This is a genomic window from Flavobacterium sp. UW10123 (assembly GCF_040538975.1).
GTDB lineage: Bacteria > Bacteroidota > Bacteroidia > Flavobacteriales > Flavobacteriaceae > Flavobacterium.
This window is the reverse complement of sequence record NZ_JBEWQE010000013.1, coordinates 114,735-172,405: the sequence shown is the minus strand read 5'-3', so window position 1 is coordinate 172,405 and position 57,671 is coordinate 114,735. Positions and strand designations below refer to the sequence as shown.

The window sequence follows — 57,671 nt, the reverse complement described above, 5'->3', positions numbered from 1 at the left end:
ACTCAGCTAAATCTTCAGATTCTGTTGGTTCAATCATTAAAGTTCCAGCAACTGGGAAAGAAACCGTAGGAGCATGGAAACCGTAATCCATCAAACGTTTAGCGATATCACCAACTTCGATTCCGTTTTCTTTAAATGAACGGCAATCTAAAATCATTTCGTGAGCAGCTCTTCCGCATTCTCCTGTATAAAGAATTGGATAGTGACCTTCGAAACGCGCTTTCATGTAGTTAGCATTTAAGATCGCGTGTTCTGTAGCGCTTTTTAATCCTTCAGCTCCCATCATTGTGATGTAGCCGTAAGAAATTAAACAAACTAAAGCAGATCCGTAAGGTGCAGATGAAATTGCAGTAATAGCTTGCTCGCCACCAACATTTAAGATTGGGTTTGTTGGCAAGAACGGAACTAATTTTTCGTTCACACAGATTGGTCCAACTCCAGGTCCACCGCCTCCGTGGGGAATAGCGAATGTTTTGTGTAAGTTTAAGTGACAAACGTCAGCGCCAATTGTAGCAGGATTTGTTAATCCAACTTGCGCGTTCATGTTTGCACCATCCATATATACTAATCCGCCATTATCGTGGATTAATTTTGTGATTTCAATAATTGAAGATTCATAAACTCCATGAGTAGAAGGGTATGTTACCATTAAACAAGATAAATCATCTTTGTGTTCAATAGCTTTTGCTCTTAAATCTTCTACGTCAATATTTCCTTCTGGAGTCGTTTTCGTAACAATGATTTTCATTCCAGCCATCGCAGCAGAAGCAGGATTTGTTCCGTGAGCCGATGAAGGAATTAGACATACATTACGGTGACCTTCGTTTCTTGACATATGGTAAGCACGAATAGCCATTAAACCAGCGTACTCTCCTTGAGCTCCTGAGTTTGGCTGTAAAGTTGTTCCAGCAAATCCAGTAATTACATTTAATTGCTGCTCTAATTTTTTAAGCATTGTGATGTAACCTTCAGCTTGCTCAACTGGTGCAAACGGGTGAATACTGTTCCAGTTTGGCATTGAAAGAGGCAACATTTCAGAAGCTGCGTTTAATTTCATTGTACAAGAACCTAATGAAATCATTGAGTGATTTAATGATAAATCTTTACGCTCCAATTTTTTGATATAACGCATTAACTGACTTTCTGAATGATGATTATTGAAAACATCATGCGTTAAGAAAGAAGATGTTCTTTCTAATGAAGCCGGTAATTGGCTAGCTTCACTTAATTCAGAAACGATGAAAGTTTCTTTTCCTAAAGCCTCAGCAAAAATCGCAATGATTTGGTTGATGTCAGCAACAGAGGTTGTTTCGTTAAATGAAATCGAAATTGATTCAGCATCAGGATAGAAGAAGTTTACTTCGTTTTTCTCAGCAACAGCTTTTACTTTCTGAGCGTCCGCTTTTACTAAGATTGTATCAAAGTAAGCTGAGTTAGTTTGGTAAACTCCAATTTTATTTAAAGCCTCAGCAGTAGTAACAGCCGATGCGTGAACTTTGTTTGCAATGTATTTTAAACCTTCTGGACCGTGGTAAACAGCATACATTCCTGCCATAACAGCCAATAAAACCTGAGCAGTACAAATATTTGAAGTTGCTTTTTCACGTTTGATGTGCTGTTCGCGAGTTCCTAAAGCCATACGTAAAGCACGGTTTCCATTTGTATCAACAGAAACTCCAATGATACGACCTGGCATAGAACGTTTGTATTCATCTTTAGTTGCAAAATAGGCAGCGTGAGGACCACCGTAACCCATTGGTACACCAAAACGTTGTGTTGTTCCAACTACTACTGCAGCACCCATTTCTCCTGGAGAAGTTAAAGTTGCAAGTGATAAAATATCAGCAGCAAAGGCAACTTTGATTTCGTTTTCTTTTGCTTTAGCAACAAAAGCACTATAATCGTTTACTTGACCGTATTTTCCTGGGTATTGTAAAATAGCTCCGAAGAATTCATTTGAAAAATCAAATGTTTCGTGGTTTCCAACAACTAATTCAATTCCAATTGGAGTTGAACGTGTTTGTAAAACCGATAAAGTTTGTGGTAAAATTTCTTCAGAAACGAAGAATTTGTGTGTATTGTTTTTCTTTTGATCTCTCGTGCGAACATCAAATAATAACGCCATAGCTTCTGCAGCAGCTGTACCTTCATCAAGTAAAGATGCATTTGCAATTTCCATTCCTGTTAATTCGATAACTGTAGTTTGGAAATTTAAAATTGCTTCTAGACGTCCTTGTGCAATTTCTGCTTGGTAAGGTGTATAAGCTGTATACCATCCTGGGTTTTCAAAGATATTTCTTTGAATTGGAGCCGGAACGATTGTTGGGTGATAACCCAAACCAATGTACGATTTGAATACTTTATTTTTCTTTCCTAATTCCTGAATATGATTTGCAAATTCATACTCTGTCATTGCAGGATCTAAATTCAAAGGTGCTTTTAAACGAATATCATCTGGAAGGGTTTCGTAAACAAGTTGCTCAATTGAGTCAACTCCAATTGTTTTCAGCATATGCTGAAGATCGGTTTCTCTTGGACCAATGTGTCTTAAAGCAAAAGCATCTGTTTTCATGTAGCTATCTAATGTTTTTAATTGATGTGTTCGTGCACCATTTTGCTGTACGAATCACATTTAAAAGTAAATGTGTTGTTTTTTTGTCGCGCAAAATTAAGTATTATTAATAATTTAATAGGTATTTTTAACTTCATTTTTTATCAAATTTCTAATCAAAGACTTGATTTGTTAATAAAATATTAGATTTGAGGTATGATAGTATCAAAACGCTTCTTAGATTTTTACCTGAATAGCAGTATTCATGTGGCTTTATCATGTTATGCACTTGTGCGAATAACGTTTCATGTGTTTCATATTCAATATGATGAGCCGATGGCACTTTTTGTTTTTTTTGGAACAATTGTAGGATATAATTTCGTAAAATATGATGCGCTGGTTCGCGTAAAGAAAAATCCGATTGGAACTCAGTTAAAAATTATCGCTGTTTTAAGTTTTATTTCGGTCGTTTTAGTCGGATATTATTTTTTCCATTTAAAAAGAATTACGCAAATAGTCTCTGTCGGAATTTTTGCCATAACTGCACTTTATACTTTACCTTTTTTTCCAAATAGAAAAAATGCCAGAAACTGGGCAGGCGTAAAAATTTATATTGTCGCACTTTGTTGGGTTGGAGCAACTTTAGTTTTGCCATTAATAAATGCTGAAATTCCGTTTACGACAGATTTCTTTATCAAATGTATTCAGCGTTTTATACTGGTTTTTGTACTGATTCTAGTTTTTGAAATTTTAGATTTGGCCAATGACGATCCGCATCTTCAAACCGTTCCTCAGACAATAGGAGTAAAGAAAACCAAGCTTTTAGGATTTCTATTGTTGATTCCGTTTTGGTTTTTAGAAGTTTTTATTTCAACATTCAATTATCATGATGCCGTAATAAATTTGATTATGGTCGTCATGCTGATGTTGTTTATTGCTTTTGCCAATCCAAATCGTTCCAAATATTATACTTCCTTTTGGGTAGAAAGTGTTCCGATTTTTTGGTGGCTGATGGTGGTTCTGCTATAAAAGTAAAAACCGATGAATTAACATCGGTTTTTACTTAAGTACAATATGTAAGTTTTTTTATTGTTACTTCTTAATGAATTTAGAATTAAAAGTGCCTTTTTCAGAATTTATTTTTATAAAATAAGACCCAGATGCTAAGTTTGAAACATCAATTGAAGAAAGATTTTTGAAGTTTGGATAGGCTATTATCAATTGGCCTAATACATTATAAATGTTTAGGGAATTAATTTTATTGTCATTTGGTTGATTTATAAATAAAATACCTTCCGTTGGATTAGGATATGTTGTAAAGATGTTATCAGTTAAAAAATCTGGATTGCTCAAATTTGCTTCAATCTTTGTAGTGGCTGTATTTGTAACAATTGCTGAATTATAATCAAAATAAATACTGGACGAGTTACTAAATTCATCTCCAGGTTTTAAGTTAGATTTAGTTCGGATTTTAAACGAAACATATCCATCATTATTAGCATCATCAAATGGTAAATTGATACCTTCAAACAAAAATTCAACTTTATTTCCTTCAGAAATTTTTGTAGTGAACAAATGGCTTCCTGCTTCGGCAATTAAGGAAGATATATCAAATTTACTTGTATCTATAATATCGCGGACGGTAATGTTTTGCGCTTTGTAAGTTCCTGAATTTTCAAAACGAATGACATAATGAATATATTCCCCAATTTTTGAAGATTGAATTGACGCTCCCTGCAAGCAGGTTTTATCGTTTGGATCAAGTGAGTTTACAACTATTTGGTCAAAATTAAATATATTATCTGTTGGTGTATCATCTGTTAGAGAGGATAAGATTTCTGCGCTATATTTTAAAACAGTTCCAGAATCTGCTGGTGGCGTATCTGTGGGTTTGTTTATGCGAATGCTTAGAGATATTTCTCCACTTTGAAAAGGAAGCATATTGCTAAAATTCCATTTTAAGGTATTTGTAGTTTTGCTTGATACTGCAGGAGTTGTTGATACTATAGTTAACAGAGTATTATCAAAGGTTAGGTTAACGGATCCAGACTGAAGTTGATTTCCTTTGTTTTTGTAGAGTATTTTATATTTAGATGTAAAACCTGGTATAGCAGCATTTATAGGGATTAAAATAATTTCTAAATCAGGATGCACACCATTTGGCGCTATACAGAAATTAGAAATTGCAGGACTTAATTGTGAAGGAAAATCGACATTTACATTTTGTGGACTGATATTAAAATAAGTAGGATTTTCTAATTTAGGAGTAAAGGTATGTTTACCTGAAGGCAGCGAAATGGCATAATCTCCACTTTTATTAGCAATTAGCTCTGTGTTTACAGCACCTGAAGCAATATTCAGCTTTAAATTAGGAAATACTGTGTCATTTGCATCACATCCATTATTGTTGGAATCAAATTTATTTTGGCCACTTACTAGAAAAGCATCTCCTCCTAAAAGTTTTACAGATCCATTACACCATGCACCATTATAATTGGTAAACGATCCCGCTACAAGAATTTTTCCGTCTGGTTCAATAAAAATAGTTTCAACAGGACCATTAAAACCAGTACCTGTGTTAAAAGCTTGATCTACAGATCCATCTACATTTAGTCGTATTAGACCTTTAACACCGTTAACATTATAAATATTAAAGGTACCAGCACATAAAATTTTTCCATCTGATTGAATGGCAAATGAATTTCTTATACTAGTTTCAAATTCTAATGAATTAAATGAGGGGTCAATAGTTCCGTCGCTATTTATTCTTTTTATTTTATTGTTATGAGGGACTATTATTTTTCCATTTGGCAATAAAGCAAATTTTGAAGAATAACCAGGGTAAGGTTCAGGATTAAATGAAGTATCCAATGTTCCATCACTATTTAGTCGTACTAACCCAAATACATTCATTAATATTTTTCCATCTGTCTTCACTTCAATTTGATATGCCGCATTGCCATCATTATTACTGTAATTAAAAGATGAGTCTAAAGTTCCGTTAGAGTTTAAACGAATTATTTTACCATTAACAGGTGTTCCTTTAAAAGAATCAAAATAACCCCCTATTAATATTTTACCGTCAGGTTGTAATGCTACTGAGTGTACCTCGGGTTCTCCATATTTATATGTAAAACTTTGACCAATATTAAAAGATGTGTCAATTGTATAATCGCTATTTAATCTAATCAATCCATCTGCTAAAACATCATTATATTTATCAAAATATCCGACTACTATAATTTTTCCATCTTTTTGTACAACACCGTCTAAACAAGAACTAGCTTTCACTTGTCCTGACCATCCTGTTGGCTTATTGTCGAATCCCGAAAATAAATTTGCATTTAATGAAAGTTTCCCGTCTGTATCTATCGTTTTTATGCCTCTATGGTATGGTGATCTGGATTCTCCAATAATATTATATTTACCATCTAATCCTTTAATTATTTTTTGAGGATCAATAGCAGTGCTTTTATCGTGATGTAATAAAGTACCGTTTTTGTCTAATTCAAAAAAAGTACCAACGGTATAAGTATTGTATACTAATGGCACATATTGGTTTGGATTGGAGATATCAGATGCACAAACAAATATATTTCCATTTGGACGGAGACTAATTGAATTTATGCCCACATTTGTTCCTGTTCCTGTTACAAAGGTATTATCTATACTTCCATCACTATTTAAGCGGATTAAATTTCTCGAAGGAGCTCCGTTGTAAGGAGGAAATACACCTCCGACCAATATTTTTTTATCAGGTTGTTCTATTACGAAGGTAACTTTACCACCAGTGCAAGATCCTTCATATTGACCAACTAATTCCGGACAAACAAAAGAACTATCAAAAGACCCATCAGGATTTAATCTGGCTAAACGATTTACAGAAATAGTTGAAGGGGCATATTTTCCGCCATAGGTCCAAAATTGTCCTCCTATTAATATTTTTCCGTCAGATTGAAGAGCCATAGTAGCGATAGAACAATCAAAAGTATAATTTTCATTTTTAAAAGTAGAGTCGAAGCGACCTGTGGGATCTAGTTTGTTTATTGTTAAACCTAGTCCTCCTCCCGCAAAGTAAAAACTTCCATCACTTTTAGGGACATAAGCATAAAGTGTATTTGAAAAACTGCCATTGTTTAAAAACGTAGAATCATAGTCTCCATTTGCAGTCAATCGCCATAAGGAGCGGTCATAAATTGCATATATTTTATCGTTTGCATCAACTTGAATCTTACTGATAATGCCAATATTTATTTTTTTAAAAGTATTATCCAAACTTCCGTCTGCATTAAGTCTAATGATCGAAGATGCCAATTCGTTACCATCCAGAGAATTGAGGTTTCCTGCGATAAGTATTTTTCCTGTAGATTGTTTTGCGATTGAATAAATTGTTCCGGTTAACCTTGTTCCTAGTTTGAAAGTATTGTCATAAGATAAATCAGGATTAAGCCTGATTATACTTCCTGTTTTATTAAATGAACCATTGGTTAAAAAATATCCAGTAAAGTTTCCTATGATTATAGCTTTTCCATCTGGTAATGTTACACCATCTTTAACATTGCCATTTAAGAAAAGGTTATGGTTTGCATAGTCATAAGTTATGTCGATATCTGCGGGGTTCTGAGAATAAATAGTTGGAAATAAAAGTAATAAAATTAATGAGTAGAGTTGTTTCATAAACTTATAATTATAGTTTTTGGTATGTAAATGTATAGAAAAACTAGATATTTTAATTCAATGAATTGTTTTTTTTAACAAGGGTATTTTTCTAAAAATAAATAAGGTAAATTACATTTTTTCGACAACCTCTTTCAGGATTTTATTTCTTTCTAAAAGGAAATTAGTCAAATGTTTTTCCAAAAACAAAATATCAAAAAGTTTTCCGAATATCCCAAACGGTGTTTCATATTGCAATTTGTCTTTCATGATTGTAGTTTCATTTTCCTCTTCAAAAAAATGTTCATGTTTAAACAATTTGAATTTGCCTTTTTCTATTTCATCTACAAAATAGTCATAAAGATTCATTGCGCTAATTCGGCTTTTGTGAGTAAGATAAAATCCGAAATGTTTGCCACGCCAAGTTACTGTTTCGTTTAAATTGATTAACCCAGATGTTACACCAGCAATTGCTTTTTCTTTTGATGGATTTGCCGATTGTTGGTGAATTTCGATATTTCTTGAAGTATCAAAAACGATTTGTTTTGGTGCGTTTATTTTAGTTATGAGATTTATTGTTGTCATGACCGTTATTTTACTTTTTCAAAATTTAAATTAAAAAAGATACCAGTTACTAGAGAAGATAGTGAATATGCGACTGCAAAATCTAACCACATATTTCCTATTACAAGATACATGGTAATGAAAATCCCTGCAATAGATATTGAAATTAGAATTCCTTTCGCATACAAATTTGAAATTTGTTTTTGAAATAAAATACGATATGCAAAAGCATAGAAAATATATGTAGGAGTAGAGAAAATTAAGCTTATCAATAGTGTAATTGGATAAAGTTCCAAAAGTCCCATTGTTTGATGAGGGTTTGGGTATAAATAATACAATATTTGTGAAATGAGAGGAGCTAACAATAAGGTAAAAATTGAATGTTTAAACAAATAACTCCAATCTACATTTTGTGTTTTCATTTGTGTAATAAATCTTTAAAAGCATTATTAATATCATTAAACTTAAATCGAAAACCATTTTCTAAAAGTCGTTTCGGAATTACATTTCGGCTTTTTAAAACCAATTCGGTTTCAGTGCGAATAAAAAATGATCCAATTTCCAAAAAGAATTTATTCATCGGAATTCCAAAAGGAAAACCAACGGCTTTTCTAAGTTTATGCATAAAATAAGCATTCTGAATTGGTTCTGGAGAAACTACATTTATAACTCCAGTAATTTCTTTTTGAATAATAAAATCAACTGCATCGGCAAAATCATCTTCGTGAATCCAACTTACAAACTGATTGCCGCTTCCTTGTTTTCCTCCAAATCCAATTTTCACCAAATTCTTTAACGGAATAAAAGCACCTCCATTTTTCCCTAAAACAATTGAAGTTCGAAGAGCCGTTTTTATTGTCTTTGGAGTTTCGGTTTTAAAGAATGCTTTTTCCCAAGATAAAGCGACATTTATAGAAAAGTCATTTCCAATTTCGCCATCAACTTCATCCATTTGTTTGTCTAAAGAAAAACGATAAATTGTTGAGGTTGATGAATTCAACCAATGTTTCGGAGGATTTTTGCAATTCAAAACCGCTTTGTTTAGAATTTTTGTACTGTCAATTCGAGACCAAAGAATCTCTCTTTTATTCTTTTTCGTATAACGACAATCAACCGATTTTCCGGCAAGATTAATTAAAACTGTTGCGTTTTCTAATTCTTTTTCCCATCCAGAAAAAGTTTTTGCATTCCAGTTTACATATTTAATTCCGCCAATTGTCTGAGATTTTCCTCGTGTCAGAATTATAATTTCGCCAAATTTATCTTTGAAATGATTTACTAAAACTTGTCCGAGAAAACCTGTTCCGGCTGCGATTATGAGTTTGTTCATTTTAGTCAATTTTTTGAAATTATTGTATTGATTAATAATTATTCGAATTTTGCATTCAGGTTTAGTAAATTTCTTCCATAACAGGAAGTATCTGCAATTTCCTTTTGTTCTTCACTGTAATTTTTGAACCTTGAGCTAAGAAAACAGAGGTTGGCTTTTGAGTTTGAAGAAATCCAAAATCACTTCCATAATTTTTTTCGAAATCAATATCAATTCGATGATTTAAAACCTCAAATTGTTCCCATCTCGGATGTGTCACTTCATATTCAAAAGTCGTTTCTTCATCAATTTTCGTATATCCAAAATAATGTTCTGTGATGAATTCAGCTTCAGAGTCAATTTCGATTTTGCTTAAATCTTTTTTGGTTGCAATTTCAATCGTGTTCCATTCTTTGCCATTCTTCCATTGATAAATGAAAGTATTGTTATTTTTATTTTCAATGATTTCATGTTTCATTTTTTGAGTCTCATAATGCTCCTGATACAAAGTATTGGCAATAAAAGTGATGGCTTTTTTGGGAACAATTTCTTTAATGAAAACTACTCCGCGTTTCCATTCGTCGTTTTCAAAACGTTTTACATAAAATCTCAGATTCACTTCTTCAAAATCGACATGAAATGGAACTTTTAATCCTAAAACTTTGGTGTTTTTAAACATAAACCCAACTAAGCTCACATAGCATTTGTTGTTCCAAATATCAATCTCAGTTCCTGCAGGAAGATGTTTTTCTAAAATTTCAGCATTGATTTCATAATTGAAAAGTGCTAAGTTTTGCCATTCTGCTTTTAAGAAGTTCATGTTAATCGTTTTTTAAAGTTTTAAACTTTCAGAAAAAAATGAAAGTTTGGGTTAAATTTTTTTATTTCATTATTTTCATAACCAGTTTCCCTAACCAGTTATCATTGAATTCAGTCATTTTGTCCAACATATTATCTGCTTTTAAAACAAAGTCATATAGTTTAGTCGTCTGATCCACAAAATGTTTTTCCTCTGCCGAATCTTTTGCTTTGATTGTCGAAACTTCTTTTAAGATTTTAAGAGTAGGTTTAATTTCTCTTTTGCTTCTTTCTCTGGAAATTTTAACTGCCAATTCGTCTAAATCTTTTTCAGCTGTGAAAAATTCTTTTCTTTCTCCTGCTTTGTATTCTTTATAAACAATTCCCCAATCCATTAAACTTCTTAAGTTCATGCTCGCATTTCCACGGGAAATCTGCAATTCTTCCATAATGTCTTCCATAGAAACAGGTTCGTTCGAAACCATTAATAAAGCGTGAATCTGTGCCATCGTTTTATTAATTCCCCATTGAGAACCTAACGCTCCCCAAGTTTGTACAAACTTATTTTTTGCTTCTTTGAATTCCATGAGTCAAATGTAAGTAAAAGTTTTTAAACTTTCAAAAATAATTGAAACATATTTAACAAATAATAAAGTTATGTTAATTCAACGCGCGAAATTTTCGATTAAATAATGATGCAGCTATTTTTGTAAAAATCACATTTTATGGAATTATACTACACATTTTCGGTGCTAATTGTATTGGCATCATTCTTCGCCTATTTGAATTTAAGATTTTTAAAACTTCCAGGAACCATCGGAATCATGATTATTGCTATGTTGGTTTCAGTTGGAATTCGACTTTTGGGAGATTCTTATTTTCCTGCAACGACAAAACACTTTTTCGATTTGATAAAAGAATTTGATTTCAACGAAATCCTGATGGGAGCGATGTTGAACTTTCTTTTATTCGCTGGAGCTTTACACGTAAACATGTTTGACCTTAAAGAACAAAAAGTTCCTATCATGATTTATTCGACAGTAAGTGTCGTGTTATCTGCCCTAATTATTTCTGTTCTGCTTTATTACATAGCACCGCTTCTCGGAATAACTATTCCTTATATATTTTGTTTGGTTTTCGGGACATTAATTTCTCCAACCGATCCAATCGTGGTTTTAGGAGTTTTAAAAGAAGCCAAAGTTCCTAAAAGAATAGAAACTAAAATTGTTGGTGAATCATTGTTTAATGATGGAGTTGCAGTTGTAATGTTTGCGGTTGTTCTTAAAATGGCAACCGATCCAACATTTGATGCTACTTTTAGTTCAATTAGTTGGTTGTTTATCAAAGAAGGAATTGGCGGGCTTTTATTAGGAGCAGTTTTCGGATTTACAGCGTCTAAGGTGATGAAGAAAATTGACGATTATAAAGTTTCTGTTCTTATAACACTTTCTATTGTAATGGGAGGATTTTTAATTGCCCAAAGTTTACACGTTTCTAGTCCGCTTGCAATGGTAGTGGCTGGATTGATTATTGGAAATTATGGCAAAAAAGTAGCAATGAGTGAAGTAACTAAAGACTATTTAGGGAAGTTCTGGGAACTTATAGATGAGATTTTGAATGCTATTTTGTTCTTATTTATTGGTTTTGAATTGTTATTGCTTCCAGATTTAAACAAACAATTGCTTACAGGATTCGTTGCAATTTTTATAGTGCTTTTTTCAAGATTAACATCGATTGTTTTGCCATGGAAATTCTTTGATATATTCAAGTTTTTCGGAATCAAATCGGCTTACAACAAAGGTTCATTAATGGTTTTGGTTTGGGGCGGAATTCGCGGTGGAGTTTCTATTGCATTAGTGCTTTCTATGCCTGAAAGCGAATATAAAAACCTGCTTTTGGAAGTAACTTATATTGTAGTTTTATTTTCTATTGTTGTTCAAGGACTGACAGTTGGGAAATTAGCTAATAGGGTTTTGGAGAAAGAGTAAAGATTTAGAAATATAGAAGAACAAAGAAACAAGACTTATGTTCTTTGTCATTAAATTTTTAATTAAAAACCCTGCAAGTTCTTTGCAGGGTTTTGTTTTTATCGTTTATCTTCTTTAGAATAATTGGATTCTCCATTAATATTAATTTCTTCGCCTAAAAAACGAGGTTCTCGATTTCTTAATACATCAAAAAAAGATTTAAAAATAGAACCATATTCTCTAAAGCGAACATAATTATATCCTAAATATTCTCCTTTATTGGCAGAATATCCAGAAGATTTAATGCCAAGTTTTTGTCCAATATAAATCGCGCGATTTAAATGATATTCCTGCGAAATTAAAGTTGCTTTTTTAATTTTGAAAATGTGTTTTGCACGATACATTGTCGAGTAAGTATCAAAACCTGCATAATCAATGAAGATTTTTGTGGTGTCAACGCCATGATTATAACAGTAGTTTTTCATTACTGTTAACTCATCATATTCGTCACGGCCGTTATCTCCAGAAAGAAGAATTTTATTGATGCGTTTTGCTTTCCAAAGCATAATTCCAGCATCCAAGCGATCTTTTAAATATTTGCTTGGCTGATTTCCATTAATTCCTGCGCCAAAAATAATTCCGACATCATTTTTAGGGAACTTTTTTATGGAATAATAAATGTTCTTTTTGGTCGAAGATTTCACGTAATAATTTACCGAAACAATGACAATCAATCCGATAATGGCAAGATAAAGTGCTATTTTAAAATATTTTTTCACGGCTTGTATTTGTAAGATTAAGATTTAAAATACGAAGATAAGTAAATTTATTTCTAAGAAAAATCAAATAAAAAAAACCGAAGCAACAAAGCTTCGGTTTCAAAATTCGGTTCTCTAAAAAGCTTAGCAACTTAGAACCTTAGTATCTTAGAATCTTTACAATAATCCTGCTCTTTTCAGCAAAGCTTCAGGTTTTGGTTCTTGTCCTCTAAAACGTTTGTATAAAGTCATTGGATGTTCTGTTCCTCCTTTTGAAAGTACATTGTCTTTGAATTTTTTCGCAATTTCTTCGTTAAAGATTCCGTTTTCTTGGAAATATTCAAAAGCATCTGCATCCAGAACTTCCGCCCATTTGTAGCTGTAATATCCAGAAGAATATCCACCTTGGAAAATATGTGAGAACGCCGTACTCATTGCATTTTCTTTTACATCCGGATACAATTGTGTGTTGGCAAATTGTTCAGTTTCGAAAGTTTTTAAATCGGTAATAGAAGTTGGATCTTGACCATGCCAAGCCATATCTAATAATCCGAAACTTAATTGACGTAATGTTGCTAAACCTTCTTGGAAACTTGCGCTTTCTTTAATTTTCTGAACATATTCAATCGGAATAATTTCTCCTGTTTCGTAATGATTCGCAAACAAAGCCAAAGCTTCCGGCTCGTAACACCAGTTCTCCATAATCTGACTTGGCAATTCTACGAAATCCCAGTAAACAGAAGTTCCAGATAAACTTGGGTAAAATGTGTTTGCTAGCATTCCGTGTAAACCGTGTCCGAATTCGTGGAATAAAGTTGTTACTTCATTAAAAGTTAATAACGAAGGTTTTGTTTCGGTTGGTTTTGTAAAGTTGCAAACGTTAGAAATATGTGGTCTTTCGTTTACGCCGTCTTTTACATATTGTGATTTGAATGACGTCATCCATGCACCATTTCTTTTTCCTTTTCTTGGGAAGAAATCAGCGTAGAAAATAGAAACTAAATTGCCATCATTATCTTTTACTTCGTAAGTTGTAACTTCTTCGTGGTATTTATCGATATCAAAAACTTCGGTAAAAGTTAAACCGTATAATTTTTTGGCAACTGTAAATGCACCGTCTAAAACTTTTTCTAACTGAAAATAAGGTTTCAGTTTTTCATCATCTAAATTAAAAAGCTGTTGTTTTAATTTTTCAGAATAATAAGCTCCGTCCCATTTTTCCAATTGTTCGATTCCGTCCAGTTCTTTCGCGAAAGCGGTTAATTCTGCAAATTCTTTTTGAGCCGCTGGTTTAGCTTTTGCCAATAAATCGTTTAAAAAAGAAAAAACTTTCTCCGGACTTTCGGCCATTCTTTCTTCCAAAACAAAATGTGCGTGCGTTTTATAACCTAATAAATTGGCTCTTTCGTGACGAAGTTTGGCAATTTTCAGGACGTTTTCTTCATTGTTGAATTCGTTTTTTTGGAAACCTTTTGCACCAAAAGCAATTGCCATTTTTTTACGCAATTCACGATTATCAGCATAAGTCAAGAACGGAACATAACTTGGATGATCTAATGTGAAAATCCATCCTTCTCTTTCCTGATTTTTGGCTAATAATCTTGCTGCTTCGATTGTTCCTTCTGGTAAACCTGATAAATCTTTCTCATCAGTTAAATGCAATTCGAAGTTATTAGTTTCTGCCAAAACATTTTCGCCAAATTGTAAACTCAATTTCGATAATTCTTTGTCGATTTCTCTTAATTGGTTTTTCTTGTCTTCTGGAAGATTGGCTCCGTTTCTTGAAAAACTTTTGTATTTTTTGTCTAATAATGTAGTTTGTTCTGGATTCAGATTCAAACTTTCTTTTTGATCATAAACTGCTTTTACTCGTGCAAATAATTTTGCATTCAAACGAATGTCATTTCCAAATTCTGAAAGCCAAGGCGAAACTTCCTGAGCAATTTTCTGCATTTCGTCATTCGTCTCAGCCGAATTCAAATTGAAGAAAACACTAGAAAGACGATCCAAAATATCGCCCGAATAATCCATCGCAACAATTGTGTTTTCAAAAGTTGGCGCTTCTGGATTATTTACAATCGCATCAATTTCGGCTTTAGCCAAAGCAATTCCTTTCTGAAAAGCAGGAACATAATCTTCGATTTTAATTTGCGAAAATGGTGCTGTATTATGTTTGGTGTTGAAATATTGTGTTAATACGCTCATAAGTAGAGTTTTTTTAAAGTAGTCAGTGGTCAGTTTTTTAGTGTTCAGTTCTCATAAAGATAACGACTGAACACTAAAAAACTGACCACTGATCACTATTAATTTATTTTTTAAGACCTTCAGCCGCTTTATTAACCGCCGCTTTCAATTCTTCTTTATAAGAAATAATAGTATCTAAAACTTTTTTATCGTGGCTTCCGATAATTTGCGTGGCTAAAATTCCAGCATTTTTTGCTCCGTTTAAAGCTACAGTTGCAACAGGAACGCCGCCTGGCATTTGTAGAATTGATAAAACAGAATCCCAACCATCAATAGAATTACTTGATTTTACAGGAACTCCAATTACTGGAAGCGGAGACATTGAAGCCACCATTCCAGGTAAATGTGCCGCACCGCCAGCTCCAGCAATAATTACCGAAATCCCGCGATTGTGTGCATTTTTGCTGAAATCAAATAATTTCTCTGGCGTTCTGTGTGCCGAAACGATATCTACTTCAACTTCTACATTAAATTGTTTTAATATGTCGATTGCATCCTGCATAACTGGCATGTCTGAGATGCTTCCCATTATAATAGCTACTTTGCTCATGTTTTTTGTTGTATTTGTTTACTTCGTCTGTTCGGCTAAAGCCTCGGGTCAGGTTTAAAGTTTCAAGTTTTGTTGAGACTGAAAACTGTCATTATTTTAAATTTCCCTATTTATAGGATTTTTTTAATCTGTTTTTAATTACGTTACCCAAAAAATAAATTACAAGTAAAATAATTGTAACTGTAATGAAATTTATAATCAAAAATTCTAGATAAAAATAGTCGCTAACGTAACATTCCGCATCAACTCTTCTAAATGCCTGAAATGGAAAACCTATAGAAAAACCTCTGCCATGTTTAGTTATAGGTACAGTTATTAATTGTATTGCGAAATAAATTAAGATTGTTAATCCAGAGATTTTTAATGCTTTTTTCATTTCATTATTAAGCGCTAATCACTTTTATAGTTTCCTTCACTTCCTGTGCAATTCTTCTTGCCTCAGCCATATCTTCATTTACAATTGTAACGTGACCCATTTTTCTGAAAGGACGTGTTTGTTTTTTTCCGTAAATATGTGGTGTAACGCCATCCCATCCTAAAATGGTTTCGATGTTTTCATATACTACGTTTCCAGAATGACCTTCGGCACCAACTAAATTTACCATAATTCCAGCAACTTTACTATCTGTGTTTCCTAACGGAAGATCTAAAATAGCGCGTAAATGATTTTCGAATTGTGAAGTATAACTAGCTTCAATAGAATAATGTCCAGAATTGTGTGGGCGAGGAGCAACTTCATTAACCAAAATTTCGTCATCCTGAGTCTGGAACATTTCAACTGCTAAAAGTCCAACGTGATTGAAGTTTTCTGAAACTTTCAAAGCAACAGCTCTTGCTTTTTCAGCTACTTTATCATCGATTCTTGCTGGACAGATTACGTATTCGACTTGGTTTGCTTCTGGGTGAAATTCCATTTCTACAACAGGATACGTTTTCATTTCTCCTGATGGATTTCTAACTACAATTACCGCCAATTCATTTTTGAACGGAACCATAGTTTCCGCAATGCATTCTACATTTGGAAGCGTATCTAAATCTGAAACCTGGCGAACTATTTTCACGCCATTTCCATCATAGCCAAACTCAGTGCATTTCCATACAAAAGGCAATTTGATAGTTGATTGTGGATTAACGATTTCTGATTTTAGATTTTCAAGGTTCTCAAATCTTGCAAAAGGTGCGGTTGGGATATTATTTTTAGCGTAAAAATCTTTTTGAACGCCTTTATTCTGAATTCCTTTTAAAGTTTTTGGAGAAGGATATACTTTTACGCCTTCATTCTCTAATTGTGTTAAAGCTTCAAGATTTACCAATTCGATTTCGAAAGTCAAAACATCGACTTGTTTTCCAAAGTTGTAAACCGTATCATAATCCATTAAATCGCCTTGAAAAAACTTGTTGCAGGCAATTTTACTAGGTGCTTCGTCGCTTGGATCTAGTACGTAAGTTTGTATGTCAAATTTTCTAGTGTCGAACAAAAGCATTTTACCTAATTGTCCGCCACCTAATATTCCTAATTTAAAATCAGAAGAAAAATAATTCATTTTGTGTTGTGTTTTTGCAAAGATACTTTTTAATCTTTTTTTAGCCAAAATTTAGTTTTTCTGCTATGGATTGATAAAGTTTTGCCACAGATTTAAAGGATTAAAAAGATTTTTCTCTTTGTGGGTTTTTGGTTGCCACGAATTCCACGAATTTTCACTAATTTTTTAGGTTGAATTTGAAAAAAAATAATTCGTGGAAATTCGTGGAATTCGTGGCGAAAAAAAATCATTTTAATCTTTCTAATCTGTGGCTAACAAAAAAACTATTTTATTTTCTTCAAAACTTCTTTTGCGACGGCTTTGTATGCGGCGGAATGGTCTCCGAAATCTTTATCAATAATCACTTTTAGTTCGGGATGAATCCAGTCGTAATAATTTCCTAAAATAAATAAAGTGCGGATCGAATACGCTTTTGTGGCAACTTTTGTATCATTAATTAACCAGTCAAAAGAAGCTTCAATACAATCTTGAAGATTTTCTTCGGAGAGTTTTATACCATTTTCGTTTTTCTTATAATGCGATTTTACTAAAAGCTGAACGATTTTTGCAATCGGACGCATGGAACTTTCGTCTTTTAAAACTTTTAAATTAGAACAGAAAAAATCAAGATGAGGTTGGAGCCAATTTAATTCTTCGTAAGAAACAAATTCTAAAATCCAGCAGGCTTTATGATTGTTTTTGTCTTCGGGCGAAAAGCAAATAGAAACCAATTCACTAAAAAGTGTAGGGTTTTCTAAAACGTCCTGTGCCGTTTTGAGACGATTTTCTCTGTAAGCATTGACATAATCTAGTTTTTTCTGCAGTTCGGAAAGCATTGTTTTTGATGTTTAATACGTCGCTAAAATAAGTAATTTAATGAGATAATTCCGTAATAGTTTATTGGTAGACCTGGATAATAAAATCTTGGTTGCGTATTTCCAACTCCTGTTGCATTGGTCAAAATCATCGATGCATATTTTTGATTTGTTACGTTATTTATTCCTGCATCCAAATGTGCTTTTAATCCAGATAAAATCTCAAATTGATATCCCGTTTTTAAATTTAGCAAAGAATAAGAATCTGAAAAATTGGCGTTTGAATCATTCATTGGAATTTTATCTGTAAACTGAAAATCAGCAGAAAAATAAAATCCTGATTTTACGTTTAAAGTAAAACCTGCGTTTGCAGTATTGGCTGGAACTCCGGTGAGTTTATTTCCAGAGAAATCTTTTCCATTATCGACAAATTCTTTGAATTCATAATTTCCAATTGAAGAGCCAACATAAGAATTTAGAGTAAAAATTCGATTGATCGGCCAATTATGATTTAAGGAAATTTCAATTCCTTCATGAAAAGTTTTCCCGGCATTTACACCTTCGTATTGATCGTCTCCGATTCTTTTAGCAACTAGTAAATCTTTAATTTCCATTCGATACATGGCAATTTCGGTGTAGAGTTTTTTACCGAAAAAATGCAATTTTCCACCTAATTCAAAATTATAACCTGTTTCGGGCTTAATGTCTTGATTGATATTTCCTGCTGAAGTTAAAGTTTCTTCAGTTGCAGGAAGAGAAAATCCTCGGCTTACAGAAAAGTAAAAAGTTCGGATTTCATTTGGCTTAAATAAAAAAGAAAGTTGTGGCGAAAAAATTCCATCATAACTATATTTTTCCTTCGGATTATTCGCGGAAGCGGGAAAATCATTCTGCAGTTCGAATTTGGTTTTGTTGTAATTTAAACCTGCTTGAATCTCAAATTGATCATAAAGCAAAGTTCTGATTTGCGAGAAAACATTATAAAAATGCCTTTTTTGATCGGTTGCCGTAAGTTGGTCGCCTTGCAAACTTCCATTTCCGTTATTTTGCTGATATAAGTTTTGAAAAGTATTTCCACTATAATTATCTCTGAAATATTCTAATCCTGCAATAAACTGATTTTTGACTTTTCCGATATTGAAATCTCCCGAAAATTGAGTTCGTACACCCGAAGCAAAAGTATATTGGCGTAAAATGTCAAAAGGACGAGGTTCGTTGCTGTCTTTATAATTGATAAAAACGGAAGTTGAATTTTGCAGATGATCGTTTAATTTAAAATCATAAGCCAATCCTGCCAAAGTAGATTTATATTCTTTAAAACCTTTTGAATTGACCCAAGTAGGCGCGCCCGCCTGCGGATTATTTTCGAAAGTCGTTTTATTAATCGAACTCGGAATGTAAGCTTTTAAATAAGTGTAATTAGAAAAATAAGTCAGTTTGCTGTTTTTCTTTCTGAATAATTCACCGCCGAGCGTAATTCCTTCGCGATTGTAAGCGCTATTTTCGCGCCAGCCGTCTGTTTTTAAATTGTGATAACTCAGATTTAGTGAAGCACTTTTTTCATTCAGATTAAAACCAATTCTGTTTTTCAATAATCCAAAAGAGCCAAAAACAGAACTTATTTCGGTTTGATAATTTCCTTTATTGAATATTTGAGGCGAAATTAAAATTGCTCCGCCCAAACCCGCTCCGTAAATACTCGAAAGCGGACCTTTAATCACTTCAACCTGATTGATGTTTTGAAGATCAATATCATCAATAACCGTTTCGCTATTTCCAGATGTCAGCGGAATATTTCCATAAAAAGCTCTGATTTTATTGGTTCCGTATGGAGTTCTGGCTCCAATTCCTCGAATCGAAATTCGGGTTGTGGTAATATTCGACGATTGCATAAAAACACCGGGAATTGTATTTATGACATTGCTGATATCTGTAGCATTATTTCGAAGTAATTCTTTTTTCGATAAAATTCCAATTGAAGCTGGACTATTCTGTAAATCGCGATTAATATGAAGCGGACTTATTAAAACTTCGTTCAGTTTTTGAGTTTTGACAGAATCAATATTTTCTTGTGCCGAAATGTTTTTAGAAACAAAAAAAATCAAAAGAAAAAGAAAACATTTTTGAAAAGGCATAAAAGTGCGGTTTTATTTTAACACATAGAAACATAGCATTGATTGAGGCAAAAAAGGCGTTTTACTTGTCAAAAGCCACATAGAAAAACTATGTGTGAAAACGAGTTTTCTTAATAACATCTTTTAAACAAAAATCTATGTCTCTATGTGTTTAAAATCTTTGTGTTTGAATTTTTATTTGTTGGCTGTAACTTTCCAAATTGTATTGCTGCTATCGTCATTTACCAGAAGCGATCCATCATTCATAACCGTCACAGCAACTGGACGACCATAAACTTCAGCTTTGTTTTCATCAGAAATAAAACCAGTTAAAAAATCCTCTGGTTTTCCTGAAGGTTTTCCATCTTTAAAAGGAACAAATAAAACTTTGTAACCTGAAATTACAGATCGGTTCCAAGAACCATGCTGACCTACAAATGCTCCATTTTTGTATTTTGCAGGAAAAGCATCTTTAGTGTAAAAAGCTAATCCCAAAGAAGCAGTGTGAGCACCAACTGGAACATCTGGAACAATAGCTTTTTCTATCAAATCTTTTCGTTCACCTTTCCCTTTCCATCTCGGATCCGGAATACTTCCAAAATACGAGTAAGGCCATCCATAAAAACCGCCTCTTTTCACGCTCGTAATATAATCTGGAACCAAATCGTCACCAAGTTCATCTCTTTCATTTACTGCAGTCCAAAGTTCCTTTTTGTTGGCCGGATTCCAGTCCATTCCCATTGGGTTTCTAAGCCCGTCAGCATAAATTTTTTCGTCGGTTCCGTCAGAATTAATTTCTAAAATTGCCGCACGGCGAATTTCTTTATCCATTCCGTTTTCTCCAACATTACTTCCTGACCCAACACCAATATAAATTTTTGTTCCTTCAGGATTAGCGAGTAAACTTCTTGTCCAGTGATTGTTGTATCCGCCAGCAGGAAGCTCAACGATTTTAGTTCCTTTGGTTTCTAGTTTTAATGGGGCGTTTTTATAAGGATAACGGTAAAGTCCGTCAGTATTGGCAATGTAAAAAAAGTCGTTAAGAATTAGCATTCCTAAAGGTCTGTTTAAGCCAGATTTAAAAACTTCGCGAGTTTCATATTTTCCATCTTTATCTTTGTCGCGCAAAACTATAATTTGGTTTTTGCTTGTTCTGGTTCCGCTTTCAACAACAAAAATATCGTTGTTTGGCCCGATATAACTCCAACGCGGATTCTCAAAACCGTCGGCAAATTTTGTAACAGTAAAACCTTCGGGAGCTTTTGGAGTTTTACCTTCTGGCCAGCCTATAACTTTACTGTTCTTTGTTTTAGATTCGGTCGCATAGGGTGGAGGGAGCGTAATATCTCCAATGGCAGTTTTAACTACATTTGCTGGCTGTTTGGCAAGAGCTTCCTTTTCTTCTTTTTTAACCTGTCCGTTACAGGCAGTCATTAAGGCCAGTAGTGGTATAGAAAACAGGGCTAAGGATTTTTTCATCGGTTTTTTGGAGTTAAATAATTATATCACAACAATTTACTGAAAATTCTTATAGTGTCAAAAAATGATTTGTAAACATTAACTGATATTTAACATTCACAAAAAATATCTCGAATACAGTTTATTTTGATAGAAGCAGTTAAGTTGTAATTCTGTATCTTTGTCCATTATTTTAAAAAGAAAAATAATGATACAACTTCACGATAAACAATTTGTTCCGTTTATTTCGGCTAAAGAAATTGATTTTGCTTTAACTAAACTAGTTGCTCAGGTAGAAGATGATTTTGGAGATGATACGCCAATATTTATTGGAGTTCTAAATGGTGCTTTTATGGTGGTGTCAGATTTTCTGAAAAAATATAAAAAACCATGTGAGGTTTCGTTTATCAAAATGGCATCTTATGAAGGAACTGAAACAACAAATGCAGTTAAAGAACTAATTGGAATTAACCAAGATTTGTCTGGAAGAACGGTAATTGTCATTGAAGATATTATTGATACCGGAAACACAATCGAAGAATTAAAGCACTTGTTTAAAGCGCAAAATGTAAAGCATTTTAAAATTGCGACATTATTTTTTAAACCAGAAGCTTATAAAAAAGATATTAAAATAGATTATATCGGAATTCGTATTCCGAACAAGTTTATTGTTGGTTACGGGTTAGACTACGATGGTTTAGGAAGAAACTTAACCGAAATTTACAAATTAGCAGAATAACAAAATAACAAAACACAACTATATATTCATTTAAAGACTTCTAAAAAAATAAGAAGTAACAACACTCATTTCAATTATGATTAACATCGTTTTATTTGGAAAGCCTGGTGCAGGAAAAGGAACTCAGGCAGAATTTTTAAAAGAAAAATACAATTTGACACACCTTTCAACAGGAGATATTTTTCGTTTCAATTTAAAAAATGATACTGAACTAGGAAAAAAAGCAAGAGTTTTTATGGACAATGGAGAATTAGTTCCATGTGAAGTAACAACTGCAATGTTAATTGATGAGGTTAAAAAACATCCGGATACAGCAGGATTTTTGTTCGACGGTTACCCGAGAACAATCAACCAAGCTGAAGCTTTAGATAAATTTTTACCAACAATTGGGTCAAGCGTAACAGCAACAATTGCTTTAGAAGCAGATGACGAAATTTTGGTGGCACGTTTATTAGAAAGAGGAAAAACAAGCGGAAGAGCAGATGATCAAGACGAAGAAAAAATTCGTGTGAGATATCAGGAATACAATGAGAAAACAGCTCCGCTTATTGGATATTACAAAGAACAGAATAAATTTCATGCCGTAGACGGTATCGGAACTATCGAACAAATTACAGAGCGCTTAACGTCAGTTATAGATAATTTGTAGAAGCTTTTTCCAGCTGTGCGTTGCGAGTCCTCGCTAAAAAAACTATTTTTCTATACCATAAAATGAGCTTCCTTCGGGCGCTATTTTCTGGCAAGAAAAATTAGTTTTTTTAGCTCCGGGCTCTTCTCTTCCATCTGGGCTATTTTAGATTACGATTACAAATTACAAATTACATTAACGAGACTATTTTATAACGAATCCCCTATCAATTGGAAATACTAATAATATTTTTTCTAATTCTACTAAACGGAGTTTTCTCCATGTCTGAAATCGCTTTGATTTCGGCCCGTAAAAACAGGCTTGAAACCGCCGCGAAAAAAGGAAATAAAAGTGCTAAAACAGCACTCGATTTAGCTAATTCCCCAAATAAATTTTTATCGACAGTTCAAATCGGAATTACCTTAATCGGAATTTTGACCGGTATTTATTCTGGAGATAAAATTACTGCCGATGTTGAGGTTTTTGTAGCAGGTTTTGCAGTTTTAAAACCTTATGCACATTCCATTGCAGTTGGAATTGTGGTTGTGGTTTTAACTTTCTTCTCATTGGTTTTAGGAGAATTACTTCCAAAACGAATCGGATTAAATTATCCAGAAGCTATTGCTAAAATGGTTGCAATGCCAATGAAAGTGATTTCGATAATCACTGCGCCGTTTATTTGGCTGTTAACTTCTTCAACAGATTTCTTGTTGAATATTTTACAGATCAAACCAACCGCTGATGGAAAAGTAACCGAAGAAGAAATTAAAGCCATCATTAAAGAAGGAACCGAAGTTGGAGAAGTTCAGGAAATTGAACAAGATATTGTGGAGCGTGTTTTTCATATTGGAGATAGAAAAGTAAGTTCGTTAATGACACACCGTAAATCGGTTGACATGTTGCCTTTAAAAGCTGACAAAGCCAAAATTAAAGAACTGGTAGTTCAGGATTTGCATGCGGTTTATCCCGTTTACAATGATAACTATGATGATATAGTTGGAGTGGCAACTCTAAAAAATATATTTGCGAATATTGAAAACGATAATTTCGATTTTTCATCAATTATAACTGATGCACCTTATTTGATGGAGCAGACTACGGCTTACAAAGCTTTGGAAAACTTCAAAAAAACAGGAATTCATTACGCTTTAGTTTCAGATGAATACGGTGTTTTTCAAGGTATGATTACATTGAATGATATTTTGGAAGCTTTAGTTGGTGATGCATCAGAATTTTATAAGGATGAATTCCAGCTTATAGAAAGAGAAGACGGTTCGTGGCTGGTTGACGGACATTATTCGTTACACGATTTCTTAACTTATTTTGAGTTAGATGAATTAACAAACGATTACGAAGTAAACACCGTAAGCGGAATGATTATGACTGAGCTTTCGCATATTCCAAAAGAAGGAGAAAAATTAGTTTGGCAGAAATTCGTCCTGGAAGTTATTGACATGGATGGCGTTAAGATTGATAAAGTGCTTGTAAGAGCTTTAAAAGAATAGGTAAAATAGTTTTCAGTCTCGGTTTTCAGTCTCAGTTTGGTACTGAAAAATGCGACTGCAACTGAAAAATAAATAAAATAGAATTTAGAAAAAGAGTTTCGAGCAATCTGAAATCTAAAATCTAAAATCTGAAATTCAGAAAAATGACAGAAGGAAATTTTGTAGATTACGTTAAAATATTTGTTTCTTCCGGAAAAGGAGGCAAAGGATCTACGCATTTGCATAGAGAAAAATTTATTCAATATGGTGGCCCTGATGGAGGGGATGGAGGCCGTGGTGGGCATGTGTATTTAGTTGGAAACAAAGGACTCTGGACATTATTTCACTTAAAGTTTGCGCGTCACATTAAAGCGGGTCACGGTGGAGATGGTGGAGGTGATCGTAGTACTGGTGCAGATGGAGAAGATAAATTCATTGAAGTTCCGTTAGGAACCGTCGTAAAAGACAAAGAAACAGGCGAAACACTTTTCGAAATAACAGAAGATGGCGAAAAACAAATTCTGGCAAGAGGAGGAAAAGGAGGTTTAGGAAACTGGCATTTTAGAAGTTCGACCAATCAAACACCTCGTTACGCGCAGCCTGGTTTGGCTGGTGTAGAAATGGATATTATTCTGGAACTTAAAGTTTTGGCCGATGTCGGTTTAGTTGGTTTTCCAAATGCTGGAAAGTCTACATTACTTTCGGTTTTAACTTCAGCAAAACCAAAAATTGCCGATTATCCGTTTACGACTTTAAAACCAAATTTAGGAATTGTAGCTTACAGAGATTTTCAATCTTTTGTAATTGCAGATATTCCTGGAATTATTGAAGGTGCTGCCGAAGGAAAAGGTTTAGGGCATTACTTCTTGCGTCATATTGAACGTAATTCGACTTTGTTGTTCTTAATTCCAGTTGATACTGCAGACATTAAAGCGGAATACGATATTTTGGTTAATGAATTAACAAAATATAATCCTGAAATGCTTGACAAAGAGCGTCTTGTCGTAATTTCTAAATGTGATATGCTGGACGATGAACTGAAAGCTGAGCTAAAAGCAGAATTAGACGTTTCTTTCAAAGATGTTCCATACATGTTTATATCTTCTGTTGCACAACAAGGTTTGACCGATTTGAAAGACAGACTTTGGAAAATGCTTAATGAGTAAAAAAAAAACAATTCATTATATCTAAAAAGTGTTCTGGAAACAGAGCACTTTTTTTGTTTGTGAAATGTTAAATTCGTAATAAAAACCTAAAAACACACCGTCTTATTTAATTTTAGAATTGTTTGAGATGGAATAATTGTCAAAATGGTTTATATTCGCATCACTTAAACAAAATAACATGAAAAAAGTAATTTTATTCTTGACCATGTGCCTTATGGCTTTCCCAATGAGAGCTGATGAAGGGATGTGGTTTTTGATGTTTATCGAGAGATTGAACCATAGAGATATGGAAAAAATGGGCTTGCAATTGACAGCCGAAGAAATTTACAGTATCAACAATCATAGTTTGAAAGATGCGATTGTGCAATTCAATGGAGGATGTACAGCTGAAATCGTTTCAAACAGCGGATTGGTATTGACAAATCACCACTGTGGATACAGTGCGATTGCAGAACTTTCGACTGCAGAGCAAAATCATTTGAAAAATGGTTTTTGGGCAAAAAATCGTTCTGAAGAATTAAAGCCTAAATCTTTGTTTGTTCGTTTCTTCGTTCGTATGGACGACGTTTCAAAAAGAATTTTGTCAAAAGTAAATGATACTATGACAGAAACTGAAAGAAACAAAATTATTCAGCAGGAAATAGCTTTAATCGAAAAAGAAAACAGCGAAAACGGAAAGTATACAGTTTCTGTTCGTCCTTTCTTTCAAGGAAATGAATATTACTATTTTGTTTACCAAGATTACACAGACGTTCGTTTAGTAGGAACTCCTCCTGAAAGTGTTGGTAAATTTGGTGGAGATACAGACAACTGGGAGTGGCCTCGCCAGACTGGAGATTTCTCTATGTTTAGAGTTTACGCAGATAAAGATGGAAATCCTGCAGCATATTCTAAAGACAATGTGCCATTACAGCCAAAACACCATTTGCCAGTAAGTTTAAAAGGAGTAAAAGAAAATGATTTTGCCATGATCTTAGGTTATCCAGGAAGAACAAACCGTTGGATGCCAGCTGGGGGAATTGAGCAAAACATTAAATATGCTTATCCTGCATGGGTTGAAGGTGCAAAAACAGGAATGGATGTAATGAAAAAGTATATGGATAAAGATGCAACTGTTCGTTTACAGTACGCTTCTAAATATGCTTCGACAGCAAACTACTGGAAAAATCGCCAAGGTATGATCGATGCTTTAACAAAAGCTGGAACGGTTGATACTAAAACCGAACAAGAAGATAAGTTCTACGAGTGGGCTACTAAACCTGCAAACAAAGAGAAATACGAAAATGTAATTCCAACTATCAACGATTATTACAGAGAAACAAACTTAAAAGCACGTCATGATAATTATTTGACTCAGCTTTTACGTACTTCTGCTTATGCAACTGGACCTGCTAATTTAGGAAATGCATTAATTGCTTACTACAAAGAAAATGATGCTAAAAAAGCTGAAATGCTTCCTAAAATCAATGCAATGGTAGAAAACATTTATGGAGATTTTTATGCGCCACTAGAAAAAGATATTTTAACAGCTCAATTGAACTTGTACGCTTCTAAAGCAGCAGAGTATGGACTAGCTCCAGAAGTTGCAAAAATGAAAACAGCTAATAATGGAGATTTTACTGCAGATGTAGCAAAAGCAACTGAGATTAGCTATTTTACAAGCAAAGAAAAAGTATTGGCATTTTTAGCAGATCCAAAACCATTAGCGATTGTACACGATCCGTTGTACATCATTTCTAATGATTTATTGACAAAGTATCGTGCTAAAACAGACGACCAAGCAAAAGCGGATGATGGTTTTGCAACGGCTTACCGCAAATTGGTTGAAGGTTTAAGAGAGTCTAAGTTAAATGCAATTAAATATCCAGATGCAAACTCTACTTTGAGATTGACATACGGAAAAGTTCGTGCTTTACCAGCAGATCCTCGTAACGACGCAAAAATCAACAACTATACTACAATGGAAAGTATGGTTAAAAAATACAAAGCAGGAGATCAGGAATTTGATTTGCCAGCTCGTTTGTTAGAATTGAACAAGAAAAAAGATTTCGGACAATATGCTGATAAAGCAGGTTACATGCCAGTAAACTTCTTAACTGACAACGATATTACTGGAGGAAACTCTGGTTCACCAGTTCTTAACGGAAAAGGAGAATTAATCGGAATTGCTTTTGACGGAAACATCGAAGCAATGGCTGGTGACGTTATTTTTGATTCTAATTTACAAAGAACAATCAACGTAGATATTCGTTATGTACTTTGGATTATCGACAAATACGCAGGAGCTAAAAATATTATAGATGAATTGACGATTGCTAAATAATCTCAATTTCTAAAAATTTTTCCGCTACGAATTCACGAATTAACTGAATAAAATTCGTGAATTCGTGGCGGATTTTTTTATTGAACTTTCACTCGAATTCCTTTTGTATGGCTTGCAAATTCTGGTGCATACATACTTTGAATTGTTGTAATTCCATTTGAGAATTCTCCGCTATTATTTACTCGAATATCATATTCTAAAACATAAGTTCCTTTATTGATTTGATCAAAAAAGAAATGTGTTGCTGCGTCTTTTGTACTTATATAATATCCTAAACGGTTTTTATATTTATATTCAGAAAGAACATTTACAGGCTCAAAACATGAGGCACGCATATCTTTTAAATGAATATATTCTGAATCTTCTTTAGCTCTAATAATTAAACGGACTGTAACTAAATCTCCTGTTTTTAGAGAATTTTTATTCGTTATCTTTTGTAATTCGTTACCTTTTAGGGTGTTTTTCTTTAGATATAATTCTTTCGAAACCGATAAAACTGCTCCCGAATTATTTTTGATTTTATCTAAATCTTCAAAATATTGCCAATAGGCACCACCAAAACCAGAAACTTTAGATTTATTTTGAATTTTGATAGAAGCCATTTCTTTTTTCACTTCTTCAGCTTTCCAGTTTAGTTTGATGTAACCTGTTTCGGCTTCTTTTTCATTTTCGGCTAATTTTTTAGTTAAGATTTTTTCATCTCCCAATTTGATGACCGTATTGTCTTTTACCGATAGCCAATCAGTTCCTTGCATCAATAAAGCATAAATGGCTTCGGTTGTTGATTTTGTTGTCGGCCAGTTTTTGGTTTGTTTGTTTTTTAATAGCCAAACTTTCATCGCATCTACCGATTTGGTGTCATTATTTATTTCGGCGAAAGCCTCAATCAATAAAGCCTGTGTTTCTATTGGAGCTTGGTACCAATACCACCCCGCTTTATTAGCAATCCAATACATTCCCCAGTCTTCATTGTTAGATGCCGTTTCTTTCAAATTTTCGATAATTTTCTTCGCACTTTCTTTTTCTCCAAATCGGTTTAAAGTTAATGCCGCCAAACCTTTTTCATAAATAGAATAATTCAGCCAGTCTTTTTTAGCTGATTCTAAATATAGTTTTGAAGCTTTTTTCAAAGTATCAGATAATGGATATTTCTCCAAATAAAAACTTCTGGTATATAAATAATGCAAATCAGAATACGGATTGATCCAGATTAATTTGTCAGTTGCTTTTAAGTTTTTAGTTCTGGTTTGATGGTATTCTAAGAATTTATTGTCTAAGAATGGAATTCCAGTTTTAGCAATTTGATCTATATTCGAAGTATTGTTGATGCTTAATTTTTCTAAATGACCTAGACCCGCTAGAATGTGTCTAGTGATGTATTCGCTTTCATCATTTCCGTCAAACCAGCCAAATCCTCCAGAGGCTTTTTGTTTTTGTTTTAGTTTTTCGTAAGTCGCTTCTTGCGAAGTTTTCATTTTTTCTAAATCAAATAAAAGTGCTATGTTTTTCTTTTTTTCATCTTCACTTTGGGTGTCGTTTAGCCAAGGTGTTTCGGCAAGAATAAGTGATTTTAATTCTTCGTTTTCTTCTAGTTTAGAATTTGGCTTCTCATTTTTTCTCCAAGTTTCGAAAACACTTTCAATATTTGGATTGCTTGAAATGATTTTAGAAGCTAAGGCATTTGCATAATAACGTGCAAAAGTTTGTTCGGCACATTCATGTTCATATTCCATTAAATACGGTAAAGATTGAATGGCAAGCCAAGTTGGGTTTGAAGTATATTCTAATGTAAACTGATGATTTTTTAATGTTTTAGAGTTATTGTTTTTTAAGTTTTCAAATGTGTAATCTTTGGTGGAATTCTCACGAACCCAAATCGGAATACTTTCTGTAACCAGCATATTATTTGTCAAAACTGGAATAATATTTTCTTCTCCATCCGAAAAATTACCTGCTTTTGCCACAATTTTATACTGTATGCCTTGCAAACCTTCAGGAATTGTAATCGTCCAACTTGCAGTTGTATTTCCGTATGGCGAAACTGTAAAGTTTTTGATGTTTTTTGCATTGAGCATTTTGGCATCAATTGGCTGCATGGATACCGCATCAAAAAACTGTAAACTTGCAATTCCGGTTTTCGCTTCGGCGGTAACATTTGAGATTTTACTGCTGATTACAATAGTATCTTTTTCTCTAAAGAATCTAGGGAAATTTGGCAGAACCATTAATTCCTTCTGTGTAATTACACTTTTCTCCAAATAACCCGAAACGGCATCTTTATTATGTGCTAATAAACGAAGTTTCCAAGCGGTCAAAGCTTCTGGAGAAGTAAAGTTGAAACTCACTTTTCCTTTCGAATCGGTTCTTAGATTTGGATAAAAGAAAGCGGTTTCGGAGAGATCTTTTCTGGCTTTTACTTGGGTTAAATCCTGCATTGCACTTTTAGTGACTACAATTATAACTCCATTTTTACCTTTTTCTCCATACGAAGCTTTTACTTTCTCATCTTTGACAACAAAAATCTCAAGAATATCTTCTATTTTCAGCTTTTTAAAATCTTCTTCTGTTGATGATTTTCCATCAATTATAAATAGTGCTGTAGAATTGGTAGATAAGCCATCACTAATAATTTTTGGAGAGACAAATTTTACGCTATCAACTTTAGCATATGCTGCCGATGTGCTATAAACAGCATTGTCTTCCTGAACTATTTCATTTAATGCTCCAGCTCCAATTGGTTCATCAACAGTTAGAACTGCATCTGGGTCTCCTTTTATAGTTTCGCTTGCTACTTTTTTATCTTTTAGTTCCGTAATTGTTATGGCTGCCGTTCCGTATCGACTAGAGTAAAAATTAAAACCAAACCAATTCAATTTAGTTTTTTCATTGCTAAAACTTGAGCGTATAAATCTAGCATTAAGATTCTCGATGGAGGCATAACTGTTATCAAAACCTAATGCGGTTTTAAAGTTTGAGCCATTACCGTGATATTCTTCAAAGTTTAAAGAATCCCAATTTTTTACAGAAAATTGATCTAAAGAGCTATCGTACATAGAAGCCAGAACTTCTGCTTCGTTTTTTGTATTAAAGCCATTTAGTTTAAAAGACCAATTCTCATTTGTTCCAGGCTGTATTTTGTTCCTAAAACTCTCTATAATCCATTCTAATTTTGGTTTTTGAGTTTTAAGGGGAATTAAAATTTGCTCATAATAGGTATCATTATCGAATACACATTGAAAATCTACCATCATTTGTTTTTCAAATTCCTTTTTTAGTGGAATTTTAATGGTTGTTTCATGATTTTGAAGATGCTCGAGATTTTCAAAATAGTTATTATTCTGATAATTGGCATTTGTTAAAACATAGAGTTCAGGGATAATTGATGTAATTTTTATGAGAACAAAACCATCTTTTTTAGGATCACTGTTAAGTTGTTCTGCAGTGAGTAATGTACTCGGATTAAATTTGTCTTTGCTTTGTTTGATTATGAAATTAGATGTTGTTTCAATAGGATTGCCAAAACTATCTTTTGCAGAAAATATAATTTTGTAATTGCCCGATTTATAATTTGAAATAAAATCTAGAATTATCTTTTTATCTTTTTGTGTATCTACATTCCTTGAAAATAGCACCGTTTCTTGAGAATTTTTGCTAGTCAGAATCTCTGAACTTTTTTCGTAGGGAAATAATCTTTCAAAATCCTCTGCCGAAATTGTTTCTATTTCAGGTTTTTCAAATTTTCTCGTTTTAAATTTTTTAGAAAGTGGGCTTAAATAATACATCTTTATTTCGCCTTTGACAGCCAAAAATTCTCCATTTAAATTAGTGCTAGTTAGAGCAATTTCGTTAGTGTTTTTAGTTTCTATCGTAGTTGGAATCTGTGTATTCAATAGCAAATCATGATAGCCAATTTTTACGTTTGTGAGAGCAGAATGTGTTTCGCCATTTATATCGGTAACAGTTGCTGAAATTTCATAATTAAAAATGGGTAAATTTTCTTTTGAATTGTTTTTAGGTGGTGTAGCATTAAAATCGAAAGTAAATCTCCCTAAGTTATCGGTTGTTGTTTCTCCAACTGCTAAAATTTCGTTTTCTTCACGCCCATAATAGTTTCGTAGATAAGTAGTATATCTTGATACCGTATATTTTACTACTGCATCAGATATGCTGCTTCCTGCAAAAGCTTTTGCGTTACCTTTTATTTTAACAGGTTGATTAAGCTGATAGCTTTCTTTTTTAGCATCAAAAGTCACCTCGAATTTTGGACGTTTATACTCTTCAACCTGAAAATACAATGAAGCATTGCTATAGTTTATAGATATCTGATTCCAATAAGCCTGATCAGTTTGAGGCGATTTTTCAGGTTTTTGCGCAATAATAACGTAACTGCCTGTTAATCCGGTCTTAGGTATTGTAAATTCACCAGAAAAAGAACCGTACTCATTGGTTGTTGCTTGAAACTTATTTATCGGCTGATTGTTTTTATCGTTTACAATAATCTGAAATGTTGTATTGGCAGTAACACTTGTCTTATTATTGTTTTTTTGAAAGGCAATTCCTTTATAAAAAACGGTTTGACCTGGTCTATAAATGGCGCGATCCAGATAGAATTCAATTTTTCCTTCTGGTTTTTCATTTTCAGAGAATTTGTAGTCTTGTATATATCGAAGATAATTTTTTTGTACCAAAATGCTATCGTTGTTCTGTATAAGTTTAATGAGTTCCTGTCTATAGTTGTAATCATACTCATTGGTTTCGGTTTTTAATCTTACGATTCCGTTTAAATCTGTTTTTCCATTTTGCTTAGCAAGTTCTACTTTAACATCATTTAATGGTTTTCCAGTTTTTCGATCTAAAGCCTGATAGGTTTCTATTTTATCTTTTCGAGATGCAAGAACTGAAATATTTGAGACTGTGAAAATTTCATAACCGAATGCTTTTCTATCTTGTGAATCTGAATTGCTTTCAAAATAAACCAAATAGTTTCCTATCGGTAATTTTGGCAGTAATACTTCTGTAGAATAATTGAAATAGTTTTGTTTATCGATCAAATTATAGCTTTCAGTTTTTATTGCATTTTGTTTTTGAACAATAGAATTGACTAAAGAATCTCGTTTAATTTCATACATTCTGCTTAACTCATTAACTTTTAAAAGATCAATCTTGTAAAAAGAAATTTTTAATTGATTGACATTCTTATAAGAAACGAAAGCTCTGGTGTTTTCATTTTCATAATTGTTTTTTTGAAATTGCAGCGTTACAATTTTTGATAAAATATCATACCTCTTAGAAGTTGCTATTTTTGCATCGTTTGTGTTTGCATCAATTTTAATAATTTCATTTAGCACCTCTAATGCTTTGATGTTGTTATTTGGATACAACTCTTTTGACGCTTGCTCTAACAGAATTTCTGCTTGCTGTAATTTTATGTCTTGAATAAGGTTTTTATCTTGAGTTTCGCTTTCAATTTTGTTTAGAAAAGCACTGAAATTTTCAGTCGATTTTAGTAAATAATTTTGGCAGAATTTAGCGCGTTCCAATTGGTTTTTTACTGATGGATTAGCTAATTCTAACTTTTGATAAAGTTCCAGAACTTTTTTAATGTTTGGGTTTTGTACAAAATCAAGATTTAATTCTAAAAATGAATTAGAGTTTCCTAAAAGCTGTTCATTATAGATTAAAAAATCACTGATATTAATGTTCCACGATTGTATTTTTTCAGTATAAAATTCGATGTTTTCTTTTAGTAGATAATTCCATAAAGTCTCTTCTTTGAATTTTTGTAAAGATGGAAATTCAAAAATGGCTTCGTATTTACTTAATGGGGTTGCTTTTAAAACAGCTTCGTTTTCTAAAGTTCTGTCAAAGGCTTTTGCAATTTCTTCTTCAGAAATTGGTTCATAAGGAACATAAGTTGAATGAGGAACTTCGACAGAATCGATTGCCATTTCATCATCGGTGACAACAGCAGCGGCTGAATCTATGACTGCTGCAGCTTCATCAACTACTGCAACTGCACTGTCAACTTCTATTGCTCCGTAGTCAAAATTATCAGAATTTTGTAAATGCTTTGCATAAATTAAATTCAAAATCGCTTTAGAAGGTATAGAAACGCGGTTAATGTCTCTTTTGAGATTATCTACTATTTTACTTTTTGAATTTTCATCTAGTACTTGCAAATATTTAGATTGATAAAAAAAACATTTTATCATCTGTTCTTCATCTTTTTTCGAAACTGATTTTTTGTAAATCTTTGCTACAGCTTCATTTGCCGATTTGATTTTGCCCTCGTTTTCAAGTGACATGACTTTAGTCCATTTTTTATCATTTTGCTGTCCAAAAATTGAGGTGGAGATTAATAAGAATACAAAAAGTATATTTTTCATAAGAAGGTTTTAATCTTTAGATGAATTATTTCGTTTATTGGTTGGGAGAGTTAGAAATTATTTTTAAAAATAATTTTCGTACAAATTAATAATTTATTTTCAAAACCAAATAGAGCATTCTATATTTCCTTATTTTTGAAGAATAATTACAGCGTTTTATTAGTTACTTACTATCTCGATTAACCGATGAAACAGTTTAACGATTAAACATTTTAAATGAAGACACATTTCATCGCCATTGGCGGAAGCGCAATGCACAATCTAGCATTAGCATTACATAATAAAGGATATCAAGTTACAGGAAGCGACGATGCTATTTTTGAACCTTCAAAATCAAGATTAGAGAAAAAAGGAATTCTTCCTGCAGAAATGGGTTGGTTTCCAGAAAAGATTACTTCAGATATTGATGCCATTATTTTAGGAATGCACGCAAAAGCAGATAATCCTGAATTATTAAAAGCGCAGGAATTAGGTTTGAAAATCTATTCATACCCTGAGTTTTTATACGAACAATCAAAAAACAAAACACGTGTTGTTATTGGAGGTTCACACGGAAAAACTACAATTACTTCGATGATTCTTCATGTAATGCATTACCACAATATTGCGGTTGATTATATGGTGGGAGCACAGCTGGAAGGATTTGATACAATGGTTCATTTGACTGAGGAAAATGATTTTATGGTTTTGGAAGGAGACGAATATTTATCTTCGCCAATTGATAGACGCCCGAAATTTCATTTATACCAACCGAATATTGCTTTAATTTCAGGAATTGCTTGGGATCATATTAATGTTTTTCCAACGTATGAGAATTACGTAGAGCAATTTGAAATTTTCATTAAAAAGATTACAAATGGCGGAATTTTGGTTTACAATGAAAATGACTCTGAAGTTAAACGTGTTTCTGAAGCAGCAACCAATCCGATTCGAAAAATTGCATATTCAACTCCACAATATTCTGTTAGCGATGGAGTAACTTTATTAAAAACGCCAGAAGGCGATATGCCAATTGAAGTTTTTGGAGCGCACAACTTAAATAATTTAGCTGGAGCAAAATGGATTTGCCAAAATATGGGAGTTGATGAAGCAGATTTCTACGAAGCGATCGCAAGCTTTAAAGGAGCTTCTAAACGTTTAGAAAAAATTGCAGAAGGAAAAGGAAAAGTAGCTTACAAAGATTTTGCTCATTCGCCAAGTAAAGTGGCTGCGACAACTAAAGCTGTAAAAGAACAATACCCAAACAGAACTTTGGTGGCTTGTTTAGAATTGCATACTTACAGCAGTCTAAATGCGGAGTTTTTAAAAGAATATGAAGGCGCTTTAGAATATGCCGATGTTGCTGTTGTTTTCTATTCTCCAGATGCTGTAAAAATTAAGCAATTAGAAGAAGTGACTTACGAACAGATTGCGAATGCTTTCAATAGAAAAGATTTGATTATTTATACTAATCCAGCCGAATTTAAAGAATATTTATTCAATTTGAATTTAGATAATTCAGCACTTTTATTAATGAGTTCAGGAAATTATGGAGGTTTGAATTTTGATGAAGTTAAGAATTTGATTAAATAGAAAATTAGTCAATTAGATAATTTGCCGACTGTATTAACAGTCGGCTTTTTTTGTTTAAAAACAGTATGAATTATTTGAAAGATTTTTCTTCTTTTTTGAATATCTTCGTCTTCTTAAAAATATTATTATGGAAGGGGTACATTTCGCTATAAAAAATTGGTCTGATGATGACAAACCTCGCGAAAAATTGATGCTCAAGGGAAAAGAGGCTTTGAGTGATGCAGAACTATTAGCAATTTTAATTGGTTCAGGAAGTCGTAATGAATCTGCGGTTGCGTTAAGTCAGCGTATTTTAGCGACAACAAAAAATCTAACTACTTTAGGAAAGATGTCTATTTCTCAATTGATGAAATTCAAAGGTATAGGTGAGGCAAAAGCTGTTTCAATTGTTTCGGCTTTAGAAGTGGGTAGGAGGCAAAGAATAGAAGATGTTGAAAAAGTAAAAAAAATAACTTCAAGTAAAGCCGTTTTTGATATTATGCAACCAATTATTGGCGAACTTCCGCATGAAGAATTTTGGGTGCTTTTTCTTAATAATTCAAATAAAGTAATTTCTAAATCTCAATTAAGTAAGGGAGGTATCGCTGGAACAATTGTAGATATACGGTTAGTCTTTAAATTGACATTGGAAAATGGTGCTACAGGCTTGATTTTGTGTCATAATCATCCTTCTGGTAGTTTAGTGCCAAGTAGTGCTGATAAGCAAATTACGAAGAAAATTAAAACTGCTGGAGAAATATTAGATGTTAAAGTTTTAGACCATGTTATTATAACTGAATCAAAATATTATAGTTTTGTAGATGAAGGAATTTTTTAATATATGAATACCAATATTACCGACATCTTTTTTGATTTAGATCATACTCTTTGGGATTTTGACAAAAACTCAGAAATGGCTTTTGATCGTATTTTTAAAAACAAATATCAAGAAATCGTTACTCAAGATTTTATCAAAGAATATATTCCGATCAATCAAGAATGCTGGCGATTGTATCAGAATGATAAAATTACGCATCAGGAATTACGCTATAATCGTTTAAAGTTATCTTTTGATGCTTTAAATTATGTTGTCTCGGAAGAGAATATTTTTGAAATTGCCAATGATTACATCGAGTTTCTTACCGACAATAATTATCTCTTTGATGGAGCAATTGAAGTTTTGGAATATTTAAAACCAAAATATAAACTTCATATCATTACAAACGGATTTGCTAATGTGCAGGAAAAGAAAATTAATAATGCTTCGCTTGGAGGTTATTTCAGTACGATTACAAATTCGGAATTAGCAGGTGTTAAAAAGCCAAATAGTATTATATTTGATTATGCATTAAATTTGGCTAACGCTTCAAAGCAGAACAGCATTATGATCGGAGACGATTTTGAAGCAGATGTAAACGGAGCTTTGAATGCTGGTCTAGATGCTATTTTCTTTAATGAGAAAAAAATGGCGGTTTCTGAAAATTATAAACAAATTAACCATTTATTAGAACTAAAAAAATATTTATAATGATGAGAATTAAATTTTTATTTGCTGCACTTTTATGTTCAGTTGTTGGATTTGCACAGTCTATTAATGATTACAAAGCTGTAATTATTCCTTTGAAATATGAGTTTATGAAGACTGATAATCAATATCGTTTAGCAACTTTAAGTAAGCAAAATTTGACTAAAGCTGGTTTTGAAGCTTTCTATTCAAATGAGCAGCTTCCTGATGGTTATACGGATCGTTGTCAGGTTTTGTATATTGATGTAGTGAAAGATAATGCTTTCTTGGTAACTAAGCTTATAGTGAACTTCAAAGATTGTTTTGGTCAGGTTGTTTATACTTCAGAAGTAGGAAGAAGTAAAGAGAAGGATTATGAGGTAGCTTACAAAGAAGCATTAGATAATGCTTTTAAGTCAGTCTTTGCTTTGCATTATAAATATAGTGGCAATCCGGTCGCAACTTCAAAAACACCTGTTCCTGTAAAAACTGCTGTGGCAGCAACTGCAGTTACTACTGTTGCAGCTACTCAAATAACTACTGCATCTTCGCCAGATTTGAAAGATCCAAATTTATTGTATGCTCAGCCAACAGAATCTGGTTACCAATTGATTGATAAAACACCAAAGGTGGTGATGAAGCTTTTTAAAACTTCTCAGCCAAATGTTTACATCGCAAGCAAAGATAACGTTCAAGGTTCTTTAATTTTAAAAGAAGATGGACAATGGTATTTTGAATCTTATCAGAATGATAAATTAGTTTCAGAAAAAATTGTAGTTAAATTCTAAAATACAAAATACGGTTTAATAACCGTATTTATCTTTCCAACGGTTTTTTAAAAATTCGCGGGTACTGTTCTCTCTAGAATTGTTTCCAGGATTGTAAAGAACCGTTTTTTTTATGGCATCTGGCAAAAACTCTTGTTCAGCAAAATTGTTTGCATAATCATGCGAATACTTATATTCATCTCCATATCCTAGCTCTTTCATTAACTTAGTAGGAGCATTTCGCAAATGAAGCGGAACAGGCAAATCGCCAGTTTGTTTTACCAATTGCTGTGCTGTTCCAATTGCCATATAAGAAGCGTTGCTTTTTGGAGATGTTGCAAGATAAATGGCACATTGACTTAATATGATACGACTTTCTGGATATCCGATAGTGGTAACGGCCTGAAAAGTATTATTAGCCATTATAAGTGCAGTTGGATTGGCATTGCCAATGTCTTCGCTTGCTAGAATCAGCATTCTTCTAGCAATGAATTTTACATCTTCACCGCCTTCAATCATTCTTGCTAACCAATAAACAGCTCCATTGGGATCACTGCCACGAATTGATTTGATAAATGCAGAAACAATATCGTAATGTTGTTCGCCAGTTTTATCATAAAGAACTGTATTTTGCTGTACAAGTTCTAAAACACGGTCATTAGTTATTGTCATTTCGTCATCTGCAGAAGCATTAATAACTAGTTCAAATACATTTAGAAGTTTACGACCGTCACCGCCGGAAATGCGTATTAAAGCTTCGGTTTCTTTTAAATTTATTTTTTTTGCCAACAGATAAGCATCTGTTTTCATTGCGCGCTCTAAAAGAGCTTCTAAATCGGCTTTTGTAAATGCATTTAGTATATAAACCTGGCAGCGTGACAATAATGCAGGAATTACTTCAAAACTGGGGTTTTCGGTTGTGGCACCGACCAAAGTTATCCAACCTTTTTCTACAGCAGCTAGAAGTGAATCTTGCTGTGATTTACTAAATCGATGAATCTCGTCGATAAAAAGAATAGGATTTTTGGCAGTGAAAAGTCCACCGCTTTGTTTTGCTTTGTCGATAACATCGCGAATATCTTTTACACCTGAATTTATGGCACTAAGAATATAAAAAGGTCTTTTTGATTCTTGAGCAATGATTTGTGCTAGGGTTGTTTTTCCAGTCCCTGGAGGCCCCCAAAAAATCAGTGAAGGAATTATTCCTTTTGAAATCTGTTGTGTTAAAGAACCAGTTGGTCCAACCAAATGCTTTTGGCTTATATAATCTTCTAATTTCTGCGGACGAATACGCTCTGCTAAAGGTGCTTCCATATCACAAAATTACTGTTTTAAGATTTAAATTTCATTCATTCAAAAGTTAAAACAATTTATATGAAGTAGGATTGTTCCAATTTGAGACATTTTTTTGTTTCGGTATGACAAAATATCAGTAAAATATTTTTGGATAGTTTTTTGAGTCCCACTAAATGTTATTTTGTAAACATATGAACGATACTAATTTTAAGTTTTCAAATTCGGTTATTGGACTTCCATTGTTTTTTGTCCTTTTTTTGTGGGTTGTATATTGGCTTCAGATCCGTTTTGATTTTGATTTTTATCGTTACGGAATTTATCCAAGAGATTTAATTGGTTTACGAGGTGTTTTGTTTAGCCCATTTATTCATGAAAATTTAGATCATTTATATAATAATAGTATTCCGCTTTTGATACTATTGGCTGCTATGCAGTTCTTTTATCCGAAACAGACTTTAGGTGTTATGGCATACGGAATTTTATTTTCAGGATTAATTACCTGGATTGTCGGACGGGAGAATTTCCATATTGGAGCGAGCGGATTAATTTATGTTTTGGTAAGCTTTATTTTTTTTAAAGGAATCCAAACTAAATACTACAGATTAGTGGCTCTATCCTTAACAGTTATTTTACTGTATGGCGGAATGATATGGTATGTTTTTCCAGATGTTGATCAATCTATTTCTTGGGAAGGACATTTGGCAGGTCTTATTACAGGATTTGTTTTAAGCTTATTTTATAAAGCGCCCGAATATGCAAAACCAATTGTTTACGATTGGCAACGTCCCGATTTTGATCCAGACAGTGATCCTTTCATGAAGCATTTTGATGAAAATGGAAATTTTGTTGTTTTTCCTAATAAAGAGGATGAAGAAGATTGGGGATATTTTTTGTCTAGTCATCCAGTAAATTACATTGTGACCAAAAAAGAAGCTCCTGAAGAAGATGTCAATCAATAATTTTCTTTAAGATAAAAAGATTAAATTTGTTAGGTAACATTTTAATTTTTGGGCATTATGAGGAAAATCAGTTTTTTAGTTTTGTTCTTGTGTTTTGTATTTAATGCAAAAGGTATTGCTCAATGTGAAATAAAAAATAGGGTTCAAGCAGATGGCAGTATGATATATTATTTTGAACCTGCTGTATTTTATACTACAAAATCAAAATCATTAAAAATTAATATTGTTACTGATAAAGAGCATTATTTTGTTGCGTTACTACCAACACCTTTTCCTGAAAAGAAAGTTGGAAAAAAAATCAAAGACGATTTAATAATGCACCTTGCAGATAACAAAACGTATAAATTAGCACATTACGATACACAATACAGACGTAACGATTCTATAATGCAGGTTCTCTATTTGATTGATGATAAAGATCTCGATGCATTTTCTAATTACGAAGCTATTAGTGCAGAAATAAACATGCAGGGCACTGAATTTGTTAGAAGCTATAGCTTTAAGCTTCATAAAAATGCAATCGTTGAACAGCTTAAATGCTTTTTAAAGAAAGAGGAAAACTAAATTACTCTTCGTCTTTTACTTCGGAATGTTTTTTTGCTTCAATTTTCTTTTTAAGGTTTCGAAAAAGATTGTTGAAACTAATGGTAAGCGAGGCGGCGTTTGTTGTTTGGTTTCCATCATTTCTAGGAAGATATTCGCTACAATATGTTAATTCTACTTGAAAGTCATCTGAAAACAAATAGCCGGCTCCAATATTTAAACGATTCCGGTCAAAGAAACTTCCACCAGTAACATTTGCTCCAGATTTAAAATAAACCTCGTCTGATGCGATTGCATATACGACTCCGCTTCTTAAAAATTTACTGTTAATTGGTTGTATGTATTTAATCTGCTGTCGGTATCTAAAAACATTTTCATAATCATCATCTTTATTTTTCATATGACGGAATTCAGTACGCATTCTTGTACTTAAAGTATACCCTGTTTTATGAAAGTAATAAATGCTTTGAAGTGCAAAACGCCATTCGGGAGATTCGAACTGACCAATTTCGGGAACATCTCTATTATTGAAATAGGCTACAAAAGCAGAGAATTTCCATCTTGGAGAAAAGTAATAATGTCCCCAGCCTCTTATAGATCTCTGAATAGTATTTTCGAATAAGTTTGGTGATGATTCGATACTGCTGTAAGCTGCCGCAAAATCTATTTCAGTAGCCCACTTTTTGCTTAAAGTTTGGTTAAACTGAATTTCGTTCCAGAACTGATTGTACGTAGTATTTTGTCCGTAGCTGTTTGTGATTAATAAAACTACAAACAGACAACGGAATATTATGATTTTGAATTTTGAATTAGATTTTGAAAGCATTAATTAAAGGTGTTTAATTATTTCATTCGCATCTTAATCTCTCAATGTTTTTTTTAGGTTCTTTGTCGAACAGCTTCATATAAGAAAGCACCGCAAGCTACAGACACGTTTAAAGATCCAATTGATCCAAACATTGGCAATTTTGCTTTTTCATCTACTATTTTTAAAACAGAAGGGTTTATTCCACGATCTTCAGATCCCATAATAATTGCTACAGGTTCTTCCAGAGATATATCGTATATATTTTGGTCTGTTTTTTCAGTTGCGGCAACAGTTTTTATTCCAGATCCTTGTAGGTAAAAGATAGCATCTTTTATATGTTCAACTTTACAAATAGGTACATTAAATACAGCTCCTGCAGAAGTTTTAACAGTATCTCCATTTACTGGAGCAGAACCTGCTTTTTGTATAATGATTCCGTTTACGCCAGTACATTCTGCTGTTCTAATAATAGCACCGAAATTTCTAGCATCTGATATCTGGTCAAGTATAAGAAAAAGAGGCTTTTTGCCTGAGTCTATTGTAGATTCAATTAAATGTTCTAAATCAATAAAGCCAATAGGAGAGATAGTAGCTACTGCGCCTTGGTGGTTGTTTGGAGTAAGCCTATTTAGTTTTTCTACAGGTACGTAAGAGAAGTTAATGTTTGCACGTTTCATTACCTTCATTAGATCTTTCATAAGCTCACCAGAAATATCTTTCTGTATGAAAACTTTATCCACTTCTTTTCCTGCCTGAATTGCTTCTATTATGGCTCTAATGCCAAATATTTGATGTTCTTTTTCCATGTGACAAATATAGGTAATATGTTTATATAAAAAAACCACCCCAAATTAATGGGGTGGTTTAGTATTTAGACTACTTGAATAAAAATTCTAGTATTCGTCTTCGTAGAAACCAGTTCTTTTATGACCTTCATAAAGAATATCATAACCAGCAGGATCATAATCAAAATGAGCTCTGAATGAGATTTTGTCTACTTTATGTCCGCCTTTTGATGTTGCAGCTCCCTTTTCAATTTTTCCATTTGTAATAGTAACTTTAGATCCATCTAATAGGTTGTCTGCAGAAGTAGCTGTGAAAGTACCTGCCTTAACATCAACAGTTACTTTACATTTAATCCAATATCCGTGTTTTACATCATCAATCCACATTGTATTGTCGTTAGCTGCAGTATTATAAGTCTCGTGTAATGCGTTAGCTACGACCACTTTTCCATCACTATCTGTAAGTGTTATGAACCAGTCACCTGCCATAGATTCTACTGATGTTCCTCCTGGATCTGTATCTCCAACTTCATCACAAGCTACAAATGACGTAAGTACAAGCATTGCTACAAGTACACGTGTTATATTTAGTTTTAATTTTTTCATTGTAATGTGTTTTTATTATCGTTTAAATATTCTGTCTGCTGTTCCAAATACCGCTGAAGCATAGATAACCCATTTCCAGTTGTTTTTGTCAGTGATAGTTCCTATGTTGCTTTCTGCAGATATTCCTGATTCAGAAGCACTTGGATTGTAAGGAGCATAAACCTGTTTGTCATCTATGTTATAGAATTCCATTTTCAACAAATCAGCTGGTACGTTATAACCAGTTGCGTTGTCACAGCTATATTTTCTGTCTCCAAGTTTAGTTACAACATTCGGATTACCATTTCTAAAGAAAGTACCAGTCAAATCAATTGTACTTGGTTTGTTGCTCAAAACTACTATTGTACGAGTTAAGTAAGCAGGGAAACCATCACTATTTGTAGCAGAGTATTTAATTTTATAAACAGTTGGTTTGCTAGTATCTACTGAACCATCGATTTTCACTGGAAGAGCTTTTCCGTTAGCTTCAGCTTCTACTCCAGCTTCCGTGTATGTATCTCCTTGAGTAAGAACAACAAGAGCATCTCCATGCATAGTCATGTTCGCATAAGCTGTTACTTTTGAAACATTGTCAGTATCTGCTTCACATGAAGTAAACAATAGTCCTGAGACTATCATTAGGGATATAAATATTTTTTTCATTGTTTATTTTTTTTAGTTAACATCCCACCAAACTGGAGCAGTTATTTTTGCTAAAGCCGGAGCATTTGGATTACGTGTTTTTACAGTATTTGGTAAAACAAGTCTTCTAGGGAAAACATCACTTGTAACATTCTCAACAGATATTGCAAATTGTCCTGGGATATAATCTTCATCTGTTTGAGGAACAGCTGATTCTTTTGGGAAACCAGTTCTGTTTTGTTCGAAGAAAGATTCGTAACCGTTTCCAGGGAAACTAGCAATCCATTTTTGAGTGATAATTGCTTCAATTTGAGCAGTAGTTCCTGTTGCTGGGAATTCATATTTTCCTCCTGCAGCTAATAAAGCAGCAGGGCTTCCAACTGGACCAGTAATTGGAGCAACAGAAGTAGTATTGTCGTATTTCTTAAAGTTTGCAGCAACCCCTAAATCGTATTTTTCTTTAGCTCCTGCACCTCCATAATATCTAACAAGAGCTTCTGCTTGCAAGAAGTAACTTTCTTCTGCACTCATGAAATATAATGGAGTTTTTGCATATAACGTTACTAATGAAAGTCCAGTAGCTCCATTTTCGAAATCACCTTGATTATTAGGTACTCCTGCTCCGTAATACTTATTCAAACGAGGGTCGCCACTTGTTTGTAAATAAAGATATAAAGTTTTACTAGCTCTAAGGTTTAATGTTGTATTTAACTGTCTTCTGTCGGTTTCATACAATGGATTACTTCTGTCGGCAGCATCTTCAAATTGAGTCATTGCAGCATCAACATCTAAGAATTGTGCACCAGAATCAATTAAGCTTTTAATGCCTGATTGGGCCAATGTAGGATCTACTTGTGTTAATCTAAGATGTAATTTTAACAGTAAAGAGTTACCAAATTTTGTCCAGTTAGACATTGTACCGTTAAAGATAAAATCATCTTTTCCTGGCGCAGCTCCAACAGAAGAACTTAGATTTTTTGATAAAGCTGATTTTAAATCAGCAATCATTAAAGCGTAAGTTTCTTTACCAGTGTTGAATTTAGGTTGCAAGAAATTTGGATTATTTGCTTCAGTATATGGAATTGCATCATACCAGTCAGTTAAAATTTGCGAAGCTTCGACTTCAAGAACAGTAGCAATTAAGTAATAGTTCCAGTTTCCTTCAGCTTCAGCTTGTTTTTTTACAACTCGAATGTCGTTCAAAGCATCATACATTGCAGTCCACGCCGTTTGGAAATCATTTGTTCCAAGGCTGTACTGGTCGATATTTTTATATTGATTTGACGTAGTGTTTTGTGTCCAGAATTGAGACCAAAACCCTCCAATTAGAGCATAGTATGATCCCTGTGCACCAGCAAGACCGGCAATACCTGCAGGCAAAATAGTGCTATTAGCTTGTCCAGGAGGCAAAGCATCCGGGTCTCTATTAATGTCAAATGTTTCATCACATGACACTAATAAGAAAAGTGCTGTTATTATTGTTGCTATTTTTTTCATTTTCTATGAATTATATTTTTAGAATGATAATTTTAAAACTCCACCTACTGATCTTTGTGATGGGTTAGCTCCAAATTCTCCAAACTCAGAGAGTACTCCAGTTCCGTAAGTTCCTATTTCAGGGTCAACATATGGATTTTCTCCAGGAGTCCACATGAAAAGGTTTCTTCCGTAAATACCAACTGTGATTTTGTTTAATCCCATGTTTTTAGTAAGTGTAGAAGGGAAGTCATAATTAAAAGCAATTTCTCTTAATCTTACAAAAGTTTTGTCAATTACGTGTGTTTTTTCAATACCAGGGTTATTACCTGTATTATAGAAGTTTGTATAAGTGCTATATGTAAGAGGTGTTGTGTTCTCTGTATATGTAACAGCTCCAGTTGTTGCATCTACGTGCTCATTAACTGAATTAGGAACAATAAATGCATTTCTATCATTATATGTAGTTTCAATACCATTACCTACGAAATGAGAAAGTCTCTTAGTGTAAGAGTAGAAATCTCCTCCTTGTTTCCAGTCTAATGAGAATGATAAATTAAAGTTTTTGTATTTGAAAGAGTTTTGTAATCCCATAACAAAATCACGTTGTGCGTTTCCAACTTTTTGGATATCATCACTTACTTCATACATTCCAGTAGATGCATTTACAATATATTGACCTTCAGCATTTGTTTTAGGAACTTGTGAATAGAAACTACCAATTGGATCACCTTTAGTTGCTCTCATAGTTACACCATAAGCAGGAATTAAATCAATATAATTACCACCTGTGTTTAATGATGTTACTTCGTTTAAGTTTTTAGTAAATGTGTAAGTTACGTTCCATGTAAAGTCCTGATTTTTAATTGGACTACCTGAAAGAGAAAGCTCAATACCTTTGTTCACAACGTCTCCAGCGTTGATAGCTTTGATAGTATAACCTGTTGATGGATCTAAAGGTAAGTCTACAATAAGGTCAGAAGTCGTTTTGTGATACAATGCGATATCATAGCTAATTCTGTTTTTGAAGAAAGATCCTTCAGCTCCAATTTCATATTCTACTGTACTTTCAGGTTTTAGCTCTGGATTACCAAGTCTTCCTGATGCTTCGAAGAAACTTACTCCTCCAATTGGAGATGCAATTATACCAAAGTTCGCGTTTGCAGAACCAGAGATATATGAGTCTTCTGTTGTGTATACCCTTGTGTCATTTGCAATTTTTGAAGCAGCTGCTCTTAATTTAAGGAAAGTATTTCCGTTATCAATTGCAATAGCGCCTAATGATAAAGATGGGTAGAAATATGAGTTATTTCCTATTGGTAATGTTGATGTAATATCTTGTCTAGCTGTAGCCGTTGCAAAATATCTGTTTTTAAATGCAAACTCAGCAGATGCGTAAATAGCTCCTGTTTTTCTAAGGCTGTTTGATTGCTCAATTACTGGTCTTAAAGCTGAGTTTGAAAGCTCATAAAATCCTGGAAGACCTAAATTCGTTACAGAGTTTTTCAATATATCAGACTCTCTTTTGTTGTAGTTAAAACCTCCTAAAAGATTTAATGTCCAATCTTCACCTAAGTTTGTGTTATAATTAAGGTTGAAAAAAGTATCAAACTCACTGAATTCTGATCTTGATTCTGTTACACCTCCTACTACTGGATTAGCACCAGCAATTGCCTGAGGAGTTCCTGGAGCATAATTTACAATTGCACCGTAGCTTTTAAGTCTTTCTGTTCTAACGTTACCACCAATTTGCCATGAAGCTGTAATCTTATCAGTTATTTTGTAGCTTAAATTAATGTTTCCGAAAAGGTTGTGTCCGTATACTTTTGTACTGTTCTCGTTAACTGAAAAATATGGATTTGCAGCATATGGAGTAAAATAGTAATCTGGAGTATTGAAGATGTTGTTTTTGTAATCTCTTGAATCTACAATACTAATGTCTCTAGGAATTTGTAATAAATCCTGTTGCAAAGTTGAACCTTGTCCTGCATCATCACCCTGACCTGTATTAATAATACCTTGGTCTTTGTAAACATAGTTAAGAGAAGTTCTTAATGTGAATTTTTTACCTTTTAATCCACCATTAAATCCTAATGATTGTTTTTTGTATAAATCTGCATCAGTTGGTACAACACCATCACTGTTTACATTTGAAAAAACTAAAGAGAAATCAGAATTGTCTCCACCGCCACTTAGGGTTGCAGATTGTGTAGCTAGTGTACCTGTGTTGTAAAAATCTCTTACGTTATTTTTTAAACCAACATAAGGTTTGATTTGTTGAGTATTGTTGTAAACTGTTCCCCATGGTCTAACCTCTCCATTGAAAGCAGGTCCCCATGAACCATTTTCGTTACTGTAAGAATTAGATCCTGAGAATCCTAGTCCATTCCAACCTTGACCAAATTGATTTTGTAAATGCGGAACTCTTGCTACTTCGCTGAATTCTGTTGAAGCTAATAAATCAACTTTAATTCCAGAGTTAGCTTTACCTTTTTTAGTAGTAATGATGATAACACCACCACCAGCTCTTGAACCATATAATGCTGATGCAGCCGCTCCTTTAAGAACAGTCATACTCTCGATGTTATTTGGGTCAATGTCACTGATTCCGTTACCAGTATCATACGATCTTGTTGATGTAGCAACTCCGTTATTTCCAGTACCAGTTGCGGTATTGTTAATCGGTGTTCCATCAACAACATAAAGTGGACCATTACTGTTTGTGATACTGTTTAAACCACGGATAACTACTTTAGTTGCAGCCCCTGGTTGAGAAGGTGCAGTAATGTCAACCCCTGCGATTTTACCAGAAAGAGTTTCAAATGGGTTAGTGTTAACTACTTGTGTAAGTGCGTCCGATTTTAAAGTTGTTGTTGCGTAACCAAGAGATTTTTTCTCTCTTTTAATACCAAAGGCAGTTACAACAACACCTTCTAGTTCTTGCGCACCAGCGTCTGCTAGTTTTACGTTAACAGTTGCAGATGTAGCAGCTACTTCTTGGGTTTTCATCCCGATGTAGCTAAATACCAAAACTTGGCTTGAAGAAGCTTTGATCGAAAATTTACCATCAAAGTCTGTTTGTGTTCCCGTTTTAGTTCCTTTAACTAATACACTAACACCTGGTAAAGGTATTCCTGCATTGTCAGAAACTGTTCCCGAAACAGCTCTTTCTTGCGCAAAAGAAAGTTGCGCAACTAGTACTAATAAAAGCACTAAGAATCCATTGAACTTTAGTTTCATTTTTAAATATTTTGAATTAGTCCGACAAAAATCTTAATAATTTGTTAATCTACCTAATTTAAAAAGCTTTTTTTTTAGTTAAATAATAAATTTAGGGTGTGATTTTATCTTTTTATAGATTAAAACCTTCTTAAAATTATAAATCCGCAATTTTTAGTGTTAAATTTGATAATAATTGAAAATTTTGTCAAACGCTCAAATGTTAAATTTATAGATGAAGGGTGTTTAAATGTTTTTTTTGTAACTTTTATCCCTAAAAAAACAATCAGGTTTGGTTCTAAATTTTGTTAAAATGATCAGGAATCTTTAATAATCAGTGTTAAAGAATGTGTATTGTATTTTTATATTATAAAATTGTTTTGAAAAATTAACCATTTTTTTGCTATCGGTAAGAATGGAAATGTGTTTTTCAATTTGTAATTTTAATAGCTTTTCTTTTTTACGGGTGTAATTAAAATAAGGTAAATGTAAAATTTAAGTTATTTTTTTATAAAAAAAAGCGGTCGCATTAATATTATGCAACCGCTTTTGTCTATTTTATAATATAGTTTATAATATAGTTTAGAATATAATTTAGAATATAATTTAGAATATATCCCAAAACAGTTTAGTTTCTACAGCGTCGCCACCAATTGCGGCACTTGCTTCTGTGTAGCTGGCTTTATTTAATGACTGTTCGATTATTGGATAGGTGTAGCGCATTGGGAAACCTGATACTGCATCAGGAGGTGCAACTAAGACAGGAAAGTCTAATCTTCTGTAGAACGACCATCCTTCAAATGAGTTGTTATAAAAAGCTATCCAGCTTTGAGTGCCTATTTTTTGTTTCCAAGTTCCTGCAGCAGTTGTGTACGCAACATCAGGATTCGCTAAGTAAGTTGTAGCGTCAGCTTCTGTTCCTCCCCAATCCAAAATAGAAGCGGTTATTGCTGCATTATAGTGCGCTTCTGCATTTGCAGGAGTTTGGTATAAAGATCTTTCGGCAGCTTCTGCTAATAGAAATTCAGCTTCAGCGTAGTCTAAAATTGTTCCGGGAAAGTCTGGAGCCTGAATTGTTGGTGTAATATGTGTTTTTTGTGAAAATGAATTTGCAGATCCATTCTCACCACCTATATATTCTATTTCTGGAGTAGATGGGTCATCCATATTGTCGTCAAAGTATTTTGCACGTCTTGGGTCATTCACATTATTCATCATATCTATTATAGTGCTCGTTGGAACAAAATCGTCACGACCACTTGCAACAAGATCTACATATAATGGATTGGTGTTTGGTGTAGCTGTAAGGTATTTTAGGTCTGCATTGTCAAGATTTGACGTGAATACATGCGGAGCGGCACTTGATACAGTAGCTTGAGCCAATGCACTTTCAGAAGGAATGTCGGAAATCGTTATACCCATTCTTAATTTTAGGGTGTTTGCAAACTTGATCCATTTTACTACATCACCTCCGTATATCCTGTCATTGTCCCCGAAACTTTTGCCACCAGTGTTTAGTTTGGTAATTGCAGTGTTTAGTCTGCTGATTAAATCTTTGTAAATTGTCAGGCCATCATCGTACTTTGGCGTTTTGTAGTTTAGATTTATAGCTTGAGAATATGGAATATTGCCGAATGTTTCAACTAAAACCGCGTAAGTGTAAACGTTTAAAACTTCTATAATTGCAAGTTTGTTTTGTTTGTCTAAAGGGTTTTCTGTTAAGCCAAGTGGAGTATTGGTAATATTGATAGCACTTTGATCTAAATCTTTTAGTACATCTTTGTATAAGAACTGCCAGTGTTGTTCTGGGATTGTTCTTGTAACTAAGTCGTAATTGCTTTCGTCTGTGTAAACTGTCTCTGTGAAATATTGATTAATTAGTCTGAATATATTATTGTTGACATTTGTGTTGGTCATTTGGTCTACCAAGCTTTTTTGCGCACTTGTAAATAAAGCTTCTCCTGGTACGTTTGACGGATCTTTTACGTTCACGTTTAATTTTTCTATATCATCAGAGCAGGACGAGAATGTTACCGCGGTTAGTAAGATTATGAATATCTTTTTCATGATTTCTAGGTTTAAAATTGAATTTTAATGTTGAAGCTGATGTCTCTTGTAGATGGCAAAGATCCTGTTGAGTAGCCTTGCAAGTTACCTGCTCCTAATCCTGATTCTGGATCTGCATCTGGTAAGTTTTTGTGTATAATCCAAAGGTTTGTTCCAACAACGCTAAAAGTCATTCCGTTTATGAATGTATTTTTTAATACTTTTTCTGATAAAGAATATGAGATTGCTGTTTGTCTTAGTTTGATATAGCTTGCGTCATATACAAATGCTTCGTCTGGTAGGCCTCTTCTGTAGCCTTGAGCGCCAAATCGGCTTGCCTCAATTCTGGTAGTGTTTACTGTGCCATCTGGATTTACTCCTGGATTTATAAATCCTCCGCTATCAGATCCAGAAGTCAATGGGTTTCTGATAGGGTTTCCAAGTTCATTTAAATATGCAGTGTCGTCTGGCAGACCTGTTGCTAAACCATAATAACGGTCTAATGAGAATATCTGTCCTCCTTTTTGCATGTCGATTAAGAATTCAACTGAAAAGTTTTTGTAAGTGAATTTGTTATTTAAACCTCCTGTATAATCTGGATTTGCATTTCCAATCGCATTATCAGATGTTGAAGTTTTTATATATTGACCATTGCTTGGGTCAACAACTCGCTGTCCGTTTAAGTAAGTATATTTTGTGCCGTATATTACACCGTATGGTTGCCCAATAGCGGCATTTATTGTTACACCTCCTTGAAAAGAACCTAGTTGTAGATTGTCAATTCCGTCTAACAGGTCTAATACTTTGTTTCTATTTCTGGCAAAGTTTAAGTTTATATCCCATGTAAAAGTGTCCGTTTTTATCGGAGTACCATTTAAGCTTATTTCGATTCCTTTGTTTTCAATTTCCCCAGCATTAATTAATTCATATAAATACCCTGTAGAGGAGGTAAGTCTCAATGGAATTATCTGATCAATTGAATTGGATTTGTAATAAGAGAAATCAAAACCTAATCTCTTTTTAAAGAAAGAAAGTTCTAAACCTGCTTCGTAGCTTTTTGTACGTTCAGGTTTTAGGTTAGGATTGTTTTTGGTGTCTTTTACTGATGCTGATGCCGCTCCAAATGCTGTGTTAACTGCATAGGTGTCTAGGACTCTATCAAAGCCAGGGCTATTTCCTACTTCAGCATAATTAAGTCGTACTTTTCCAAAAGACAGCCAATCTGCCTCTATGAATTTAGAGAATACAAAACTGGAAGAAACAGAAGGGTAGTAATAGCTGCTATTGGCTTCCGGAAGAGTTGAAGAGTGGTCTCTTCTAATTGTTCCCTCTAAGAATAAGTAATCTTCATATCCAAAAGATGCGCTTCCGTAAATACCATCCACACCTATAGATTCATCTCTTTCGATTGGTGCCAATAGTGGACTTTTAGTGTTTTGAAGGGAGTATAATTTTGGTATGGCAAGTCCACCGTTTGTTGCTGCAAATATCGAATTGTAATAACTTCTTCTAATATTTACTCCGACAACACCTTTTAGATTTAATTTTTCTGTAATGTCTGTGTTGTAATTTAGCATGAAGTCATAGTTGTATTCACTGAATCCAATGTTTTTGCGTGAGTAACCTGATGATGCTGGATTTCTATTAAGGGAGCCGTCGCCACCTCCAGTTCCAATACCAAAATCAACAGGTACACTTCCAATAGCTCTTCTTTCTTCCTGTAGTTCATCATACGTATCAACAGACATTCTTCCGAAAGCATCTAACCAGTTTGCAATTTTGTAGTTTAAAGAGATGTTGCCAATAAATCTGCTTCTACTGTCTGATTCGTAATTTTCATAACGTTGAAAGTATGGGTTGTCCCAAAATGCTGGAGTAGGCTCTTGATAAGATTTTGGGTTCCATGTTACATTGCGTCCTGTAAGATCATAAGCTTGTTTCAGGCCTTTTATGTCAACGTTAGTTTGCCACCATTGTCTAAAATTACCAGCAATATTGTCATTGTATCCTGTGCTGTTTCTACCAATTGTACTTGTTTTTGTAAAGTTTCCATATCCAGCAATAGTTAATCTGTCGTTGATAAGAGTAGAAGCGTTCAAGGTAAAAGTATTTCTCTTCAAGCTACTGTTTGGGAGTAAACCAGTTTGATCAAGATTGTTTGCTCCTAATCTTAAATAGCCATTTTCTAGACCTTTATCGATTGAAATAGAATTGGTAAGAGCTACTGGTTTTTGAAAGAAAGTAATTGGACCATTTTTTGCGGCTACCCAAGGTGTAGCTTTCATGTAATTTGGAGACTCAGGGTAAAATGCGTCCCATTGGTAAACCATTAAATTTGGATTAAAAGCTTGTCCATAAGAAGCATCTTCTGTTAATGGGGTTACATTGTCTAATACCCCGTCTCCATTTATATCGATACGGTCTAAATACGAATCTTCGTCAGGGCCATAATAAGGACCATATCCAGCGCCATATTGGTTTTGATATTTTATGAAAGTGCTTTTGTCGACAGAGCCTATTGTTACACCTGAATTAACAGTAATAGAGTAGCCTTTTGCTTTTTTGTTTCCTTTTTTTGTTGTTATAACGACAACACCATTAGCGGCTCTCGATCCATAAAGAGCACTTGCGGCAGAGCCTTTAAGAACGTTGATGGATTCGATGTCTTCTGGATTAATGTCTGATGCAGCGCTTCCGTAGTCATAACCTGCTCCAGATTGTTCCTGATCTCTTGTGTTTGAATTGTTATTGCTTACCGGAACCCCATCAATAACAAATAAAGCTTGGTTGTTTCCTGTTAGAGAAGAATTTCCTCTAATTACAATATTAGTGGAACCGCCAAAGTTCGTTGTTCTTTTTACTTGTACACCAGAAACTTTTCCTGAAATGGCATTTACGAAGTTGTCGCTTTTAACTGCGGCTAAATTTTCTCCTTTGACTTCTTGGGTTGCGTAACCAAGAGATTTTTTCTCTCTTGATAATCCTAAAGCTGTAACGACTACTCCTTCAAGTTGTTGTGCGTCGCTGGATAATTTAGCATTGACTTTTGTTGAGCTAGCTGGAAATTCTTGAGATTTCATTCCAATGTAGCTAAAAACTAAAATTTGACTTGATGTCGCTTTAATAGAATACTTTCCGTCAAAATCGGTTTGCGTTCCAGTTTTTGTTCCTTTTACTAATACACTTACACCTGGCAAAGGCATGCCTGCATCGTCGGTAACAATACCTGAAACAGTTCTTTCTTGCGCAAAGGTTAGCTGCGCGATTAGTGCTAATAAAAGCACTAAGAATCTGTTTGGTTTTGATTTCATATTAACAAATATTTTGGATTAGTTGTGTAATATTCGTAATAAATTACCTAATTTCCTAATATTTTGTTAATGTATTTTTGTAATAGACTAAAATTTAACATTATAACAGATTGTTAGTATACTGTTATAAAATTTTATTTCGGCTTCATTTGTGCTTCCATTGGCGATTATTACCTTTAATAAACCGCTCTTTGTTAGTAGTCCTAAACCTACACCGGCACTGATTAAATTATTAAATTTTTTATTGTTTCTTACTGAAGTTTGGTCTTGGTAAATTCCGTAATCAAGAATTGTGTGTATGTATAAATTTGGGCTAAGTAAATATCTATATTCGGTGATGAGTAAATTTGCAATATTTCCTTGTAGACTATTTTCTGAAAAACCTCGAATTGAGTTTAATCCTCCAAATCTAAAAAGTTCATTGATTATGTAATTATCACTTTTTAGATATAGGATTTGAGGGTTGATATAGATAAAGTTTTTTTTGTTTAATTCGAAATTATAAGATAGATTTAAGTTCGTGTAAAACTGATTGGTTCTTTCTGTAGTTTCAGAAGAGTTGTTTGTGCTTCTTTTTCCGTAGCCAAATAATAGATTGGCATGTGATTTTCTTGGAAACAAATCGTTGGAGTAATTGTTTTTTTTGTATTCTATTGAGGAAGTAATATATGAGTTTTTAAAATCGCTTAACGTTGTGCTGTTGGTGTTTTGAATGTCGCTTGATTCTGTTGATTGGTATCCAATGTATATTTTAGAATTGTAATTTAAATAATAACCAAGGTCGATCGCAGTTTTTGTATTTTGAAATGTGCTGTCCTGTTTAAAAATATTAAGTTGAGCTTTTATCCCTAGTGCGGTTTGGAAAATATATGGAATTTCAAGTCTTGTATTAAAGGTTGTTTGTTTGTTGCCATCACTTTTCCAGTATAGAGAAAACTGTTCGCCCGAATGGAGTATGTTTATTAATGAAATGTCTAAATATCCATTAAGGCGTATTTTTTTACTATCGTCGTTTGAAAAACCTATGTAGCCATCAAATGTATTAGCTTTTCTTCTTTCTATATAAGTATAGATTTTAGTCGAGTCATTTGTGAATAAAATTTCAGGGTATTTTACCTGATTGACAAATTCATAGTTGTTGATGTCTTGATAAAGTTCTTTTGTGATTTCCTGATTAAAAGTTTTGTTTAAATATTTTTTACGAAGCTGCTTTAGATGACTATCCGGGAAAAAGTTTCTCTCATTTTGATTTGCGTAGTTTAGAATAATTGAATTTATGTTACGCTGTTTTTCAGTTTTAAAGCTTAAATCAGCATAAAGTACTGTGTCTTTTTTTTGAATGTTTTCTAGTTTAATTTTGCTCAGCGCAAAACCTAACCTTTCGGCTTCTAATATTTTTTGATTTAGGTAATTTTCTAATTCGCGATAAGGAATAATTAGACTGTTATTTTTAATTTTTTCAGTTTTAAAAAGAGGGTTGTTTGTTCCTATATATATATGTATGTATTTTATCTTTTTGTTTAATGATATAAGGGTAGTGTATGTGCTGTCGTTTATTTTGTTGGTTTTTAGTGTTTTGCAGTTGAGATATCCAATCTTAGAAAGCTTTTCGGTTGTATTTCTCGTTTCGTTTAATAGTGATTTTAGATTTGGATGTAGGTGATTGTAGTTTAATGAATCAATAATTTTGTTTTCGATATTGTTGGTTCCGTTTATTTTTAAGTAAAAGTTTTGTGCATTACCAGAAATGCTTAAAGATAAAAAAAGAAATATTTGTATTAAGTGTTTCAAAGGCAACTGTTTCATTTATTAAAAGTATTGCAAATATCTATTGTTTGTTTGTAAAATCATAAGCCTAAATAATCTTATTGAAAATTAATGGTTTAACGTTTGTATAGTGAAAAATATTTTATACATTTGCAACCCCGTAAAAAGCGGGAATTTAATAAACATAATAATTTTTAGTATTAATTATGCCAACAATTCAACAATTAGTAAGAACAGGAAGAACTCAGATCACTAAGAAGAGTAAATCGGTTGCTTTAGATTCTTGTCCTCAAAGAAGAGGGGTTTGTACGCGTGTTTACACTACTACACCAAAAAAACCAAACTCTGCAATGCGTAAAGTTGCGCGTGTACGTTTGACAAATGGTAATGAGGTGAATGCTTACATCCCAGGAGAAGGACATAATCTACAAGAGCACTCGATAGTATTAGTGCGAGGTGGAAGGGTAAAAGATTTACCAGGTGTTAGATATCATATCGTTCGTGGAGCTCTTGATACGTCAGGTGTTGCAGGAAGAACGCAAAGAAGATCTAAGTACGGTGCTAAACGCCCAAAAGAAGCAAAAAAGTAATTTAAAAACTTTTAAGAAAAAGACATGAGAAAAAGAGCGGCAAAGAAAAGACCACTTTTACCGGATCCAAGGTTTAATGACCAATTAGTTACACGTTTTGTGAACAACTTAATGTGGGATGGTAAGAAATCTACAGCTTTTAAAGTATTTTATGATGCAATTGACATCATTGAAACTAAAAAGCAAAATGATGAGAAAACTTCATTAGAGATCTGGAAAGATGCTTTAACTAATGTTATGCCTCACGTAGAAGTACGTAGCCGTAGAGTTGGTGGAGCTACATTCCAAATTCCAATGCAAATTCGTCCAGACAGAAAAATTTCTATGGCAATGAAGTGGTTAATACTTTATTCTAGAAGAAGAAATGAAAAATCTATGGCACAACGTTTAGCTTCTGAGTGTTTAGCTGCTGCTAAAGAAGAAGGTGCTGCAGTTAAGAAAAGAATGGATACTCACAAAATGGCAGAAGCTAATAAAGCATTCTCTCACTTTAGATTTTAATTCGTAAAGAAATGGCTAGAGATTTAAAATATACAAGAAATATCGGAATCGCTGCTCACATTGATGCTGGTAAAACAACAACAACTGAGCGTATTCTTTTTTATACTGGAAAGTCACACAAAATTGGTGAGGTGCACGATGGTGCTGCAACAATGGACTGGATGGCTCAAGAGCAGGAAAGAGGTATTACAATTACTTCTGCTGCTACAACTTGTACTTGGAACTTTCCAACTGTACAAGGTAAAGTTATTCCAGAATCATTACCATACCACTTTAATATTATTGATACTCCTGGACACGTTGACTTTACTGTAGAGGTAAACCGTTCTTTACGTGTACTTGATGGTTTAGTTTTCTTATTTAGTGCTGTTGACGGTGTTGAGCCTCAATCAGAAACTAACTGGAGACTTGCTGATCAATATAGAGTTCCTCGTATGGGATTCGTAAACAAAATGGACCGTCAAGGTGCTAACTTCTTAGCTGTATGTGGACAGGTTAAAGATATGTTGAAATCGAATGCGGTTGCGATTACTTTACCTATTGGTGATGAAGCAGATTTTAAAGGTATTGTTGACTTGGTTAAAAATCAAGCTATCGTATGGCATGATGAGACTCAAGGGGCTACTTTTGACGTTGTGGATATTCCAGCTGATATGGTTGATGATGTTAAACATTATCGTTCTATTCTTATTGAAGAGATTGCTACTTATGATGAAAATCTTTTAGATAAGTATATGGAGGATGAGAACTCTATTACTGAAGAAGAAATTAACAATGCATTGAGAGCAGCTACTATTGATATGGCTATCATTCCAATGCTTGCTGGTTCTTCTTTCAAAAACAAAGGAGTTCAATTTATGTTAGATGCTGTTTGTAAGTATTTGCCATCTCCATTGGATAAAGAAGGTATTGAAGGAATTCACCCTGACGATGCTGAATTATTAGAAGAAGATCAAAAGAAGATTTTACGTAGACCAGATGTAAAAGAGCCATTTGCTGCTTTGGCATTTAAAATTGCTACAGACCCATTCGTAGGTCGTTTAGCTTTCTTCCGTGCTTACTCTGGACGTTTGGATGCTGGTTCTTATGTTTTAAATACTCGTTCTGGTAACAAAGAGAGAATTTCTCGTATTTACCAAATGCATGCTAACAAACAAAATCCAATTGAATATATTGAGGCTGGAGATATTGGGGCTGCTGTAGGATTTAAAGATATTAAAACTGGAGATACTTTATCTGACGAAAAACATCCAATTATCTTGGAATCTATGAAGTTCCCAGAGCCTGT

Annotated in this window: 41 protein-coding genes (2 of these 41 cut by a window edge); 16 read left to right on the top strand and 25 right to left on the bottom strand. The window is 33.5% G+C overall.

Annotated elements, in window-relative coordinates; genetic code table 11:
* On the bottom strand, window positions 1-2,572 hold the 5' portion of the coding sequence (gene gcvP, locus ABXT06_RS16490; RefSeq protein ID WP_354591716.1) for an aminomethyl-transferring glycine dehydrogenase. Its footprint begins 278 nt before the window's first position; the window shows 2,572 of its 2,850 coding nt (coding positions 1-2,572); the start codon lies at window positions 2,570-2,572; the stop codon falls past the left edge of the window.
* A gap of 195 nt (window positions 2,573-2,767) precedes the next feature.
* Between gcvP and ABXT06_RS16485 the strand changes: the two genes are divergently transcribed.
* On the top strand, window positions 2,768-3,580 hold the full coding sequence (locus ABXT06_RS16485) for a UbiA prenyltransferase family protein (RefSeq protein ID WP_354591715.1): 813 nt from the start codon (window positions 2,768-2,770) through the stop codon (window positions 3,578-3,580).
* Between the two features lie 63 nt (window positions 3,581-3,643).
* Here ABXT06_RS16485 and ABXT06_RS16480 read toward each other — a convergent pair whose 3' ends face one another.
* The 6 genes from ABXT06_RS16480 to ABXT06_RS16455 all read right to left on the bottom strand — a co-directional run bounded on the left by ABXT06_RS16480 (window position 3,644) and on the right by ABXT06_RS16455 (window position 10,465).
* Window positions 3,644-7,228, bottom strand: a complete 3,585-nt coding sequence (locus tag ABXT06_RS16480) for a DUF7619 domain-containing protein (RefSeq protein WP_354591714.1) — start codon at window positions 7,226-7,228, stop codon at window positions 3,644-3,646.
* A 111-nt stretch (window positions 7,229-7,339) separates the two neighbouring features.
* On the bottom strand, window positions 7,340-7,792 hold the full coding sequence (locus ABXT06_RS16475) for an SRPBCC family protein (protein WP_354591713.1): 453 nt from the start codon (window positions 7,790-7,792) through the stop codon (window positions 7,340-7,342).
* A 5-nt stretch (window positions 7,793-7,797) separates the two neighbouring features.
* Window positions 7,798-8,193 carry a hypothetical protein gene (locus ABXT06_RS16470; RefSeq protein ID WP_354591712.1) on the bottom strand — a complete coding sequence of 132 codons (396 nt, stop codon included), beginning with the start codon at window positions 8,191-8,193 and terminating at the stop codon, window positions 7,798-7,800.
* Window positions 8,190-9,101 (bottom strand): TIGR01777 family oxidoreductase, encoded by a 912-nt coding sequence (locus ABXT06_RS16465; RefSeq protein WP_354591711.1) that lies wholly within the window; start codon window positions 9,099-9,101, stop codon window positions 8,190-8,192. Before ABXT06_RS16465 ends, ABXT06_RS16470 begins: the two co-directional genes overlap by 4 nt.
* A gap of 61 nt (window positions 9,102-9,162) precedes the next feature.
* Window positions 9,163-9,900 (bottom strand): YqjF family protein, encoded by a 738-nt coding sequence (locus ABXT06_RS16460; RefSeq protein WP_354591710.1) that lies wholly within the window; start codon window positions 9,898-9,900, stop codon window positions 9,163-9,165.
* Window positions 9,901-9,961: 61 nt separating this feature from the next.
* On the bottom strand, window positions 9,962-10,465 hold the full coding sequence (locus ABXT06_RS16455) for a GbsR/MarR family transcriptional regulator (protein WP_354591709.1): 504 nt from the start codon (window positions 10,463-10,465) through the stop codon (window positions 9,962-9,964).
* A 138-nt stretch (window positions 10,466-10,603) separates the two neighbouring features.
* Here ABXT06_RS16455 and ABXT06_RS16450 point away from each other — a divergent pair, with 138 nt between their 5' ends.
* Entirely contained in the window at window positions 10,604-11,866 is a 1,263-nt protein-coding gene (locus tag ABXT06_RS16450; RefSeq protein ID WP_354591708.1) for a cation:proton antiporter, read from the top strand.
* Window positions 11,867-11,964: 98 nt separating this feature from the next.
* Here ABXT06_RS16450 and ABXT06_RS16445 read toward each other — a convergent pair whose 3' ends face one another.
* The 7 genes from ABXT06_RS16445 to ABXT06_RS16415 form a co-directional block, all read right to left on the bottom strand.
* Entirely contained in the window at window positions 11,965-12,624 is a 660-nt protein-coding gene (locus ABXT06_RS16445; protein ID WP_354591707.1) for a SanA/YdcF family protein, read from the bottom strand.
* A gap of 156 nt (window positions 12,625-12,780) precedes the next feature.
* Window positions 12,781-14,808, bottom strand: coding sequence for a M3 family metallopeptidase (locus tag ABXT06_RS16440; RefSeq protein WP_354591706.1), 2,028 nt, complete (start codon window positions 14,806-14,808; stop codon window positions 12,781-12,783).
* 103 nt (window positions 14,809-14,911) lie between these two features.
* Window positions 14,912-15,397 carry a 5-(carboxyamino)imidazole ribonucleotide mutase gene (purE, locus tag ABXT06_RS16435; protein WP_354591705.1) on the bottom strand — a complete coding sequence of 162 codons (486 nt, stop codon included), beginning with the start codon at window positions 15,395-15,397 and terminating at the stop codon, window positions 14,912-14,914.
* A gap of 383 nt (window positions 15,398-15,780) precedes the next feature.
* Complete coding sequence (locus ABXT06_RS16430; RefSeq protein WP_354591704.1) at window positions 15,781-16,941, bottom strand: 5-(carboxyamino)imidazole ribonucleotide synthase; 1,161 nt, start codon at window positions 16,939-16,941, stop codon at window positions 15,781-15,783.
* Window positions 16,942-17,204: 263 nt separating this feature from the next.
* A complete protein-coding gene (locus ABXT06_RS16425; protein WP_354591703.1) occupies window positions 17,205-17,756 on the bottom strand; it encodes a HEAT-like fold family protein in 552 nt (183 codons plus the stop codon).
* Between the two features lie 23 nt (window positions 17,757-17,779).
* Entirely contained in the window at window positions 17,780-19,870 is a 2,091-nt protein-coding gene (locus ABXT06_RS16420; protein WP_354591702.1) for a TonB-dependent receptor, read from the bottom strand.
* 174 nt (window positions 19,871-20,044) lie between these two features.
* Window positions 20,045-21,328 carry a PQQ-dependent sugar dehydrogenase gene (locus ABXT06_RS16415; RefSeq protein WP_354591701.1) on the bottom strand — a complete coding sequence of 428 codons (1,284 nt, stop codon included), beginning with the start codon at window positions 21,326-21,328 and terminating at the stop codon, window positions 20,045-20,047.
* Between the two features lie 187 nt (window positions 21,329-21,515).
* Between ABXT06_RS16415 and hpt the strand changes: the two genes are divergently transcribed.
* The 5 genes from hpt to ABXT06_RS16390 all read left to right on the top strand — a co-directional run bounded on the left by hpt (window position 21,516) and on the right by ABXT06_RS16390 (window position 27,647).
* A complete protein-coding gene (hpt, locus tag ABXT06_RS16410) occupies window positions 21,516-22,046 on the top strand; it encodes a hypoxanthine phosphoribosyltransferase (protein ID WP_354591700.1) in 531 nt (176 codons plus the stop codon).
* Window positions 22,047-22,122: 76 nt separating this feature from the next.
* Complete coding sequence (locus ABXT06_RS16405; RefSeq protein ID WP_057114947.1) at window positions 22,123-22,695, top strand: adenylate kinase; 573 nt, start codon at window positions 22,123-22,125, stop codon at window positions 22,693-22,695.
* Between the two features lie 209 nt (window positions 22,696-22,904).
* Window positions 22,905-24,179: a hemolysin family protein gene (locus ABXT06_RS16400; RefSeq protein ID WP_354591699.1), complete on the top strand. Its 1,275-nt coding sequence runs from the start codon at window positions 22,905-22,907 to the stop codon at window positions 24,177-24,179.
* 143 nt (window positions 24,180-24,322) lie between these two features.
* Window positions 24,323-25,324, top strand: coding sequence for a GTPase ObgE (gene obgE, locus ABXT06_RS16395; RefSeq protein ID WP_354591698.1), 1,002 nt, complete (start codon window positions 24,323-24,325; stop codon window positions 25,322-25,324).
* 178 nt (window positions 25,325-25,502) lie between these two features.
* The gene (locus ABXT06_RS16390) at window positions 25,503-27,647 is read left to right on the top strand and encodes a S46 family peptidase (protein ID WP_354591697.1); all 2,145 of its coding nucleotides are present in this window, start codon (window positions 25,503-25,505) and stop codon (window positions 27,645-27,647) included.
* 77 nt (window positions 27,648-27,724) lie between these two features.
* Here the strand turns inward: ABXT06_RS16390 and ABXT06_RS16385 are convergent, their stop codons facing one another.
* Window positions 27,725-34,033 carry an alpha-2-macroglobulin family protein gene (locus ABXT06_RS16385; RefSeq protein ID WP_354591696.1) on the bottom strand — a complete coding sequence of 2,103 codons (6,309 nt, stop codon included), beginning with the start codon at window positions 34,031-34,033 and terminating at the stop codon, window positions 27,725-27,727.
* Window positions 34,034-34,249: 216 nt separating this feature from the next.
* Between ABXT06_RS16385 and ABXT06_RS16380 the strand changes: the two genes are divergently transcribed.
* The 4 genes from ABXT06_RS16380 to ABXT06_RS16365 all read left to right on the top strand — a co-directional run bounded on the left by ABXT06_RS16380 (window position 34,250) and on the right by ABXT06_RS16365 (window position 37,876).
* Window positions 34,250-35,605, top strand: a complete 1,356-nt coding sequence (locus ABXT06_RS16380; protein ID WP_354591695.1) for a UDP-N-acetylmuramate--L-alanine ligase — start codon at window positions 34,250-34,252, stop codon at window positions 35,603-35,605.
* 127 nt (window positions 35,606-35,732) lie between these two features.
* Entirely contained in the window at window positions 35,733-36,422 is a 690-nt protein-coding gene (radC, locus tag ABXT06_RS16375; RefSeq protein ID WP_354591694.1) for a RadC family protein, read from the top strand.
* Between the two features lie 3 nt (window positions 36,423-36,425).
* Window positions 36,426-37,112 carry a YjjG family noncanonical pyrimidine nucleotidase gene (locus ABXT06_RS16370; protein ID WP_354591693.1) on the top strand — a complete coding sequence of 229 codons (687 nt, stop codon included), beginning with the start codon at window positions 36,426-36,428 and terminating at the stop codon, window positions 37,110-37,112.
* Entirely contained in the window at window positions 37,112-37,876 is a 765-nt protein-coding gene (locus ABXT06_RS16365) for a hypothetical protein (RefSeq protein WP_354591692.1), read from the top strand. The genes ABXT06_RS16370 and ABXT06_RS16365 overlap by 1 nt, the downstream gene beginning before the upstream one ends.
* 15 nt (window positions 37,877-37,891) lie before the next feature.
* Here the strand turns inward: ABXT06_RS16365 and ABXT06_RS16360 are convergent, their stop codons facing one another.
* Entirely contained in the window at window positions 37,892-39,169 is a 1,278-nt protein-coding gene (locus tag ABXT06_RS16360) for a replication-associated recombination protein A (RefSeq protein WP_354591691.1), read from the bottom strand.
* A gap of 173 nt (window positions 39,170-39,342) precedes the next feature.
* Here ABXT06_RS16360 and ABXT06_RS16355 point away from each other — a divergent pair, with 173 nt between their 5' ends.
* Together ABXT06_RS16355 and ABXT06_RS16350 are read left to right on the top strand one after the other, a co-directional pair.
* Entirely contained in the window at window positions 39,343-40,110 is a 768-nt protein-coding gene (locus ABXT06_RS16355) for a rhomboid family intramembrane serine protease (RefSeq protein ID WP_354591690.1), read from the top strand.
* Between the two features lie 57 nt (window positions 40,111-40,167).
* On the top strand, window positions 40,168-40,674 hold the full coding sequence (locus tag ABXT06_RS16350; RefSeq protein WP_354591689.1) for a hypothetical protein: 507 nt from the start codon (window positions 40,168-40,170) through the stop codon (window positions 40,672-40,674).
* Window position 40,675: 1 nt separating this feature from the next.
* Here ABXT06_RS16350 and ABXT06_RS16345 read toward each other — a convergent pair whose 3' ends face one another.
* The 9 genes from ABXT06_RS16345 to ABXT06_RS16305 all read right to left on the bottom strand — a co-directional run bounded on the left by ABXT06_RS16345 (window position 40,676) and on the right by ABXT06_RS16305 (window position 55,331).
* Window positions 40,676-41,479: a DUF2490 domain-containing protein gene (locus ABXT06_RS16345; RefSeq protein WP_354591688.1), complete on the bottom strand. Its 804-nt coding sequence runs from the start codon at window positions 41,477-41,479 to the stop codon at window positions 40,676-40,678.
* A 53-nt stretch (window positions 41,480-41,532) separates the two neighbouring features.
* Window positions 41,533-42,267 (bottom strand): 23S rRNA (guanosine(2251)-2'-O)-methyltransferase RlmB, encoded by a 735-nt coding sequence (gene rlmB, locus ABXT06_RS16340; RefSeq protein ID WP_354591687.1) that lies wholly within the window; start codon window positions 42,265-42,267, stop codon window positions 41,533-41,535.
* An 87-nt stretch (window positions 42,268-42,354) separates the two neighbouring features.
* Complete coding sequence (locus ABXT06_RS16335) at window positions 42,355-42,852, bottom strand: lipid-binding protein (RefSeq protein ID WP_354591686.1); 498 nt, start codon at window positions 42,850-42,852, stop codon at window positions 42,355-42,357.
* A gap of 15 nt (window positions 42,853-42,867) precedes the next feature.
* Entirely contained in the window at window positions 42,868-43,494 is a 627-nt protein-coding gene (locus ABXT06_RS16330; RefSeq protein WP_354591685.1) for a DUF5011 domain-containing protein, read from the bottom strand.
* A gap of 12 nt (window positions 43,495-43,506) precedes the next feature.
* On the bottom strand, window positions 43,507-44,970 hold the full coding sequence (locus ABXT06_RS16325) for a SusD/RagB family nutrient-binding outer membrane lipoprotein (RefSeq protein ID WP_354591684.1): 1,464 nt from the start codon (window positions 44,968-44,970) through the stop codon (window positions 43,507-43,509).
* An 18-nt stretch (window positions 44,971-44,988) separates the two neighbouring features.
* Window positions 44,989-48,189 carry a SusC/RagA family TonB-linked outer membrane protein gene (locus tag ABXT06_RS16320; protein ID WP_354591683.1) on the bottom strand — a complete coding sequence of 1,067 codons (3,201 nt, stop codon included), beginning with the start codon at window positions 48,187-48,189 and terminating at the stop codon, window positions 44,989-44,991.
* 585 nt (window positions 48,190-48,774) lie between these two features.
* On the bottom strand, window positions 48,775-50,235 hold the full coding sequence (locus ABXT06_RS16315) for a SusD/RagB family nutrient-binding outer membrane lipoprotein (RefSeq protein WP_354591682.1): 1,461 nt from the start codon (window positions 50,233-50,235) through the stop codon (window positions 48,775-48,777).
* 11 nt (window positions 50,236-50,246) lie between these two features.
* Window positions 50,247-53,525: a SusC/RagA family TonB-linked outer membrane protein gene (locus tag ABXT06_RS16310; RefSeq protein WP_354591681.1), complete on the bottom strand. Its 3,279-nt coding sequence runs from the start codon at window positions 53,523-53,525 to the stop codon at window positions 50,247-50,249.
* A gap of 87 nt (window positions 53,526-53,612) precedes the next feature.
* Entirely contained in the window at window positions 53,613-55,331 is a 1,719-nt protein-coding gene (locus ABXT06_RS16305; protein WP_354591680.1) for a BamA/TamA family outer membrane protein, read from the bottom strand.
* A 167-nt stretch (window positions 55,332-55,498) separates the two neighbouring features.
* Here ABXT06_RS16305 and rpsL point away from each other — a divergent pair, with 167 nt between their 5' ends.
* The 3 genes in view from rpsL to fusA are tightly spaced (at most 24 nt apart) and all read left to right on the top strand, a layout consistent with a single transcriptional unit that may run on beyond the window.
* Window positions 55,499-55,882 (top strand): 30S ribosomal protein S12, encoded by a 384-nt coding sequence (rpsL, locus tag ABXT06_RS16300; protein ID WP_007136570.1) that lies wholly within the window; start codon window positions 55,499-55,501, stop codon window positions 55,880-55,882.
* Window positions 55,883-55,906: 24 nt separating this feature from the next.
* Window positions 55,907-56,383 carry a 30S ribosomal protein S7 gene (gene rpsG / locus ABXT06_RS16295; RefSeq protein ID WP_026727879.1) on the top strand — a complete coding sequence of 159 codons (477 nt, stop codon included), beginning with the start codon at window positions 55,907-55,909 and terminating at the stop codon, window positions 56,381-56,383.
* A gap of 11 nt (window positions 56,384-56,394) precedes the next feature.
* A protein-coding gene (fusA, locus tag ABXT06_RS16290; protein ID WP_354591679.1) for an elongation factor G crosses the window boundary here: on the top strand, window positions 56,395-57,671 show its 5' portion. 880 nt of this gene lie beyond the right edge of the window; the window shows 1,277 of its 2,157 coding nt (coding positions 1-1,277); it begins with the start codon at window positions 56,395-56,397; its stop codon lies beyond the right edge, outside the window.

Coding starts and splice junctions, on each gene's coding strand:
- ABXT06_RS16405 (WP_057114947.1), top strand. CDS start 22,123: ATGATTAACATCGTTTTATTTGGAAAGCCTGGTGCAGGAAAAGGAACT.
- ABXT06_RS16480 (WP_354591714.1), bottom strand. CDS start 7,228: ATGAAACAACTCTACTCATTAATTTTATTACTTTTATTTCCAACTATT.
- ABXT06_RS16330 (WP_354591685.1), bottom strand. CDS start 43,494: ATGAAAAAAATATTTATATCCCTAATGATAGTCTCAGGACTATTGTTT.
- ABXT06_RS16450 (WP_354591708.1), top strand. CDS start 10,604: ATGGAATTATACTACACATTTTCGGTGCTAATTGTATTGGCATCATTC.
- ABXT06_RS16315 (WP_354591682.1), bottom strand. CDS start 50,235: ATGAAAAAGATATTCATAATCTTACTAACCGCGGTAACATTCTCGTCC.
- ABXT06_RS16390 (WP_354591697.1), top strand. CDS start 25,503: ATGAAAAAAGTAATTTTATTCTTGACCATGTGCCTTATGGCTTTCCCA.
- hpt (WP_354591700.1), top strand. CDS start 21,516: ATGATACAACTTCACGATAAACAATTTGTTCCGTTTATTTCGGCTAAA.
- ABXT06_RS16325 (WP_354591684.1), bottom strand. CDS start 44,970: ATGAAAAAAATAGCAACAATAATAACAGCACTTTTCTTATTAGTGTCA.
- radC (WP_354591694.1), top strand. CDS start 35,733: ATGGAAGGGGTACATTTCGCTATAAAAAATTGGTCTGATGATGACAAA.
- ABXT06_RS16320 (WP_354591683.1), bottom strand. CDS start 48,189: ATGAAACTAAAGTTCAATGGATTCTTAGTGCTTTTATTAGTACTAGTT.
- ABXT06_RS16485 (WP_354591715.1), top strand. CDS start 2,768: ATGATAGTATCAAAACGCTTCTTAGATTTTTACCTGAATAGCAGTATT.
- ABXT06_RS16360 (WP_354591691.1), bottom strand. CDS start 39,169: ATGGAAGCACCTTTAGCAGAGCGTATTCGTCCGCAGAAATTAGAAGAT.
- ABXT06_RS16425 (WP_354591703.1), bottom strand. CDS start 17,756: ATGCTTTCCGAACTGCAGAAAAAACTAGATTATGTCAATGCTTACAGA.
- ABXT06_RS16370 (WP_354591693.1), top strand. CDS start 36,426: ATGAATACCAATATTACCGACATCTTTTTTGATTTAGATCATACTCTT.
- ABXT06_RS16415 (WP_354591701.1), bottom strand. CDS start 21,328: ATGAAAAAATCCTTAGCCCTGTTTTCTATACCACTACTGGCCTTAATG.
- ABXT06_RS16385 (WP_354591696.1), bottom strand. CDS start 34,033: ATGAAAAATATACTTTTTGTATTCTTATTAATCTCCACCTCAATTTTT.
- ABXT06_RS16460 (WP_354591710.1), bottom strand. CDS start 9,900: ATGAACTTCTTAAAAGCAGAATGGCAAAACTTAGCACTTTTCAATTAT.
- ABXT06_RS16305 (WP_354591680.1), bottom strand. CDS start 55,331: ATGAAACAGTTGCCTTTGAAACACTTAATACAAATATTTCTTTTTTTA.
- ABXT06_RS16350 (WP_354591689.1), top strand. CDS start 40,168: ATGAGGAAAATCAGTTTTTTAGTTTTGTTCTTGTGTTTTGTATTTAAT.
- ABXT06_RS16310 (WP_354591681.1), bottom strand. CDS start 53,525: ATGAAATCAAAACCAAACAGATTCTTAGTGCTTTTATTAGCACTAATC.
- ABXT06_RS16455 (WP_354591709.1), bottom strand. CDS start 10,465: ATGGAATTCAAAGAAGCAAAAAATAAGTTTGTACAAACTTGGGGAGCG.
- ABXT06_RS16430 (WP_354591704.1), bottom strand. CDS start 16,941: ATGAATTATTTTTCTTCTGATTTTAAATTAGGAATATTAGGTGGCGGA.
- rlmB (WP_354591687.1), bottom strand. CDS start 42,267: ATGGAAAAAGAACATCAAATATTTGGCATTAGAGCCATAATAGAAGCA.
- ABXT06_RS16380 (WP_354591695.1), top strand. CDS start 34,250: ATGAAGACACATTTCATCGCCATTGGCGGAAGCGCAATGCACAATCTA.
- purE (WP_354591705.1), bottom strand. CDS start 15,397: ATGAGCAAAGTAGCTATTATAATGGGAAGCATCTCAGACATGCCAGTT.
- ABXT06_RS16465 (WP_354591711.1), bottom strand. CDS start 9,101: ATGAACAAACTCATAATCGCAGCCGGAACAGGTTTTCTCGGACAAGTT.
- ABXT06_RS16420 (WP_354591702.1), bottom strand. CDS start 19,870: ATGCCTTTTCAAAAATGTTTTCTTTTTCTTTTGATTTTTTTTGTTTCT.
- ABXT06_RS16345 (WP_354591688.1), bottom strand. CDS start 41,479: ATGCTTTCAAAATCTAATTCAAAATTCAAAATCATAATATTCCGTTGT.
- ABXT06_RS16475 (WP_354591713.1), bottom strand. CDS start 7,792: ATGACAACAATAAATCTCATAACTAAAATAAACGCACCAAAACAAATC.
- ABXT06_RS16355 (WP_354591690.1), top strand. CDS start 39,343: ATGAACGATACTAATTTTAAGTTTTCAAATTCGGTTATTGGACTTCCA.
- rpsG (WP_026727879.1), top strand. CDS start 55,907: ATGAGAAAAAGAGCGGCAAAGAAAAGACCACTTTTACCGGATCCAAGG.
- ABXT06_RS16440 (WP_354591706.1), bottom strand. CDS start 14,808: ATGAGCGTATTAACACAATATTTCAACACCAAACATAATACAGCACCA.
- obgE (WP_354591698.1), top strand. CDS start 24,323: ATGACAGAAGGAAATTTTGTAGATTACGTTAAAATATTTGTTTCTTCC.
- ABXT06_RS16365 (WP_354591692.1), top strand. CDS start 37,112: ATGATGAGAATTAAATTTTTATTTGCTGCACTTTTATGTTCAGTTGTT.
- rpsL (WP_007136570.1), top strand. CDS start 55,499: ATGCCAACAATTCAACAATTAGTAAGAACAGGAAGAACTCAGATCACT.
- ABXT06_RS16335 (WP_354591686.1), bottom strand. CDS start 42,852: ATGAAAAAATTAAAACTAAATATAACACGTGTACTTGTAGCAATGCTT.
- ABXT06_RS16470 (WP_354591712.1), bottom strand. CDS start 8,193: ATGAAAACACAAAATGTAGATTGGAGTTATTTGTTTAAACATTCAATT.